Origin of the sequence: Bartonella sp. AS69XJJH, from assembly GCF_042195585.1 — a bacterium.
Taxonomy (GTDB): Bacteria; Pseudomonadota; Alphaproteobacteria; order Rhizobiales; family Rhizobiaceae; genus Bartonella.
This window is the reverse complement of the sequence record NZ_JBHIOO010000010.1, coordinates 1-57,671: the sequence shown is the minus strand read 5'-3', so window position 1 is coordinate 57,671 and position 57,671 is coordinate 1. Positions and strand designations below refer to the sequence as shown.

The 57,671-nt window shown below is 37.1% G+C and carries 42 protein-coding genes, 2 tRNA genes and 1 pseudogene (1 of these 45 running past the window's edge); 24 read left to right on the top strand and 21 right to left on the bottom strand.

Annotated features, from left to right (window positions below; genetic code table 11):
* The 4 genes from ACFIK6_RS06240 to ACFIK6_RS06225 all read right to left on the bottom strand — a co-directional run.
* Positions 1 to 88 carry the start of an ETC complex I subunit gene (locus tag ACFIK6_RS06240; protein ID WP_273791168.1) on the bottom strand. The gene continues 218 nt to the left of window position 1, outside the view, so 88 of the gene's 306 nt are visible here — the first part of the coding sequence; its start codon is at positions 86 to 88; its stop codon lies off the left edge, out of view.
* Between the two features lie 89 nt (positions 89 to 177).
* Positions 178 to 254, bottom strand: a tRNA-Pro gene (locus ACFIK6_RS06235).
* Between the two features lie 708 nt (positions 255 to 962).
* Positions 963 to 1,652, bottom strand: coding sequence for a DnaA regulatory inactivator HdaA (gene hdaA, locus ACFIK6_RS06230; RefSeq protein WP_375677472.1), 690 nt, complete (start codon positions 1,650 to 1,652; stop codon positions 963 to 965).
* The gene (locus ACFIK6_RS06225; RefSeq protein ID WP_375677471.1) at positions 1,649 to 2,860 is read right to left on the bottom strand and encodes an AI-2E family transporter; all 1,212 of its coding nucleotides are present in this window, start codon (positions 2,858 to 2,860) and stop codon (positions 1,649 to 1,651) included. Before ACFIK6_RS06225 ends, hdaA begins: the two co-directional genes overlap by 4 nt.
* A gap of 157 nt (positions 2,861 to 3,017) precedes the next feature.
* Between ACFIK6_RS06225 and purM the strand changes: the two genes are divergently transcribed.
* Both purM and purN read left to right on the top strand, forming a co-directional pair.
* Complete coding sequence (purM, locus tag ACFIK6_RS06220) at positions 3,018 to 4,109, top strand: phosphoribosylformylglycinamidine cyclo-ligase (protein ID WP_375677470.1); 1,092 nt, start codon at positions 3,018 to 3,020, stop codon at positions 4,107 to 4,109.
* Positions 4,106 to 4,717 (top strand): phosphoribosylglycinamide formyltransferase, encoded by a 612-nt coding sequence (gene purN, locus ACFIK6_RS06215; RefSeq protein WP_375677469.1) that lies wholly within the window; start codon positions 4,106 to 4,108, stop codon positions 4,715 to 4,717. Before purM ends, purN begins: the two co-directional genes overlap by 4 nt.
* A gap of 285 nt (positions 4,718 to 5,002) precedes the next feature.
* Here purN and ACFIK6_RS06210 read toward each other — a convergent pair whose 3' ends face one another.
* Positions 5,003 to 7,537, bottom strand: coding sequence for a response regulator (locus ACFIK6_RS06210; RefSeq protein ID WP_375642448.1), 2,535 nt, complete (start codon positions 7,535 to 7,537; stop codon positions 5,003 to 5,005).
* A 211-nt stretch (positions 7,538 to 7,748) separates the two neighbouring features.
* Here ACFIK6_RS06210 and ACFIK6_RS06205 point away from each other — a divergent pair, with 211 nt between their 5' ends.
* Entirely contained in the window at positions 7,749 to 8,225 is a 477-nt protein-coding gene (locus ACFIK6_RS06205) for a hypothetical protein (RefSeq protein WP_375642449.1), read from the top strand.
* A 52-nt stretch (positions 8,226 to 8,277) separates the two neighbouring features.
* On the opposite strand, the gene dksA is transcribed toward ACFIK6_RS06205, so the two are convergent.
* Complete coding sequence (dksA, locus tag ACFIK6_RS06200) at positions 8,278 to 8,694, bottom strand: RNA polymerase-binding protein DksA (RefSeq protein WP_375642450.1); 417 nt, start codon at positions 8,692 to 8,694, stop codon at positions 8,278 to 8,280.
* A gap of 312 nt (positions 8,695 to 9,006) precedes the next feature.
* A complete protein-coding gene (locus ACFIK6_RS06195; protein ID WP_375677468.1) occupies positions 9,007 to 9,546 on the bottom strand; it encodes a flavin reductase in 540 nt (179 codons plus the stop codon).
* Between the two features lie 145 nt (positions 9,547 to 9,691).
* Here ACFIK6_RS06195 and rpe point away from each other — a divergent pair, with 145 nt between their 5' ends.
* From rpe to ACFIK6_RS06145, 10 genes are all read left to right on the top strand, one after another.
* Positions 9,692 to 10,378 (top strand): ribulose-phosphate 3-epimerase, encoded by a 687-nt coding sequence (rpe, locus tag ACFIK6_RS06190; RefSeq protein ID WP_375642452.1) that lies wholly within the window; start codon positions 9,692 to 9,694, stop codon positions 10,376 to 10,378.
* Positions 10,378 to 11,685: an adenylosuccinate lyase gene (gene purB / locus ACFIK6_RS06185; RefSeq protein ID WP_375642461.1), complete on the top strand. Its 1,308-nt coding sequence runs from the start codon at positions 10,378 to 10,380 to the stop codon at positions 11,683 to 11,685. The genes rpe and purB overlap by 1 nt, the downstream gene beginning before the upstream one ends.
* Before the next feature lie 68 nt (positions 11,686 to 11,753).
* Positions 11,754 to 12,302 carry an RBBP9/YdeN family alpha/beta hydrolase gene (locus tag ACFIK6_RS06180; protein WP_375642453.1) on the top strand — a complete coding sequence of 183 codons (549 nt, stop codon included), beginning with the start codon at positions 11,754 to 11,756 and terminating at the stop codon, positions 12,300 to 12,302.
* A gap of 173 nt (positions 12,303 to 12,475) precedes the next feature.
* Positions 12,476 to 13,240: a phosphoribosylaminoimidazolesuccinocarboxamide synthase gene (gene purC / locus ACFIK6_RS06175; RefSeq protein WP_375642462.1), complete on the top strand. Its 765-nt coding sequence runs from the start codon at positions 12,476 to 12,478 to the stop codon at positions 13,238 to 13,240.
* Between the two features lie 77 nt (positions 13,241 to 13,317).
* Positions 13,318 to 13,557 carry a phosphoribosylformylglycinamidine synthase subunit PurS gene (gene purS / locus ACFIK6_RS06170; protein ID WP_375642454.1) on the top strand — a complete coding sequence of 80 codons (240 nt, stop codon included), beginning with the start codon at positions 13,318 to 13,320 and terminating at the stop codon, positions 13,555 to 13,557.
* Positions 13,558 to 13,568: 11 nt separating this feature from the next.
* Positions 13,569 to 14,240, top strand: coding sequence for a phosphoribosylformylglycinamidine synthase subunit PurQ (gene purQ, locus ACFIK6_RS06165; protein WP_375642455.1), 672 nt, complete (start codon positions 13,569 to 13,571; stop codon positions 14,238 to 14,240).
* A 294-nt stretch (positions 14,241 to 14,534) separates the two neighbouring features.
* Entirely contained in the window at positions 14,535 to 16,745 is a 2,211-nt protein-coding gene (gene purL, locus ACFIK6_RS06160; protein ID WP_375642456.1) for a phosphoribosylformylglycinamidine synthase subunit PurL, read from the top strand.
* 59 nt (positions 16,746 to 16,804) lie between these two features.
* Positions 16,805 to 17,038, top strand: coding sequence for a BolA/IbaG family iron-sulfur metabolism protein (locus tag ACFIK6_RS06155; RefSeq protein WP_005773427.1), 234 nt, complete (start codon positions 16,805 to 16,807; stop codon positions 17,036 to 17,038).
* 98 nt (positions 17,039 to 17,136) lie between these two features.
* Positions 17,137 to 17,469, top strand: a complete 333-nt coding sequence (gene grxD / locus ACFIK6_RS06150; protein ID WP_375606638.1) for a Grx4 family monothiol glutaredoxin — start codon at positions 17,137 to 17,139, stop codon at positions 17,467 to 17,469.
* A 71-nt stretch (positions 17,470 to 17,540) separates the two neighbouring features.
* Positions 17,541 to 18,797: a multidrug effflux MFS transporter gene (locus ACFIK6_RS06145; protein ID WP_375642457.1), complete on the top strand. Its 1,257-nt coding sequence runs from the start codon at positions 17,541 to 17,543 to the stop codon at positions 18,795 to 18,797.
* A gap of 470 nt (positions 18,798 to 19,267) precedes the next feature.
* Here the strand turns inward: ACFIK6_RS06145 and parC are convergent, their stop codons facing one another.
* Positions 19,268 to 21,517: a DNA topoisomerase IV subunit A gene (parC, locus tag ACFIK6_RS06140; RefSeq protein ID WP_375642458.1), complete on the bottom strand. Its 2,250-nt coding sequence runs from the start codon at positions 21,515 to 21,517 to the stop codon at positions 19,268 to 19,270.
* Positions 21,518 to 22,287: 770 nt separating this feature from the next.
* Positions 22,288 to 24,081 carry an aspartate--tRNA ligase gene (gene aspS / locus ACFIK6_RS06135; RefSeq protein WP_375642459.1) on the bottom strand — a complete coding sequence of 598 codons (1,794 nt, stop codon included), beginning with the start codon at positions 24,079 to 24,081 and terminating at the stop codon, positions 22,288 to 22,290.
* A 132-nt stretch (positions 24,082 to 24,213) separates the two neighbouring features.
* On the opposite strand from aspS, the gene rnd reads away from it, so the two are divergent.
* The 3 genes and pseudogenes from rnd to ACFIK6_RS06120 all read left to right on the top strand — a co-directional run bounded on the left by rnd (position 24,214) and on the right by ACFIK6_RS06120 (position 27,624).
* Positions 24,214 to 25,368 carry a ribonuclease D gene (gene rnd, locus ACFIK6_RS06130; protein ID WP_375642460.1) on the top strand — a complete coding sequence of 385 codons (1,155 nt, stop codon included), beginning with the start codon at positions 24,214 to 24,216 and terminating at the stop codon, positions 25,366 to 25,368.
* 684 nt (positions 25,369 to 26,052) lie between these two features.
* Positions 26,053 to 27,213, top strand: a pseudogene (locus tag ACFIK6_RS06125) (tyrosine-type recombinase/integrase).
* Positions 27,214 to 27,423: 210 nt separating this feature from the next.
* Entirely contained in the window at positions 27,424 to 27,624 is a 201-nt protein-coding gene (locus ACFIK6_RS06120; RefSeq protein WP_007347209.1) for an AlpA family transcriptional regulator, read from the top strand.
* 261 nt (positions 27,625 to 27,885) lie between these two features.
* Here ACFIK6_RS06120 and ppx read toward each other — a convergent pair whose 3' ends face one another.
* On the bottom strand, positions 27,886 to 29,403 hold the full coding sequence (gene ppx / locus ACFIK6_RS06115; RefSeq protein ID WP_375642426.1) for an exopolyphosphatase: 1,518 nt from the start codon (positions 29,401 to 29,403) through the stop codon (positions 27,886 to 27,888).
* Between the two features lie 6 nt (positions 29,404 to 29,409).
* Positions 29,410 to 31,590, bottom strand: a complete 2,181-nt coding sequence (locus tag ACFIK6_RS06110) for an RNA degradosome polyphosphate kinase (protein ID WP_375642427.1) — start codon at positions 31,588 to 31,590, stop codon at positions 29,410 to 29,412.
* 325 nt (positions 31,591 to 31,915) lie between these two features.
* Between ACFIK6_RS06110 and ACFIK6_RS06105 the strand changes: the two genes are divergently transcribed.
* Together ACFIK6_RS06105 and ACFIK6_RS06100 are read left to right on the top strand one after the other, a co-directional pair.
* A complete protein-coding gene (locus tag ACFIK6_RS06105; protein ID WP_273722745.1) occupies positions 31,916 to 32,164 on the top strand; it encodes a zinc-finger domain-containing protein in 249 nt (82 codons plus the stop codon).
* A gap of 49 nt (positions 32,165 to 32,213) precedes the next feature.
* Positions 32,214 to 33,461, top strand: coding sequence for an FAD-binding protein (locus ACFIK6_RS06100; protein ID WP_375642428.1), 1,248 nt, complete (start codon positions 32,214 to 32,216; stop codon positions 33,459 to 33,461).
* Between the two features lie 192 nt (positions 33,462 to 33,653).
* Here the strand turns inward: ACFIK6_RS06100 and dnaE are convergent, their stop codons facing one another.
* Entirely contained in the window at positions 33,654 to 37,121 is a 3,468-nt protein-coding gene (dnaE, locus tag ACFIK6_RS06095) for a DNA polymerase III subunit alpha (protein ID WP_375642441.1), read from the bottom strand.
* Between the two features lie 401 nt (positions 37,122 to 37,522).
* On the opposite strand from dnaE, the gene recG reads away from it, so the two are divergent.
* Complete coding sequence (gene recG / locus ACFIK6_RS06090) at positions 37,523 to 39,631, top strand: ATP-dependent DNA helicase RecG (RefSeq protein WP_375642429.1); 2,109 nt, start codon at positions 37,523 to 37,525, stop codon at positions 39,629 to 39,631.
* A 387-nt stretch (positions 39,632 to 40,018) separates the two neighbouring features.
* Here the strand turns inward: recG and glmS are convergent, their stop codons facing one another.
* The 5 genes from glmS to ACFIK6_RS06065 all read right to left on the bottom strand — a co-directional run bounded on the left by glmS (position 40,019) and on the right by ACFIK6_RS06065 (position 45,564).
* Positions 40,019 to 41,842 (bottom strand): glutamine--fructose-6-phosphate transaminase (isomerizing), encoded by a 1,824-nt coding sequence (gene glmS / locus ACFIK6_RS06085; RefSeq protein WP_375642430.1) that lies wholly within the window; start codon positions 41,840 to 41,842, stop codon positions 40,019 to 40,021.
* A 173-nt stretch (positions 41,843 to 42,015) separates the two neighbouring features.
* On the bottom strand, positions 42,016 to 43,365 hold the full coding sequence (glmU, locus tag ACFIK6_RS06080) for a bifunctional UDP-N-acetylglucosamine diphosphorylase/glucosamine-1-phosphate N-acetyltransferase GlmU (protein ID WP_375642431.1): 1,350 nt from the start codon (positions 43,363 to 43,365) through the stop codon (positions 42,016 to 42,018).
* A 14-nt stretch (positions 43,366 to 43,379) separates the two neighbouring features.
* Positions 43,380 to 44,165, bottom strand: coding sequence for a cytochrome c biogenesis CcdA family protein (locus ACFIK6_RS06075; RefSeq protein WP_375642432.1), 786 nt, complete (start codon positions 44,163 to 44,165; stop codon positions 43,380 to 43,382).
* Positions 44,166 to 44,211: 46 nt separating this feature from the next.
* The gene (locus tag ACFIK6_RS06070) at positions 44,212 to 45,201 is read right to left on the bottom strand and encodes a carboxypeptidase regulatory-like domain-containing protein (RefSeq protein WP_375642442.1); all 990 of its coding nucleotides are present in this window, start codon (positions 45,199 to 45,201) and stop codon (positions 44,212 to 44,214) included.
* Positions 45,202 to 45,240: 39 nt separating this feature from the next.
* Complete coding sequence (locus ACFIK6_RS06065) at positions 45,241 to 45,564, bottom strand: HesB/IscA family protein (RefSeq protein ID WP_375642433.1); 324 nt, start codon at positions 45,562 to 45,564, stop codon at positions 45,241 to 45,243.
* 108 nt (positions 45,565 to 45,672) lie between these two features.
* Between ACFIK6_RS06065 and ACFIK6_RS06060 the strand changes: the two genes are divergently transcribed.
* From ACFIK6_RS06060 to ACFIK6_RS06050, 3 genes are all read left to right on the top strand, one after another.
* Positions 45,673 to 46,875: a deoxyguanosinetriphosphate triphosphohydrolase gene (locus ACFIK6_RS06060; protein WP_375642434.1), complete on the top strand. Its 1,203-nt coding sequence runs from the start codon at positions 45,673 to 45,675 to the stop codon at positions 46,873 to 46,875.
* A gap of 30 nt (positions 46,876 to 46,905) precedes the next feature.
* Positions 46,906 to 48,663, top strand: coding sequence for an arginine--tRNA ligase (gene argS / locus ACFIK6_RS06055; RefSeq protein ID WP_375642435.1), 1,758 nt, complete (start codon positions 46,906 to 46,908; stop codon positions 48,661 to 48,663).
* A gap of 151 nt (positions 48,664 to 48,814) precedes the next feature.
* On the top strand, positions 48,815 to 51,331 hold the full coding sequence (locus ACFIK6_RS06050) for an SPOR domain-containing protein (RefSeq protein WP_375642436.1): 2,517 nt from the start codon (positions 48,815 to 48,817) through the stop codon (positions 51,329 to 51,331).
* A gap of 181 nt (positions 51,332 to 51,512) precedes the next feature.
* Here the strand turns inward: ACFIK6_RS06050 and ACFIK6_RS06045 are convergent, their stop codons facing one another.
* A complete protein-coding gene (locus ACFIK6_RS06045) occupies positions 51,513 to 51,788 on the bottom strand; it encodes a hypothetical protein (RefSeq protein ID WP_273722765.1) in 276 nt (91 codons plus the stop codon).
* A gap of 333 nt (positions 51,789 to 52,121) precedes the next feature.
* Between ACFIK6_RS06045 and ACFIK6_RS06040 the strand changes: the two genes are divergently transcribed.
* A complete protein-coding gene (locus ACFIK6_RS06040) occupies positions 52,122 to 53,228 on the top strand; it encodes a branched-chain amino acid aminotransferase (RefSeq protein WP_375677467.1) in 1,107 nt (368 codons plus the stop codon).
* A 104-nt stretch (positions 53,229 to 53,332) separates the two neighbouring features.
* On the opposite strand, the gene glpX is transcribed toward ACFIK6_RS06040, so the two are convergent.
* Together glpX and ACFIK6_RS06030 are read right to left on the bottom strand one after the other, a co-directional pair.
* Positions 53,333 to 54,319 carry a class II fructose-bisphosphatase gene (gene glpX / locus ACFIK6_RS06035; RefSeq protein WP_375642439.1) on the bottom strand — a complete coding sequence of 329 codons (987 nt, stop codon included), beginning with the start codon at positions 54,317 to 54,319 and terminating at the stop codon, positions 53,333 to 53,335.
* 143 nt (positions 54,320 to 54,462) lie between these two features.
* Entirely contained in the window at positions 54,463 to 55,779 is a 1,317-nt protein-coding gene (locus tag ACFIK6_RS06030; RefSeq protein WP_375642440.1) for a homoserine dehydrogenase, read from the bottom strand.
* A gap of 1,249 nt (positions 55,780 to 57,028) precedes the next feature.
* Between ACFIK6_RS06030 and ACFIK6_RS06025 the strand changes: the two genes are divergently transcribed.
* Positions 57,029 to 57,103: transfer RNA gene (locus tag ACFIK6_RS06025), tRNA-Glu, on the top strand.
* An 89-nt stretch (positions 57,104 to 57,192) separates the two neighbouring features.
* Here ACFIK6_RS06025 and ACFIK6_RS06020 read toward each other — a convergent pair.
* Entirely contained in the window at positions 57,193 to 57,567 is a 375-nt protein-coding gene (locus tag ACFIK6_RS06020; RefSeq protein WP_375677466.1) for a helix-turn-helix domain-containing protein, read from the bottom strand.
* Positions 57,568 to 57,671: the final 104 nt, after the last annotated feature.

Below are 57,671 nucleotides of genomic sequence, written 5' to 3'. Positions count from 1 at the left end.
CCGGCTCATACTCTAAAATCCAAAAACCTGTATTCCCCTTACCTGACTGCATAGCTGTCTTAGCAGGACTGTAAATACGTGCGATCATGCCTTTTTCCTTCAGATTACACAACGCTTGAATGATAGTTTCTCACCACACGTACCCAATTGGGTCATTCTCACACACTCAATCAAATATGGTCGGAGCGATAGGATTCGAACCTACGACCCCCTGATCCCAAATCAGGTGCGCTACCAGGCTGCGCTACGCTCCGCCATTTACATTTACTTGATGCACATTTCCTAAAATTTTCACAACAGAAGTGCAAGAGAAAAACACACTTTTTTTTAATTTTGTTGCATTTCTTTACAAAAAAGCACATTTCTGAATTTTTTTGCCTACTCAATAACAGATTTATTGACAAATAATAGAAAATAACCTACACAGTATGATTTGATCTCATTAAAAAATAATAAATTTCTCTATTAGGGTTTCATAGTTTTTATTCTGCTTTAAGCAAGCTTTCACTGTATGAAAACGCATTCTACAGATACAATTTTAGAAAACAACGACTTAAATATCATAGAAAAACTTTTCCAAAGAGAACATAAGCCAAAAAATTCAGCTGTATTAAGCTTTTTCTCTCTTTTTCTATCTTCTCAATGACTCTTTTATTAAAAATTCTAGATCTTCTACAATCCAAATCCATAAACAACAAACATTTTTTCAAAGCACAAAGGTTTTATTATAAATAAAATAAGGCGCTCTTTTAGAAACCTTTTCAAATGCGAAAATGGAAAGAATTTTCAACATCATACAATAAAATCTCAAAGCTATTTAAAATAAACACATGACAAAAGTAAAAAATACTATTTTTCACTCTTAATAGATATCCCAAAAGGAGAAAATTTAAATGACTTGTTTTTCCACATATTGAAACGATAATAGAAGGACAGAATAAGTAAGCCATGATAAGGAGTATTTACAGATTTCTTCTATTCAAGACTTCAGCAATAACAGCACGTGTTATTTTTCTTTTTCTTTGTAATGCCAACTGATCAACAGAATCAATAACACGCTTCAATGAAAATAAAGAACGTTCACAACGACTTACAAGATAATAAACCGTATCTGGATGTACAATAAGTTGCCTATCGGAAAAAAGCTTAAATGCAACAGCTGTTAACAATGCATCATCAGGCTGATTAATTTCAACGAACATCACCGAATTAAGACGACTTTTTAGATCATTTAACGTTAAATTCCAAGCGGAAGGAAGTGTTCGTGCCGTCATCAATAAAGTAGCTTGTCGTGCATCAAGATTTGCTTGCTTAATACTGTTAATTAAATGAAAAAGTCCTGTCTCATTGATTTCACTTGCACCAATATCCTCTATCAAAAATGATCTGCCTAAAGAAGCCATAGTAACAGCCTGATCAATTTCATTGTGCTGAATCCTGAAAGCATCTGCTTTTTGGAGCCATATATTAGAAAAGTGCGTTTTTCCAGATCCTTCTTTGCCAACCAAAACTGCTATAGGTAAGCTCCAATTGGGCCAGTGATCAATAAGCTGAAAAGCCATACGATTGCTTTCCGTTACCACTAAATCCTCAAATTGAAAAATCGGATCATAAGGAAAATTTAAAGATAATTGCGTTTCACGCCCATTCATTTTAGCGGCTCCGAATTCCCCCTTCGCGAATACATCTGAGAACTAAGATAAGTATGAAGAGCAAAACGAACTAAAACGCCAACAGCCGCTGCCGCAGGAATAGCAACAAGCATACCAGTAAAACCGAAGAGTGAAGAAAAAGCAAAAAGTGAAAACATCAACCATACGGGATGTAATCCCACTGATGAACCTACAAGCTTGGGTTGAAGAATATACCCTTCAATAAATTGACCAATTAAAAAGAGTGCCATCACAACGATGATTCCCCCCCAATTGTTGGGATAAAACTGGACCCATGCAATACCAACAGAAAGGACAAAACCACTCATTGTGCCGATATAAGGAACAAAGCTAATAAGACCAATAAACATACCAATCAAAAGACCAAAATTCAGTCCTGCAATCGTTAAACCAATAGCATAATAGCCTCCCAATATAAGACAAACAGTTCCTTGTCCACGAACAAAGCCTGCAATAGCTCTATCCATTTCATGAAAAATACTACGAACGGTTTCAAGATGATCACGCGGTATTAACGAATCAATTGCTGTTACCATACGTGGCCAATCTAATAACATATAAAATGCCACCACAGGTGCCACAACAAATAGGCTAACGATATTAACGATAGATTTTCCTGACTTTAAAAGTGAATTCAAAAGAGACGTAATAAAATCTGAACCTTCTCCCAAAAATCCTTTAATATTATTCCGTAATTCATTTGGATCACTTCCAAAATAGCGCCTTATCCAATCAAAATCATGCTCAACAAAAAAGGTTTGAATACGATTAATATAAACAGGTAAACCATCACTCATAAATTGCTGTATTTGCCAACTAATAACAGGAATCAAAATAACCAAAGAAGCAACAAAGGTAATAACAATAAATAAGGTAATGAGGACAGTCCCAAATACACGACGAATACCAAATTTTTCAAGTAATTGAACAATGGGATTGAGAAAATAAGCTAACACAATCCCTGCCACAAAAGGAAGCAAAATCGATCCAAAAACAAACATAAAAAGAATAAAAAAAATCAGCGTACCAAGCCAAAAAAAGATTTGCCTTTTCATATTATTCGGCAACGGCAATTGAGTATACGCTGGCACATAAGTCTTATAACGATCACGAGATGCATTTTCACTCGCTTTCTTTCTCATAAGCTGCCAAGAAGACTGTCCGTGATTATCTGATATCTTGCTCATAGAATATCCTAAAAATTCTTCACAAAAAATTATAAACATCTTCACAATAAGGTACAAGCAAAGTTGCTTATTTTCTTATCAATATCTCTTGCAGAGAGAACTCTATCATGGCATTGCATAATATCAAAACCTGATTTTCCATTAAAGGAAGGCTCCAATGAGCAATCAAGATCTTACAAATAATAAATCCAAAGTTGGTCTTACCTACGCAAAAGCCGGTGTAAACATCGATATGGGTAATGCCATGGTAGAAAAAATTAAACCCTTTATACGCGCGACAAAACGAACCGGAGCAGATGCAGAAATTGGCGGGTTTGGTGGCCTTTTTGATTTAAAAGCAGCTGGCTTTACGGATCCTATCCTCGTAGCAGCCAATGATGGTGTGGGAACAAAATTAAAAATTGCCATTGAAGTAGGTCACCATAACACTGTCGGTATTGATCTTGTAGCTATGTGTGTCAATGATTTACTCGTACAAGGGGCTGAACCTCTTTTTTTTCTAGATTATTTTGCAACTGGAAAACTTGACCCTGAACAAGGTGCTGTAATTGTTTCTGGTATTGCTGAAGGATGTAAACAAGCCGGTGCTGCTCTTATTGGAGGAGAAACTGCAGAAATGCCAGGAATGTATGCAGAGGGAGATTATGATCTAGCCGGTTTTGCTGTAGGAGCATGCGAACGCAGCAAGCTACTCCCTTCAAAAGATTTGACAGAAGGTGATATTATATTAGGTCTAAGCGCCTCTGGAATTCATTCCAACGGCTTTTCGCTTGTTCGACGAATCGTCCAGCAAAATTATCTCAAATGGAATGACCCTGCCCCTTTTGCCCCTGAAAACAGCCTTGGTATAGCACTTCTTACACCAACACGCATTTATGTAAAATCGCTTCTTCCGATCATGCGAAAATACGAAGGAATTAAAGCTCTTGCTCATATTACGGGTGGAGGATTTCCTGAAAATATTCCACGTGTCATTCCATCTTCTCTCTGCGCTGAAATTAATCTTTCTACCATCAATGTTCCAGCAGTATTTTCATGGATTGCCAAACAAGGTAAAATAGAAGAAATAGAGATGTTAAGAACATTCAATTGTGGTATTGGCATGATCATTATCGTAGCACAGCATGCAGCTGAAACAATTACGCAAGCTCTTGAAAGAAAAGGAGAGACTGTAACTCCCCTTGGCATCTTAACAAAACGCCAAGATCAAAATAAAGGAATACTTTATAAAGGGGTACTGCATTTATGAAAAAACAAGTCATTGTTTTCATTTCTGGTAATGGATCCAATATGGTCGCCCTTGCTCAAGCTAGTCAACAAAAGGAATATCCTGCTGAAATCGTCGCAGTTATTTGCGATAATCCGCGTGCAAACGGTATTAAAAAGGCGCAAAGCCATAACTTACCTATTCATATTGTTGATCGCAAAATTTACAAAACAAAAGAAGAGCATGAAGAAAGTATTTTTACGATTTTAGATCAATATAAACCGGATTTTCTCTGCTTTGCAGGGTATATGCGCCTTATCTCACCACGTTTTGTAAAACTTTACGAAGGACGAATTTTAAACATTCATCCTTCTCTTTTGCCTTCATTTAAAGGCTTAAACACACATGAAAAAGCTTTACAAGCAGGCGTAAAAATCACGGGTTGCACTGTTCACCTTGTTACAGAAGACATGGATGCAGGAAAAATCCTTGCCCAAGCAGCCGTTCCAGTCTATCCTCATGATACTGCTGAGTGCTTAGCACAAAGAGTTCTGAAAGCAGAACATAAACTCTACCCCGAAGCCTTAAAAGCATTTATTGAAGGGAAGAGTAAAATGGTCGATACGCAACAACAGCTTTTATCTTTTTGAGTGTATTAACAATCTATTAATCAGCATTTTTCAATGTTTTATACATAGCTTGTGCTCAGTATCTATAATTGAAAATCTCTATGAAATGATGGCATAATAGAGTTTATCTCTTCATAAATTTTTGTGCAGAATGTGTGATTTTTTTGAATTTTATTTCAATTTCAAAATTCTTCTTCTTTATTCAGTTCTATGACATTATCACAAGCTCTATTCATCAAAATACGCTCGTATTTCGCCTAAAAAATCTTAAAATACACAATTTTTCTATTGCATGAATTTTTTGTCTTATGACAAAAGTGTTTCTTTAACTGTTAGAGCTAACTGTTTGAGTGTAAAAGGTTTAGATAAAAAACCAAAAACAGCATCTTGTGGAAGATTCTTAGCAAAAGCATCTTTTGCATATCCAGAAACGAAAAGAAATTTGATATCAGGATAGTGTTTACGGACTTCCTTCAATAAAGTGGGCCCATCCATTTCTGGCATCACCACATCGGAAACAATAATATCGACAGCTCCTTTTTGTTCCTCAAGAATAGAGAGTGCTTCCACCCCACTCGCTGCCTCTAAAACCGTATATCCCCTCATTTGAAGAGCTCTTACCCCCCCCATTCTGACGGCATCTTCATCTTCAACCAATAAAACAGTTGCAGATCCTGTTAAGTCTATATTTTTATCTTTCTCTTCATCTTTTTCAATCTTTTGAGAAATTTTTCCTTTTATATTGGGGATATAACGGGGAAGAAAAATATGAAATGTTGCTCCTTCACCTTCTTTACTTTCACAATGAATGTACCCACTGCTCTGCTTGATAATTCCATAAACCATTGATAAACCAAGTCCTGTTCCTTTTCCAACTTCTTTTGTTGTAAAAAATGGCTCAAACATTTTTTCTTGTATAGCAGCGGATATACCAGCCCCTGTATCTGAAATAGTCAATTGTACATACTCACCAATTGCTAAACCAAGATGATTAAATTCAGCACTTTGTTGCTTTGTAATATTGTTTGTCGCAATCGTAACAATACCTCCATCTAACATGGCATCACGCGCATTAATAACCAAATTCATAATAACACGCTGAAAAGATGCTTGATCAACTTCAACGCTCCACAAATCTCTTCCATGGATAATTTTTAACTGAATATTATTCCCCAAAAGTGGTAAAATAAGATTGCGAATATCTGATAAAAATTCAGTAAAATCAACTTCTTCAGGTCGAAGTGTTTGCTTTCTAGAAAAAGCTAATAATTGCTGTACAAGAGCAGCTGCACGATTAGCATTATTTTTTATATTGATTAGATCAGCATGTGCAGGATCAGAACTACGATGCGTATTTAAAAGAAGATCACATGACATTAAAATTGCTGTTAAAACATTATTAAAATCATGAGCAATGCCGCCAGCCAATTGTCCCACAGCTTGCATCTTCTGACTTTGCATCATTTTATCTTCAAGCGTTTTTTGTTCGGTTGTTTCAATCACAGAGATAATAAGCAAATCTTGCAATGCATCACCGTGATAGGGCGGTACAGACATAATATGAAGCCGTAAATGGCATTCTTCATTTTTTTCTAAAACAGTTTCTAGAGAAACAAAATAATTTTTATTTGATGCAATTCTCTGAAAAGAACGCTCTAACTGCACACTATCTCGATGAGAAATAACATCATAAAAATTGACAGCTTTGTCCATACATCCCGTGAGTGATGAAAAAGCTTTATTCATATGAACCAATTGCCCTGTATGATTCACAACGGCTATTGCAAAAGGACTCGCATCAAAATATTCTCCTAGTACACTAGGCAATTTTAATTGATCCTCCTCTTTTTTTTGTATTTGTTGTGGAATGATCACAATACGATAAATGGCTTCTTCTTCTAAGAGAGAAGAAACAGATATAAGACAATGGAATATTTTCTCATAAGTCGTCTGTGAATTTAAACATAAAGAAATCCCATAAGGTAAAGAGTAACCTGAACTTTGATATCTATTGGTTTGCAAACAGATATCACTCCATGAGCTCTTAGCACCAACGCTATCAAATAACGAATCAAAATTATATTGACCAATCGAGAAATTCGCTAAATCAATTGAAAACCATTCGGCAAAAACCGCATTGGCATAAAGAATAGTTCCTTGTGTATTAACTGATACAAAACCAATAGGAGCTTGATCTAAGTGATTGATAGCCTCTTGAAGGTTCGAGAAAAAAACTTCTCGCGTTTGTTGTAAATGCGAAATATCAGCAATACGCCAAAATAAAAGCTTTTTTTTCTGTTTTATGATAGGTTGAATGGAAATATTATACCAAACAGATTTTTTTGGTGTAGCATCGATAAAAATTGATTGTTCTACTCTTAACTCCTCTTGCGCTGCAAGATTGTTACAGGCTGCAACCTTTAAGCGATACGAGAGTGCACCAGCTCCTGGAAGATCAGCAATAACCATATAACAGGATACTTCAGGCTTATAGGTCAGAATTTTTCGATAGTTTTGATTAGAATAATAAACAAAACCAGAAAGATCAGAGATTACAATTGCATCATCGCTCTCATTAAAGATGCTAAAATCAAAATCTTCATGCAACCACACATGATATCTTAAAATCCCCATTCCACACAAAACGAGTGTTGCAACGCCGATAATTGCTAGAATCAAAAAAGATATCAATATAGCCTTTTGCAAATAGCTTTGTGGATAAAAAAAACCTAAAACACCCACAATGAAAAGAAAAAATAATATAAAAACAACACTACAAATCACAACTCTTCGATGAACAGAAGACGCTGATCTTTTATTATTATCAAAACCTTTATCCATCTCTCATTGCCTTAGATTTAGCCATTTCTTATATCACAAAACTTCCTTTATATTCATTGTTATAAAGTACATACTATGATATTATCTTTCTAAGAAAGCTCACTTAAATGTTAAAAATTTTATTTCTTGTATTTAAGTGAACTTTTTAAGGGTGTATTTATAATTCGTCTCGATAAAAACGATATTTTCACACAAAAATGGGAGAAAATCTATGGTTATCTGGTTATCAGAGCAAATAGGTGTATCTGCTGCGAAGATAATGATAAGCTTTTTGTTTTTTATAATAACAATCGTGGCTATTACCATAATTATCTTGTTTTTACGTCGTTTAAGTACGGGAAGATTCAGTAATAATAGAAAAAAAAGTCTATCACGACTAGCATTATGTGAAGTAATTTCTATAGATCGAGCACGCCGCCTTGTTTTAGTCCGATGCGATAATAAAGAACATTTGCTCCTTATTGGCGGATTAACAGATGTGGTTGTAGAATCCGATATTACTGGGATATCCAAAATACAAAAGAGAGAAACACACACACATCCAAATCCCGCCTCTACAGAAAGAAACGATATACTAGATAAAAATCCCTCTCCTTTTACGAATCAAACGGTAAAAGATTCAGCAATCACCGCCGAAATTGAGGGGCGGCAAGAACCATCTTTATTCATTCCTACTCCTCAAAAATAAAAATATACAATTTTATCACCACGAGTTTTGTTTATTTATCATTTCAATGACCTCAATCATCGCGATAAACTTTTTCACGTCGTTCGTGACGTTCTTGCGCTTCCAATGACAAAACGGCTATCGGCCGAGCCTCAAGGCGCTTGATACTAATGGGCTCGCCGGTTTCTTCACAAAAACCATATGTCCCATTATCAATGCGCTCTAAAGCAGCATCTATTTTTAAAATAAGTTTCCTCTGACGATCACGAGCACGTAATTCGATTGTACGATCAGTTTCACAAGAAGCCCTATCAGTCAAGTCGGGTTGACCAACATTCTCTTCCTGCAAATTTTCCAAAGTCTCACGAGCTTCTTTTAATATATCATTCTTCCAAGAAACCAACTTAGCACGAAAATACGCCTTTTGCCGCTCATTCATAAAAGGCTCATCTTCACTAGGGCGATATTGACCATCAATCTCTTCGCTCATGAAATAAAAAACCTCCACATATCCTATGTGCGGTCTATATATTGTGCAATATCCATCAACACAAGAGTAAAATATTTTTTCATAACAATCTACAAATATGTCTCAATGCACTGTTTAGGTTTGATCGCTTTTTATGTAGGTTGGATTCTTGATCAAATCTCATTCAGAATCATTTTGCTCGCTTATTGAGAAACTTCAAAAAGAAGGAAATCTAATATCAGATATTAGAGCCACCCCTCCCCTACTTTCTTATTGTTTAAAATCTAAATGAAGCAACAATAAATCATTTCATCAATGCAAAAAATAAAATCTTTATAAAGGCAAAGTGTGATATTCACGTTGCAAATACATCAAAGCATCTTTTTCTTTATTACAGTTGATTGCAACCACTTCACCAATCAAAACACAATGGGTTGCGTGCTCGTGCCAACAAGTCAAGCGACAATCAAACGACGCTAAAGCATCTGAAAGACTAGGCGCCCCCGTCTGCAAAGCCCCCCATTGAGCAGCATCAAAACGCTCATTTTGTGTAGAAGTGCAACATCTCGAAAAAACATCCGCTAATGGACGATGTTTTCCTGCCAAGCTATTAACACAAAAATTTCCATTCTCCATAAACACCTGATTCTTTAAATTATGGCGCATGAGACAAACAAGAAGGGTTGGAGGATTATCAGATAAAGAACAACACGCCGAAACAGTTACCCCACGTCTTCCCTTAATACCATTTGTTGTCACAATATGCACAGCTCCTGCAAAAAGACTCATGGCATCTCGATATTCTTGGGACGAAACCGCAATAGTATGTTGATGTTGAAGTTCAGGCATCAAATATGTTCTATGATTCGACATATCTTTCACTTATAAAGCTTTAAAATTTCAAGCGATCTTTCCATAAAAAGACCTATAATACATATTTTTTCTTTTCCGTCATAACACAAAAGATATTTGTGTATACACTGCGATATGATAAAAACAGCCAATCAAGGAGATTTTAATGCCCCATTCTCATCTCATTTCGCCTTCACTCTTGGCTGCTGATTTTTCTAAACTTGGACAAGAAATGTTAGATGTTGTTGATGCTGGTGCAGATTGGCTTCATCTTGATATCATGGATGGACACTTTGTTCCTAATATCACCTTTGGTCCTGAAATCGTCAAAGCTCTGCGCCCATTAACCAAAGCAATATTTGATGTCCACCTGATGATCGCACCAGTAGACCCTTATTTGGAAGCTTTTGCAAAAGTGGGTTCAGATATTATAACCATTCATGCTGAAGCAAGTCCACATCTTCATCGTTCATTACAAACAATCAAAAAAATGGGGAAAAAAGCAGGAATTGCACTCAATCCAAGCACCCCTGAACATGTACTTGAATATTTGCTTGATCAATTAGATCTCATTCTCATCATGACGGTCAATCCCGGTTTTGGTGGACAAAGTTTTATTCCAGAAATAAAAGATAAAATTAAGCGCGTTAAAAGCATGATTGCAAACCGCCCTATTGATCTTGAAGTTGATGGTGGTATTACCGTTGATACAATTGGGATAGCTGCAAAAGCTGGTGCAAATGTATTTGTCGCAGGCTCTGCAATTTATAAAAATGGAAATAAAGAGCTTTACAAAACACGCATGAGTGCATTGCGCCAAGCTGCAATCCTCTCACAACAAGGAAAAAAATGATGATCGCACGTTATTCCCGCCCTGCAATGGTAACAATTTGGTCTCCCGAAACAAAATATCGTATTTGGTTTGAAATTGAAGCACATGCCTGTGATGCACTCGCTCAATTAGGTGTTATTCCAAAAGAAGCCGCCAAAGTCATTTGGGAAAAAGGGAAAACTGCGGAATTTGATGTCAATCGCATTGATGAAATTGAAGCAATTACCAAACATGATGTTATCGCATTTCTGACCCATCTAGCTGAATTCATTGGGCCCGAGGCACGTTTTATCCACCAAGGCATGACATCCTCTGATGTTCTCGATACAACGCTAAACATTCAATTGATGCGTGCTAGTGATATTTTGCTAGAGGATATAGATCAACTTCTTGAAGCATTAAAAAGACGTGCTTTTGAGCATAAAGAGACAATCACCATTGGGCGGAGTCATGGCATTCATGCTGAACCAACAACTTTTGGAATCAAGTTTGCTCTTGCATATGCTGAATTTTCCCGTTGTCGCAAACGTCTTCTTGCAGCACGAGAAGAAATTTCTACTTGCGCGATTTCAGGAGCTGTAGGAACTTTTGCAAATATCGATCCGCGCGTTGAAGAACATGTAGCAAAAGCCTTGAGGATGCGTGCTGAACCAGTTTCCACCCAAGTAATACCAAGAGATCGTCATGCTATGTTTTTTGCAACACTTGGTGTTATTGCTTCCTCTATTGAAAGGTTAGCGATAGAAATACGCCATTTACAACGAACAGAAGTTCTGGAAGCAGAGGAACATTTCTCACCTGGGCAAAAAGGTTCATCGGCGATGCCTCATAAACGTAATCCAGTTTTAACAGAAAATTTAACTGGATTAGCCCGCATGGTACGTGCATTTGCACTCCCAGCCATGGAAAATGTTGCACTTTGGCATGAACGTGATATTTCCCATTCATCTGTTGAGCGTTATATTGCTCCAGATGCGACTATTACACTGGATTTTGCTCTTTCTCGCCTCACATCTGTCATTGAGAATCTCATTGTCTATCCAGAAAATATGCAAAAAAATCTCAATAAATTCCGCGGTCTTGTTCACTCACAACGGGTGCTTTTAGCACTCACGCAAGCAGGAATCAGTCGTGAAGATTCTTATCGGATTGTACAACGAAACGCGATGAAAGTTTGGGAACAAGGAAAAGATTTTTTAGAAGAACTCCTCAACGACAAAGATGTTACCAAAGCTTTAAGTGAAGAAGAGCTTCGCGAAAAATTTGATCTTTCTTACCACACCAAACATATCAATACGATTTTTAAACGTGTTTTTGAAGGACAATAAAGCGACATAGAAACCTCAAATATATTCCACTTATGATCAAGAATCTGTTGTAACAAAGAAAACAATTCATGAAAGCAAATCAACTCGATATTCTTATTATTCCTGGCTACAAAGGATCTGGTCCAGATCATTGGCAAACACGCTGGGAAAAAAAATTGTCGACAGCCCGCCGCATTGAACAACTCCATTGGTCAAAACCTGTTTGTGCAGAGTGGGTTAACAAAGTTAAAACCGCTATCGCAAAAGCTCAAAGGCCTGTTATGCTTATTGCTCATTCATTAGGAGTTCCCAGCGCTATTCACGCAACTGTAGAAAATACAGAAAAAATTTGTGGCGCTTTCTTTGTTGCACCTCCAGATGTTGCCAATGAGAAAATACGTCCCAAACATTTAATGACATTTGGCCCCTATCATCGCCAAAAGCTGCCTTTTCCTTCTATTGTCATAGCCAGTCGCAACGATGAGTTTTGTCAATTTTCAGTAGCAGAAAAAATTGCCAATGATTGGGGATCACTCTTTGTTGATGCTGGGTATTCTGGCCATATTAACGCAGAATCCGGACACGGACCTTGGCCTGAAGGGCTTATGGTCCTCTCTCACTTTCTTGCAAAAATTTGATCTAAAAGAGGTAATCTTCTTTCTCATCGCTTATGTATTTTCACCTTTGGGTAGACGTGTAACGACAAAAATTATAAAAGTGCCATAGTAATATCATTGAGAAATTCTATCAATTAGGATAGTATCATTTTTCAATATTATTAAAAACCTCTCAAGATAAATAGAGAATCATGATGAATCGTCGCCACCGTATTTATGAAGGCAAGGCTAAAATTTTATATGAAGGACCTGAACCAGGGACTTATATTCAATTTTTTAAAGATGATGCAACTGCCTTTAATGCAAAAAAACATGAAATTATCGACGGAAAAGGGGTGTTAAACAACCGAATTTCGGAACATATCTTTAGCCATCTTGGACGTTTGGGCATCCCAACACATTTTATCAAACGTATAAACATGCGCGAACAGCTTATTAAAGCAGTGGAAATCATTCCATTGGAAGTTGTTGTTCGCAATGTTGCTGCAGGCTCTCTTGCTAAACGTTTAGGTCTAGAAGAAGGAACCCCGCTTCCGCAATCCATCATTGAGTTCTACTATAAAAATGATTCTCTCGATGACCCTATGGTAACGGAAGAACATATCACAGCGTTTGGGTGGGCTGTCCCACAAGAGATAGAAGATATCATGCAACTTTCAATTCGTATTAATGATTTTCTTTCGGGACTTTTTGCCGGTGTTAACATCCAATTAATTGATTTTAAAATGGAATTTGGTCGCCTGTGGGAAGATGAAACAATGCGCATTGTTCTTGCTGATGAAATCTCACCTGATTCTGCACGACTATGGGATATGCAAACACAAGAAAAAATGGATAAAGACCGTTTTCGTCGTGATATGGGTGGGCTTATTAATGCCTATCAAGAAGTTGCCAAACGTCTTGGTATTATGAATGAAAATGAACCAATACGACCAAGTGGTCCCGTTCTCGTAAAGTAAAAACAAGGTAAAAACATCACCTTATATAAGTACCCCTCTTCAAAGGAGAGGTTTTTTTAACAAGCAGGAAGCAAAAAATGAAAGCACGCATTACAGTTACTTTAAGAGAAAGCGTTCTTGATCCACAAGGAGAAGCGATTGCCGGTGCTTTAAAAAGTTTAGCTTTCGAAGGCATTCAATCCATTCGTCAAGGAAAGGTTTTTGATATCGTTCTTGATGATCAACCTGCTGAAACCGCAAAGAAAAAACTTGAACAAATGTGTGAAGAGTTACTCGCAAATACTGTCATTGAAAATTATACAATCGAACTTCTTTAAGTGGAATGCTCATGAAAACTGCCATCATTCAACTTCCTGGATTAAATCGTGATCGAGATATGGTTGCAGCATTACATCATATAACGGGAGTTGAGCCACTAAAAATTTGGCAAACAGAAACAACAATTCCAGATGTAGATGTTATTATTATTCCTGGTGGTTTTTCCTATGGCGACTACTTAAGATGTGGTGCTATCGGAGCGCGAACTCCCGTCTTAAAAGCCATTCGTGAAAAAGCACAAGAAGGTACTACAATAATAGGTATCTGTAATGGATTTCAAATTTTGTTGGAAGCAGGATTATTACCTGGGACTTTAATGCGTAATGCTTCTTTAAAATTTGTTTGTCGTGAAATCAAACTTGAAGTTGTCAACGCCAAAACAAAATTTTCTCGATATTATTCTAAAGGACAAATTATTCGTTGTCCTGTTGCCCATCACGATGGAAATTATTTTGTTGATAGTGAAACACTAAGGCAAATGGAAGATAATGAACAAATTGTTTTTCGCTATGCAGAAAACACAAACCCGAATGGCTCAATGAAAGATATTGCTGGTATTGTTAATAAAGCTGGTAATATTCTTGGTATGATGCCTCATCCTGAAAATTTTATTGAACCCGCCCACGGAGGTATTGACGGTCGTTTACTTTTTCAAAGTGCTTTAGAGTTAGTAAATGGATGATTCTGAAAAAATACTCGCGCTCCATAATTTTTAAAAAACAAGGATTTATACTATTTGTCGCATCGTAAATCTATGAACAAAGCTCTTCACAAACAACATCTTCACAAACAACAATGGATATTATTTTCTAAACACATAATTATTTAAGACCATTTTTAGTCTTAAATCCCACCAAACAAACGAATAAAATCTTCAGCTTATTGTCTATAAATATATATTATTGCTTATAATATAAGCTGCTAGATTAAAAAAATAAAAATGCTAAATTTCGATTAATTAGACGGATAAATACTCATGAAGCCTTGCAATAACATCACTATTACACCAGAGCTCATTGCACAACACGGGCTAAAAGAAGATGAATATCAACGTATCCTGACGTTAATCGGTAGAGAACCAACATTTACTGAACTAGGAATTTTTTCTGCAATGTGGAACGAACATTGTTCCTATAAATCATCTAAAAAATGGCTAAAGACTCTTCCGACAGAAGGAAAATGTGTCATCCAAGGACCTGGTGAAAATGCTGGTGTTGTCGATATTGGCGAAGGGCAATGTGTTGTTTTCAAAATGGAAAGCCATAACCACCCTTCTTATATTGAACCTTATCAAGGTGCAGCAACAGGTGTTGGTGGTATTTTACGTGATGTCTTTACAATGGGAGCCCGTCCTGTTGCTGCTATGAATGCATTACGATTTGGTGCGCCTGATCACCCACGAACACGCCATCTTGTTTCTGGTGTTGTTTCTGGAATTGGTGGTTACAGCAATGCTTTTGGCGTTCCAACAGTTGGTGGAGAAGTAAATTTTGATAAGCGTTATAATGGCAATATCCTTGTTAACGCTTTTGTCGCCGGTATTGCAAAGACAGACGCCCTTTTTTATTCTAAAGCGCAAGGTATTGGATTCCCTGTTGTTTATCTTGGTGCAAAAACAGGACGTGATGGTGTCGGTGGAGCAACAATGGCTTCTACTGAATTTGATGATTCAATCAGTGAAAAACGCCCAACTGTTCAAGTAGGTGATCCTTTTACAGAAAAATGTCTCCTTGAAGCATGTTTAGAGCTCATGGAACTTGGAGCCGTGGTTGCTATTCAAGATATGGGAGCAGCAGGACTCACCTCTTCTGCCGTTGAAATGGGTGCAAAAGGAAATTTAGGGATACAGCTTAATCTCGATACAGTTCCTGTTCGAGAAGAAAACATGACAGCCTATGAAATGATGCTTTCTGAAAGTCAAGAGCGTATGCTCATGGTCCTTAAACCAGAACTAGAAAAGCAAGCAGAAGCAATTTTTCATAAGTGGGGGCTACATTTTTCTATTATTGGAAAAACAACCGATGATTTACGTTTTCGTGTATTTCATCAAGGGGAAGAAGTTGTCAATCTTCCCATCAAAGAGCTTGGTGATGAAGCGCCTGTTTATGATCGTCCTTGGAGTGAGCCGGCAAAAAAAACATTCTTGAAAGCAGAAGACGTCAAAAAAGTTGAAAATCTTGGTGATGCGCTTCTGTCCTTATTGAATTCTGCTGATCAAAGTTCACGGCGATGGGTTTATGAACAATATGATACCCTTATCCAAGGAAATAGTCTTATTTGTCCAGGAGGTGATGCAGGCGTTATCCGTATAGGAAACAACAGCAAACGTGCTCTTGCTTTTTCTTCTGATGTAACACCTCGCTATTGTGAAGCAGACCCTTATGAAGGAGGAAAACAAGCTGTCGCAGAATGCTGGCGAAATATTAGTACGACAGGTGCAACACCACTGGCTGCTACAGATAATCTCAATTTTGGTAACCCTGAAAAACCTGAAATTATGGGACAGCTAGTTTTTGCTATTAAAGGTATAGGAGAAGCTTGTAGAATCCTCGATTTTCCTATCGTTTCAGGCAATGTTTCTCTTTACAACGAAACAAATGGGGAAGCCATTCTTCCAACCCCTACAATTGCTGGTGTAGGCCTTCTTAATGATTGGTCTAAAATGGTAACAATAAGTGGTATGCAAAATGGAGATATTCTTGTTTTAGTAGGAAATTGCGGCTCTCATTTAGGACAATCAATCTATGCACGTAACATTTTAAATATTGATGCAGGTGCCCCCCCTCCTGTAGATTTACAACTTGAAAAAAAACATGGTCAATTTGTTCGAGATGCCATTAATAGCGGTTTTATTCACGCTGCCCATGACCTTTCTGACGGGGGATTGGCGATAGCACTTGCCGAAATGGTGATTAAAGCAGGTAAAGGAATCAAAGTAACGTTAAGCAATAAATCACCCCATCATGCAGAACTTTTTGGAGAAGACCAAGGACGTTATCTTTTAGCCGTCAAACCTCACTCTCTCAATAGTCTTAAAGAGCGTGCACAAATCAATACAGTTACTTTAACAGAGCTAGGTCAAGTTGAGGGGACTTCTCTCAATATAGATGGGATATTAACACTTTCAGTAGACAAACTCACAAAAGCCTATGAAAACTGGTTTCCACAATTTATGGGTGAAGAGTAAATTTTGTTTTTTCTCTTAAACAGCCTTTATAAAAAAATGAATAACATAGGAGAATAATGATGGCAATGAGTGCCCATGCAATTGAAACACTTATTCGTGAAGGCATTCCTGATGCTACTGTAACAATTCGTGATCTTGCTGGAGATGGGGAACATTATGCTGCAGAAGTTATTTCTGAAAGTTTTCGTGGTAAAACCCGTGTTCAACAACATAAAATGGTCTATGATGCCCTTAAAGGCAATATGGGAAATGACCTTCACGCCTTAATGTTGCAAACAAATATCCCAAAATAATCTAAAATTTCTTCTTGCATTCACACATTTAATACGATTAAAAACAGTATGAATGTAAATTACCCACTTATAAAAATCTGAAATATCGAGGGATAAAAATGACCACTGTTCATGATTTTATTGACAACGAGATAAAAACAAACGACGTCATTTTATTCATGAAAGGAACACCTGACGCTCCGCAATGCGGGTTTTCAGGACAAGTTGTTCAAATCCTTGACTATTTAGGATTGAATTATAAAGGAATTAATATCTTAACTTCTAACGAATTGCGTCAAGGGATTAAAGATTACTCAAATTGGCCAACAATTCCACAGCTTTATATCAAAGGTGAATTTATCGGAGGCTGTGATATTGTTAAAGAGATGTTTCAAAACAATGAGTTACAGGAACTTTTGAAAGAAAAAAATATTCCCTGTAATCAATCATAGGTATCTTTCATTTTATTCAGACTCTTAAAAAGAGCTGTTTTCAGACGAAATTTTTATTTCAAGGATGCCATATGTCATATTCAGTCGATGAACAAACGCATAGAGATGCGATTAGAAACAAAATTGGCTATAAAGAATTTGTTATTCTTATTGCTTCGCTCATGGCTATTAACGCTATAGCTGTTGATATTATGCTGCCAGCTATGCCCAATATTTTAGACGGCTTAAATGTTCTCAATGAAAATGATCAACATTATATCATTTCGAGTTATCTTATTAGCTATGGTATTGCTCAAATATTTTTCGGTCCAATAAGCGATAGGTATGGACGACGTAAACTTATTCTTCTCGGGCTTGCTTTTTATTCATTTACGGCGATTGGCTGTGCCTTTGTAACTGATTTTTCTCTCTTACTGATTTTACGTATCTTGCAAGGTATTGGAGGGGCTGCTATGCGGGTTCTTACAGTTTCCGTCGTACGTGATCTTTACAGTGGTCGAAAAATGGCAGAAGTTATGTCTATTGTTATGATGGTTTTTCTTGTTGCACCAATGGTTGGTCCCGCAACAGGACAGATCATTTTACTGCTCGGACATTGGCAATATATTTTTATTTTCATGGCAATGATTGGTTTAGGACTGATGATTTGGATTCAACTGCGCTTACCTGAAACTCTTTATGCGCAACGCTCTCTTTCCTTTTCTTCAGTCAAACATAATTTATGGATTGTAATAACCAATCGCACAACACTTTGCTATACACTAGCAACTTCCATTATTTTAGGCTGTATCTTTACCGCCGTTAATACATCACAACAAACGTATGAAGGGATCTATAATCTAGGACTTTGGTTCCCTATTGCTTTTGCAGTTGGTGCTGCATTTCAAGCTCTATCATCATTCTTTAACTCTCAACTCGTTGGACGCCTTGGAATGCGGCGTATTGCTCATACAATGCTGTTGCTCTTTTGTATCACTTCATGTGTATGGTTTATTGGCTCTATCTTAACAGATGGTATTCTGCCTTTTGCTTTTTACATGCTGTTATTCTGTATACTGATGTTTGCCTGCGGTGGTATTATGGCCAATTTCAATACACTCGCTCTCGAATCTGTGGGAGAAATTGCTGGAACAGCTTCTTCTGTATCCGGCTTTCTTCAAACATCTATCGGTGCAGGACTTAGCTTTTTTATTGCCCAACAATTTGATGAAACAACCATCCCAAACTCAGCAGGATTTTTCTTTCTGAGTCTCACTGCCATACTTCTCGTCTTATGGGCTGAACGTGGTCATCTTTTTAGGCAATATCATAGTAATCCTAACGAATAAATATTACGACGAAAGATTAATAACATCTCTCTTGAACAATAAGAAGATAAACCTATCAGACAAAATAAAACATCTCCAAATAGAACACTCTTATGTTAAACATTCACACTGTTTGTTTAAAGGTACAGCTCTCAAAATATCAAATCATTTCACAACAGCACCCATAAATGCTATAATGTAAAACAAACAGACATACCTATTATTGTGACAACTCTTGTATGTGAAAAAAATTATTAAAAAAACATTTTTATTCTTTTCTTCAATAGTTTTTATGCAGACGGCTTGGTCTCCCTCATCTCATAACAAGCAAACAAACAATTTTGATTGATTTAACCTAAACCAGATCGAAATAAGAAAAAAACTCACGCTGTAAGTTTTTCCTTCAATATAAAAATAATAAATTATCATTATAAATTAATATCTTACACAATCATAAAACCATAGGGAATTTTCCCATTTATAAAATACATTTAATTAATAAATTTTCCTGATTTTGGAAATCCTTTTGGAACCAAACGCCCAACGCCCGCACGCATTCCCATCCATTCAATGAGATCGTCCGCCTGACGGTTAAAAATTCGTTCAGCTGTATCTTGCCAACTTAAGCCTTCTAATAAATTAAAAGTCTTGGCATCAACAACACCACCTTCTTTATAACGCTGTAAACGAACACCTTTACCGCGATTCATTTCTGGTATTTGTTCAATAGAAAAAATAAGCATTTTACGGTTTTCACCAACCACTGCAACATGATCACCAGTTACTTGAACACAAAGCTTTACCTTATCAGGAGCTTTCACATTCATCACTTGCTTTCCTTTTCGTGTATTGGCAATCACTTCTGCAGAAGAAACAATAAAACCATTACCGTGAGATGAAACCAAGAGCAATTTTTCCTCGGCGTGATGCACAAAAGCTGTAAGAACATCGTGCTCATCATCCATATCAACTAAAAGACGAATAGGTTCACCATGTCCACGCCCTCCAGGTAAACTATTTGCACCAAGTGCAAAAAACTTCCCCCCCGTACTGATCAGCACAATCTTGTCGGTCGTAAATGCTGGAAATGCTAACTTTAAACTGTCTCCTTCTTTAAAAGAAAGTGCTTTATAATCGTTCAAATGCCCCTTCAAAGCACGCATCCACCCCTTTTCAGAAATAACAATAGTAATCGGTTCTTTTTCAATCATTGCTTGTTGAATATCATCAAGATCATGTCTGGGTGCCTCTTCAAATGTCGTACGTCTTTTCCCTAAGAGGGTTTCAGGGCCAAAAGTATTTCGAACTTTTTTTATTTCTTCTGAAATTATTTTCCATTGTTTTATAGGAGAAGCTAACAAATTCTGTAGCTTTTCTTTTTCAGCTTTTAAACTTTCAAATTCTTTACGAATTTCAAATTCCTCAAGCTTACGCAAAGAACGCAAGCGCATATTAAGAATAGCTTCAGCTTGATTTTCTGTTAATTCAAAACGACTGATCAGCTGCTTTTTAGGTTCATCCTCTTCACGAATAATCTGAATAACCTCATCGAGATTTAAATAGGCAATAAGATATCCATGAAGAATTTCTAATCGACAATCAATTTGATCAAGCCGATAATGAGAGCGGCGAATAAGGACTTCTTGACGATGTTCGAGCCATTGCTGTAAACTCTCGCGCAAAGAGAGAACATTGGGTATTTTTCCCAAAGACAAAACATTCAGATTAAGGGGAAATCTTACTTCAAAATCAGTCAATTTAAAAAGAGACTCCATAAGGAGCTCCGGATCAACCGACCGATTTTTAGGAACCAGCACGATTCTGATATCTTCTGCTGATTCATCTTGGATATCCTCAAGCATTGGCAATCGCCGTGCAAGCAATAACTCTGCTGTTTTTTCAATAAGACGTGACTTTTGAATCTGATAGGGAATTTCAGTCACAACAATCACATAAGAACCACGGCTACCCGATTCCTGATGCCAACGTGAACGCAAGCGAAAGAATCCACGCCCAACACGATAGGATTCCTCAATACTTTTTTTAGGCTCAACTAAAATTCCCCCTGTTGGAAAATCAGGACCAAGAACGAATTGATTTAATGCCTCATCATTTACATCGGGATGGGCAATCAAATGGAGCGCTGCATCACAAAGCTCAGCAACATTATGGGGGGGAATAGATGTTGCCATACCAACAGCAATACCAGAAGAACCATTTGCTAAAAGATTAGGGAAAGCTCCTGGTAAAACAACAGGCTCTTCATCTTCCTCATTATAGGTTAAACGAAAATCAATAGCATTCTCATTAATTCCTTCAAGTAACAATGCAGCCACTTCAGTCATACGTGCTTCCGTATAACGCATAGCAGCAGCATTATCACCATCAATATTACCAAAATTGCCTTGCCCATCAACCAACGGATAACGAACAGCAAAACTTTGAGCCAAGCGCACCAAAGCATCATAAATAGACGCATCCCCATGAGGATGAAATTTTCCCATGACATCACCGACAATCCGCGCACATTTCGCATAAGACTGTCCAGGATTTAGTTTGAGAAGACGCATCGCATGAACAATCCGCCGGTGGACAGGCTTCAATCCATCACGCACATCAGGCAATGCACGGTGTGTAATCGTAGAAAGTGCATAAGCCAAATAACGTTCCTGTAAAGCAGAACGTAATTCTATTGGTTCAATATGTTCTTTATCAAAAGGTAAATTCATTTTATCAGACATAGTATTAATACAACAATTCCCACAATAATAAGAAATTATTTTATAGGATTTATTTAATGAAATCTTCTATGAGTCGGCTTTTTTATTAAAAGTCAATTACATAAAAACAAACGCTGCAATTAGAACATGAACAGAAAATTATATCAATTTGAAAAATTTATACATGTCCTTCCCCCTTGTCCTAAGTGATTTATTGAAAGCTTTGTCAAATCAGACGATAATTTAACTGCTCACAAAGAGTTATTTCATCCTGTTTGGAATGACAAAAGCACCTTTCAAACATCATCTTTATTATAAAGATAAATTGTATAACAACCCCATTCAGTTTTTCTATGAAAAACTAAAAAATATTTAAAGCTTATAAAATTTAAACTTTTCAGAATAAGTCCATAGAATGGAAAACCACATTATTCTCATAAAAACGAAGAGACACAATTCTCTGCTACAACGTTGTAAAAACTTCAATAAAAAATAACTAATATATTGGCATATAAAGATAATTTATTTTTTCAACTAAAATGAGACTCCCAAAACTTATAGAATTCTCTCATTTCTAATTTATTCATGATAAAACAATCACAATCATTTCCTCCCCTATCACAAAGGGAAGAGCCTCTATAGAAACAAGAAATAAAATACGTCATAAAGAATCAACACAATAGCGTTTTGCCTATCTAAATTTCACAAACAGCACACACACACATGATGCTCTTGAGAGGCATCAAAACTTCACTCTAAATAAGAAAGATGAAAACAATCCATAATCAACTTTATGAGTTATTTTTGTGAGTAGGAGCCATACGGATTCCCAAATCACGTAATTGTGTAGGAGAAACATCAGACGGAGCACTCATCAAAAGATCAAGCGCCTGTTGATTCATAGGAAATAAAGCAACTTCACGCAAATTTTTAACACCTTGCAACAGCATAATGATGCGGTCAATTCCCGCAGCCATCCCACCATGTGGCGGAGCCCCATAATGGAATGCACGATAAAGACCACCGAAACGATCTTTCACAACTTCCTTAGAAAGACCTACAAGTTCAAAAACTTTAAGCATCATTTCTGGTAAGTGATTACGAATTCCTCCTGATGCAATTTCATAACCATTGCAAACAAGATCATATTGAAAAGCTTTAAGAGTAAGAGGATCTTGGGTCTCAAGAGCATTTTCTCCCCCTTGAGGCATAGAAAAAGGATTATGTCCAAAATCAATCTTTTTTTCATCTTCATTCCATTCAAAAAATGGAAAATCAACAATCCACGCCAAAGAGAAACTGTCTCTATCGAGAAGATCTAATTCTTCCCCTACCCTTGTACGGGCTGCTCCGGCAAAAGATGCAAACTTTTTTGGATCGCCAGCTACAAAAAAACAGGCATCACCACTTTCAAGTCCAAGCTGTATACGGATTGCTTCAGTCCTCTGTTCACCAATATTTTTGGCGATAGGCCCTGCTCCTTCAAATTTTCCTTCTTCTTCACGCCAAAAAATATAACCAAGCCCTGGTTGCCCTTCGCCTTGTGCCCATACATTCATACGATCACAAAAAGCACGACTTCCACCCGTTTTAGCTGGAATAGCCCACACTTGTGCATTCTCATCATTCGCTAAAATTTGAGCAAAGACTTTGAAACCAGAATTATAAAAATGCTGAGAAACATCTTCCATAATGATCGGGTTACGCAGATCTGGCTTATCAGAACCATATTTTCGCATTGCGTCATCATAGGAAATGCGAGGAAAGCTTTGTGTCACAGTCTTTCCATCTGCAAATTCTTCAAAAATAGAACGCATAATAGGTTCCATAGTTGCTAAAACATCTTCTTGCTCAACAAAACTCATTTCAACATCTAATTGATAAAATTCACCAGGAAGACGGTCAGCCCTTGGATCTTCATCTCTAAAACATGGAGCAATCTGAAAATAACGATCAAAACCTGACATCATTAACAATTGTTTATATTGCTGTGGCGCTTGAGGTAGTGCATAAAATTTTCCCTGATGAACACGACTTGGAACCAAAAAATCACGTGCTCCTTCCGGTGATGAAGATGTCAAAAGTGGCGTCGTAAATTCCGTAAAACCATTATTTTGCATAGCCCGTCTCATAGCTGCAATAATTTCAGTCCGACGCATAATATTTTTGTGCATAGTCTCCCGACGCAAATCAAGAAAACGATATTTTAATCGAATATCTTCTGGATAATCAGGCTCACCAAAAACCGGTAAAGGAAGCTCATCAGATTTTGAAAGAATTTCTACCTCTTGTGCAAAAATTTCAATCTCACCTGTTGGAAGCGTTGCATTAATAACCTCATCGGAACGTGCACATACCTCTCCATCCACACAAATAACCCATTCAGAACGCACTTTTTCAATAACTTTAAAAGCTGGCGAAGCAGGGTCAGCAACAATTTGTGTGATTCCAAAATGATCACGTAAATCCACAAAAAGAATCCCTCCATGATCACGAACACGATGAACCCACCCCGAAAGACGAACTTGTGTTCCTACATCACATCTACGAAGAGCCGCACAATGATGACTGCGATAACGGTGCATGTTTTTTGCCTTTGATTATAATATTCACATGCGCTACAAACGCTTTTTAATAACCATTTGTCAAGATATGAGAATAAAAACTCAAAAATAAAGTCAACAAAGCACAAATTTAATTTATCGAATTATAATAAAATGATGAATCTTATTACAAAAACAACAGATCTTGAAATTGCACTTAACGCTCTACGTATCTCTGATTTTGTAACAGTCGATACTGAGTTTATCCGCGAAACAACTTTTTGGCCTCAACTGTGTTTAATCCAACTCGCATCACCAGATATCACAGTTTTGATTGATCCCATAGCACCAGATATTGATTTACAACCTTTTTTTGACCTTATGATCGATAAAAAAGTTGTAAAAGTTTTTCATGCTGCACGCCAAGATATTGAAACAATTTATCATCTTGGAGGTGTTATTCCTTCCCCTCTCTTTGATACGCAAATAGCAGGATCAATTTGTGGATTTGGTGATTCTATCTCCTATGATCAAATTGTACAACGCTGCACGGGGCATCATCTTGATAAATCCTCCCGATTTACAGACTGGAGTTGCCGACCGTTGTCTGAAAAACAACTGCTCTATGCACTTGCCGATGTAACTTACTTAAGAGATGTTTATCTGTTATTGAAAAAAAGGTTAGAAAAAAATCAACGTGCTCACTGGATGGATGATGAAATAACAATCCTTTTAAATCCTAAGACCTATGATATGCCAGAAGATGAAGCATGGAAAAAAGTGAAAGGAAAAATTAAAAAGCCACGTGAACTTGCTGTATTACAAAAGATAGCAGCTTGGCGGGAACGTGAAGCACGAAAATACAATATGCCACGTCGTCATATCATAAAAGATGAGTGTCTTATAGAAATAGCAACCCAACAACCAAAAGATGAATCTGCATTAAAACGATTACGCAGTCTTAATAAGAAGTGGGATAAACTCTCAATTGCTCAATCATTAATCAAAGCTGTCCACGAAGGCTTAGAGGTGGATCTTTCTACTTTACCCCCCATTCCTAAACATAATCCACTCAACGATACGACGGCCGCTGTTATCGATCTGCTCAAAGTGTTATTAAAAATTGTTGCAAACGAAAACAGCATTGCCCCTAAAATTATTGCAACATCTAATGATTTAGAAAAAATTGCCAATGGAGGAATAAAGAAAAATATTCCTGCCATGAATGGCTGGCGCTATGAGATATTTGGTCAAAAAGCCGAACAACTGCTAAAGGGCCAGATAGGGTTTTACTTTAACGATGGAAAAATAAGCACAAAACAGCTTTAATTTACATTTCCCCCACATTCTAAGATTTTCATAAGATCTTCTTATTTTATGTCAAAATGGGTGGAAAATCAAAAGAGAAAAATTTTGCAACCACTTTTTATTAAATCAATTTTATTTGAAAAGCTTAGATAGAGACTTCGAGTGAATTTATAACATTCCTATTTTTAAAAATCCATTACGCTGCTCATTATCTATATCAATTGGTATGCCCTATAGGCCAATGCAAATAGGATAAATAAAGCCTACTTCTGACAAAGTTAAAAACTTAAATAGTAAACTCTTATTCAAAATGACAACTAAATCTTTACCCAGTCAATCAAATAGCAATCTTATTAAAAAAATCTGATAATAAAAGCGTAGTCGTTACAAAAATAGTAGCTAGCAATAGGAACAAACAAAGATATAATATCTTACGTCCCCATATCGTATTAAAAAACTACCGAGATTGCAATATAACAATCAAAAACCAGCCAGCATAACAACTAAAACACCAAACAAAGACAATATACTGATTTATAAAGATAATTCGTTGTTTTACCTATTGAATGAGAGTCCCAAATAATATAAGATTCTCTCATTTCAAACCTGTTTATCTTGAATCAATCAAAACCATTCTCTTGCACACCACAAGCAGGGCTGGCGTGTGGGTAAAAACTGTACAAGAAAGGACTCAAAATATCTCTTATGAAGAGTTTCAAGTTTCCAAAAGCTGTCGCAACATTGGGGGCTGGCAAATATAATGGTGGTGCCAACTTTCTCCTTCATAAGCGTAAAGATGGGGATGCTCAATAACTTTATCGTTATACCATTCACGGGCGGCGCCGTGAAATGGGCTTGGGTGCCTTGAGAGATGTTTCTTTAAAACAAGCCCGTGAATTAGCAACTGGGTGGCGTTCTGTTCTTCGTGAAGGTCGTGACCCTATTAAAGAACGTGAAAAACAAAAGCGTGAGGCAATAAGTAATCTCCATTATTTAAAAGATATCGCGTTGGATGCTTTTGAAAGTCGTAAAGCTGAATTAAAAAATGATGGTAAAGATGGGGATTGGTTTTTGCCATTACGCCTTCATATTCTGCCCAAATTAGGCTGTCTTCCCGTTTCTGAGATTACACAAACAGAGATACGCAATGTTCTTGCCCCTATTTGGCATACAAAAGCTGGAACAGCTAATAGAGCTCTTATCCGTCTCAACCTTTGTCTCAAACATGCGGCTGCATTAGGATTGAATGTTGATTTACAAGCAACAGAAAAAGCACGCGCGCTCTTAGGTAAACAACGCCATAAAGTCCAAAACTTACCAGCCATGGATTGGAAAGATGTTCCTGCTTTTTATAAAACACTCTGTGAAGCATCAACCATAACACAACTGGCTTTGCGTTTGCTTATTTTGACAGGCGTTCGTACCAATCCTTTACGTCATATTCATAAAGATCAAGTTGAGGAGGATATCTGGACAATCCCTGCTGAAAATATGAAAGGTCGACGTGATACTACAGAAGAGTTTCGCGTGCCTCTATCAACAGAAGCATTAGAAATTCTAAAACAAGCGCGCTTGCTCTCTCGTAATGATTTCTTTTTTTCTGCTAGAGGTCGTGGTCCCCTCGCTGAGAAATGTATGGCTACGTATATGAGAAAAAATAAAATTGAGGCATGCCCCCATGGATTTCGCTCTAGTTTACGCAATTGGCTCGCTGAAACAACCGATGCCCCCTATGAGGTCGCTGAAACCATTCTAAGTCATACGGTAGGTGGTAAAGTAGAGCGTGCCTATCGTCGGACTGATTATCTAGAACAGCGCCGCGTTTATATGGATAAATGGGCGGCTTATGTCACGGGTCAATCTTAAGATATGGGGTGAATAACCCCATGATCTGTGGATAACTTTAGCTCTCTTCTCTCTCATTCTTTCTCAATAAGATTCATAAATTATCACATCAGAAATTATATGATAAAATATTGTTTTCTATAAATAAAATACCTTCAAAAATGAACCAAAATATGGTTAATAAATGCTTATGATTTGTTACCATTTTTTTACTTTTGAAAGGAAATTATTATGACAGAAAATGATATTCTTTTGACAGACCGTGAAAGTGCAAAATTGCTTCATATGAGTGTCTCAACATTCCGCCGTCATGTTACCAATGGCTCTTTGCCAAAACCTTTAAAATTTGGTTTTTTATCGCGTTGGTTACAATCAGATCTTTTGAATGTCATCGAGCAAGCAAAACAGCAACGTCAAAGTGACGCGGCATAAAAAAAACCTTGTCACGTAAGGATGGACAAAATTTTTCATTTTCACATGAAGCTTATGAAACATTCTGTGACGCAAATAACAGAATAAAAAATTATGTTTTCTTTTATGAATACTCAAGACATTACCAATGCCTTGCGTGATGTCTGGTATGAAAGTTATAGAACAAACCCCATTGTCCAGCTCATGATGATAGGTTACCTAGTTTATCCCTCGTCAATGGCCCTATTATAATATATACAACCCAGATAAATTAGGAAAAAATCAAAAAATTTCAAAAGCGAGAGGTTGTTTTATTATTTTTGATAACTTCTGTAATCGTCCAAGAGGACGTTCTCCTAATAACCCAGCGTAATTCTTTGGGATCTGCAAGATGATATGATCTGCTTTTTTATGCCACAATAAATGAGGTAAAATTCCTGCAACAGAAGCACTAAAAAGATGAGCAATACGCATAGTTTCGCCAAGAATACGTGCTTTTTCAATTATATTCTGAGTTGCTAATTGAAAAATGGGAAGAGATTCTTTATCAACCAGTAAACTTGTATTGCGAAAAAAAACAGCAAGCGCCGCATAAAGGCGCCCTTCATGAGAAATTCCTGGATAAGATCCTAAAGCTATTTGATTTGCTGCTTCATTGCCTCGATAATCTGGATGTATACGCCAACCAATATCCGCAAGAAGACAAGCGGCTTGACGATAACGGCATTCATTTTCAGTTTCTGAAATTCCAAAAACTTCAAAAGCATTCGTCGTAAAATCAATGAGTTCTTCTGCTTGTTTTGGTGAACGTGCCCGTAAAATAGCCATTTCTGTGCATGCTGCAATGAGAGGATCTGACAGCTGAATCGCCTGCGGCAATCGTGAATAAAGAAAACCTTCACGAACGCCAGCACCTGAAAAAATTATCTTTTCAAACTCCATACACTGAATGAGTTCAATAAGAACTATTGCCCCATAAGATAAAAGTTTCCGACGATTCTGAGAAATCGCTGCAATCCCTCTCATATTATCAATATTGCCACGTGCTACAAGACGTAAAAAGTTCTCCATTTCAACGGCTTCAACTTCATAGCCATGCATAACAGGGAGCCGATAGTGTTTCATTGCCATATGGAGTTTTGCCAAATTACGCCATGTCCCCCCTACTGCATAAAAATAACGTGCTATACCTTTACGAGTACGAACAACAGACGATTTATAAAATTGCTCATGTACAATTTTTGTAGCTAAAGCACTATCATTATTTGACATATACTGTAACCTTAAACCACCCAATGGGAGAGTTATCCCTTCCCCAACATCAGAATGATCAATATCAATCAGCTCAAGACTTCCACCACCAAGATCTCCAGAAATACCTTTTGGTTGATAAAAAGTAGAAACAACTCCATATGCTGAATACATAGCTTCTTCACTTCCTGAAAGAAGATATATTTTATTTTGCAAAATATCTTCAGCATGCTGAATAAATGCTGCGCCATTCTTTGCATCTCGTGCTGCTGCTGTTGCTAAAGTATAGACCTCATCTGCCCCAATCTGTCGACAAAGCGTACGAAACCGTTTCAGTGTTTGCAATGCCATTTTCATCGATTGTTCTTCTAAAAATCCCGTTTTTGCCACACCATGACCGAGACCACAAAGAATTTTTTCATTAAATAAAACTGTTGGTGAGCGAACAAGCCCCTCATAAATAACCAACCGAACAGAATTTGAGCCAATGTCAATAACAGCAACAGGCTTACACCCTTTTAACCTACCTTGAGCATCTCTATATGTCATTGGATTTTAGTCTTTATGTATTTCGGCTTGTTGCCGACGCAACGCAACCAAGCGCGAAACAGAAGACTCAAAAGACTCATTTTCCCCTGCAAAACTTGTATTGGCCATAAAATACTCCTGCGCATTAAATAGACTTTCACCTATCTGCGGCGTAATACGTTTTGATGTTCCATCCTTAAGTATATCAAAGCTTTGCTGATTATCAATAATATTAGCCAACATAATCTGTAAAAGAATTTTTTGACGCACTATTTTATTAAAAACTGGAACCAATATTTCAATACGATAGTCCAGATTACGAGGCATCATATCAGCAGAGCCTAAGTAAACGAGTGCATTTTCATTAGGCAAATCTTGTCCATTCCCAAAACAAAAAATGCGACTATGTTCAAGAAAACGCCCGACTATTGATTTTACACGAATATTATCCGAAATTCCTAAAATACGAGGACGTAAACAACATATCCCCCGCACAACCAAATCAATTTGCACCCCTGCTTGACTAGCACGATATAAAGCATCAATAATTTCAGGATCAACCAATGCATTAACTTTCATCCAAATAGCAGCAAACCTTCCCTGTTGTGCATGAACAATTTCTCCCTCAATATGCTCTAAGATACGACCACGCAATGTTAAGGGTGAAAAAGCAATCTTCATTGTTTCATTTGGACGCTCATATTGCGCAATATAATTGAACAATAACGCAACATCATGAGCGATATCATCATCCGTGGAAAAAAAAGAAAGATCGGTATAAGTTTTGGCGTTAATGGGATGATAATTTCCTGTTCCAAGATGAACATAAGAGCAAAGACGTTTTCCCTCACGTCTCACAACCAATGACATCTTAGCATGAGTTTTTAATGCAATAAAACCAAAAATAACTTGAACCCCAGCACATTCAAGATCCCGCGCCCAACGAATATTTGCTTCCTCATCAAAACGTGCTTTAAGTTCTACCAAAGCAGTCACAGACTTTCCCTGTTCAGCTGCTTTAATCAAAGCGCTAACAATTGGGCTATCATTTGATGTACGATAAAGTGTTTGTTTGATTTCCACAACATCAGGATCGCAAGCAGCTTGACGTAAAAATTGGACAACAACATCAAATGTCTCATAGGGGTGATGAATCACAATATCATTTTCACGAATAGCCGCAAAACAATCCCCTTTATGTTCACGAATACATTCTGGAACACGAGAAATATAAGGAATAAATTTGAGATCATCACGAGGAATAGAAACAATTTCTGATACCGTATTAAGCGCTAAAAATCCATCAAGAACATTAATACAATTATCAGGAACAGCGAGACTATTCGCTATAAATTGGCGTAAACTCTCTGGCATTTTTGCGTCAAACTCAACTCGAATAACCTGCCCACGGCGGCGCCTTTTGAGAGCAGTTTCAAAAAAATGAACAAGATCCTCAGCTTCTTCTTCTACTTCAATATCACTATCTCGGATTACTCTAAATATACCAATTCCTGTAACCTCATAGTTAGGAAATACATGTTTAATAAAAAGGCAAATAACATCTTCAGATGCAATAAAACGAAAATGATTACCTTCTTGAGGAAGAAGAATAAAACGCCTCAAAAGCATTGAAATAGACAACAACACTATGTGAGAGTTCTGATCAGTTTCTCCAGACAATTGAAGCGCAATAGAAAGCCCTAAATTAGGAATAAATGGAAAAGGATGAGTAGAATCAACAGGCAAAGGTTTCAAAACAGGAAAAATTGTCTCAAGAAAATATTTTTCAAGCCATGATTTTTCAATTTCTGAAAGATCATCAGAACAAATAATTTCAATATCATTCTTTTTTAATTCATCACGTAAAATATTCAATTCTCGTAGTTGGTGAGCCTGCAGCTTTGAAATCTCAGCTAATACAATATCAAGTTGTTCCTGTGGAGTGTGCCCATCTGCACTGCACGCTGTAACGCGAGCACGAATTTGAGCTGCTAGTCCTGCAACACGAACCATAAAAAACTCATCAAGATTTGCAGCTGAAATAGAAAGAAATTGTAGACGTTCTAATAAAGGATGTTTTGAATTAGCCGCTTCCATCAAAACACGATTATTAAATTGTAGCCATGAAAACTCACGATTAATAAACCGTACCGGATTTTTCATTGTTATATTCGATATAGAAATTTTATCTACCACCCTCTGTTCCATATATCCTAAATAATTTTCTTTTATATTTTCTAAAATCCTTGACAAAATATCTCACATAACATTTTATAATATGTTATCATTATGATAATATATCAATGCCTAACTTTCCTCATCATTTTTCCATTTAATATTTAAAAATACTTGGAATTATTTCTATGCGCAAAGTGCTAAAAATCTGACTATTATTTTAATATAGCATAAAGGGGGAGAAATTTGTCTTAAAAAGCAGCTTGCATTATTATAAGCTTTATTACAAACTCACGCCTATAAAATAGAAGAGCCCAATTATAGCTGATGAGACAATTTATTCTGGAGTTTGTACGCCATGGCTGATCATAACATTCCCCATTTCCAAAATGACCTTGGATATAAAACAATCGAAATTGGTGTGAAAGAATTTATGTGTGTAGGTGCTACACAACCATTCGATCATCCTCATATCTTTATCGACATGGGAACAGCAGATGAGAAAATTTGCCCCTACTGCTCAACCCTTTATCGTTATGTTCCCTCGTTATCATACGATCAAACAAATCCAACAGGATGCTTATATCATCCAGAAAAGCTATTATAATTGCGTTTTTTGGCTTTCTTAATAACCGCTCTTTTAACTCTGCTTTAATATGAAATCATTTGTGGAACAATCACCCATCATTGTTGGAGGAGGAATTGCTGGTTTAAGCACCGCTTTAGCACTCGCTCATAAAGGAATTGCAAGCACCATTATCGAAAAGTGTAAGCAACTTGAAACAATAGGAGCTGGTATTCAACTGACACCAAATGCAACATCTATTCTTGCTCGCTGGGAACTTCTTAACAAACTCACTGAAGTCGCGACAATCCCGCATTTTCTTGAGTTAAAAGATGGATTATCTCTAAAAATACATCTACGGGCTCATCTTATTAATCTAACAGAAAAATATTGGAAAGCCCCTTATATGACGATTCACCGCGCGGCTTTACAAAAAATTTTATATAATGCAGTGATTGAAAATCCTTTGATCAAATACAAAGCAGGCGAAACGATTGTGTCTTCTACCCAATCTGCAAGCAACATTAAAATCACGACCATAAAAACAGATACGGTAACAGAACAGCTTCATTCAACGCCCCTCCTGATCGCATGTGATGGCGTTTGGTCAACATTAAGGCAACAATCTCCTTTTCATGAAAAAGCAAATTTTAGTGGCTTTATTGCTTGGCGTGCAACAACAACATTTGACAATCTTCCTCAAAACTTTCGTTCTTCATTGCAAAATATGAAGACAATTACGGCTTGGATGGGACCCAAAAATCATCTTGTTGTCTACCCCATTCAATCGTCAGAAAAAATTTTTAATTTTGTCGCCATCACAAATGGAGAAAATTCAAAAGAAGGATGGGCTCATAAAGGAGATAAAGAAAAACTCAAATCTCTTTTTAAAGGTTGGAATTCAAAAATCTTACAAATCTTTGACCATATTGATGAATGGAGTTATTGGCCACTCTTTCAAATGAAACAAAATCGTTTTATCGGCTTAGAGAGACAAGTATTTGTTGGCGATTGCGCACATGCTGCCTTACCTTTTGCAGCTCAAGGGGCCGCTATGGCAATCGAAGATGCTGCTACATTAGCTGAAGCACTTTCATTGAAAGATTTTTCATTAATGAAAGCACTTTCGCTTTACGAAACAACACGCACCCCCCGTATTGTAGCAGTAAAAAAACGCGGAGATTTCAACAGATTAGCCTATCACGCAACCGGTCCTATAGCAATTGCACGCAATCTCATGATGAAAATTCGGACACCAGAGAGCATTATGTCAGATCTCAATTGGCTTTATATGTATGATGCGATGAATTCCATAAAAAATAATGATAAAAACTTATAAAATTCTTCCAGTAATTTGAATATTACGAAAGAAAGAAATCTTTTTAATTTTATGACACTAAAAAAATATCATAATTTACTCAAATAAAAGCAATATTTTTCGAAACCTACAATCCGATTTTAAAAGCTCAATTTTTAACGCTCCTAAAAGCAAAAACACCACTCAAAATCAGCTCCCATCTTTAATCTTTCTTTAACTCAGTTCTACATCAACAACACCCTGAATTAATTTCATAGCATTTGCGACATGTGAATTTACCTTATATCGCTTAGGAAGCGCAATTTCGACTTCTCGCAATCCATCCTCTTGAATTAAAATAAGCCCAACCTCTCCATTCCCCCCAAGATTTAAATTTTGTTCAATTTGTGGAAGCATATCAACTGTTTTTATAAAGAGACGCATCATTTTATGCTGTTGTAATGATTCATTTTCCAAAGACTGAATTGTTTCAATTCGCAAACTAACTCCTTCAGAACGATTTTCTGCACTCACCGTAATAATAAAAGATTTTCCGGGTTCTAACATCTCTTCATAATCCGATAGTGCCTCAGAAAAGAGAACTGCTTCATATTGTCCACTTGTATCAGAAAAATGAATAATTCCCATTTTTTTACCAGATTTTGTTTTGCGCACGTTTTTTGCCACAACAGTTCCAGCAAGCCGTGCAGCCGTTGCTCCTCCTTTAACGGCATTGGCAAAATTAACCCAAGTCTGAACGCGTTTTTTGTCCAAAATAGCTTGATATTCATCTAATGGATGAGCAGAAAAGTAAAAACCTATAGCTTGAAATTCTCGATAAAGTTTCTCAGCCGGCAACCAAGGGGTTGTTTGCGATAAAATCAATGGTTCTTTTAATCCGCCTGCCATTCCAAATATATCAACCTGCCCGCTAGAATTGTCATCGAGAATACGAAGTGCACGCGCATGAAGGGTTCCAAGATTGGCTAATAAAACCTCACGTGCAATGTTAAAACAATCAAAAGCACCAGCACAAACTAAACTTTCCATCGCACGCTTATTAACAATACGAGGATCAACACGCGCACAAAAATCCTCCAGATCCTTAAAAATCTTATTTCCACGACAAGCAACAATATGATCCACAACGGTTTCTCCCACACCTTTAATGGCAGCAAGAGAATAATAAATACAGTTATCACCAACCTCAAAAACACGATGAGATGTTTGTATAGAAGGTGCAATAACTTCAATACCAAGCCTTAATGCTTCACGCCGAAAATCATTAAGTTTATCTGTATTCGTCATATCATATGTCATTGAAGCAGCTAAAAACTCAACGGGATAGTTTGCTTTCATATAAGCTGTTTGGTAAGAAACAATTGCATAAGCAGCAGCGTGCGATTTATTAAAACCATAATCGGCAAATTTTGCTAAAAGATCAAAGATAATATCAGCTTGATCTTTATCAACACCACCAGCAACAGCTCCATTGACAAAACGCGTACGCTGTTTTTGCATTTCAGCATGAATTTTTTTCCCCATAGCACGACGTAATAAATCGGCTTCTCCAAGCGAATAGCCAGCAAGCACCTGAGCAATCTGCATCACCTGTTCTTGATAGACAATAACACCTTGTGTTTCTTTAATTAGATGGTCTATTTTAGGATGAATAGAAGCAATTTCCTCTTCCCCATGTTTGCGTGCATTATAGGTTGGAATATTTTCCATTGGACCTGGACGATAAAGTGCGACCAGCGCAATGATATCTTCAATACGGTCTGGCTTCATTCCAATCAACGCCTTGCGCATACCAGAACTTTCCACCTGAAACACACCAACCGTTTCACCACGTGCCATCATAGCGTAGGTTGTTTCATCATTCAGAGGAATATTTGATAAATCTATTTTAATCCCCTTTCTGGCAACAAAATCGACTGCCATTTTCAAAACAGTAAGCGTTTTTAATCCAAGAAAATCAAATTTTACCAGTCCCGCCTGTTCAACATATTTCATATTAAATTGTGTAACAGGCATATCAGAACGAGGATCACGATACATCGGGACAAGCTCCCAAAGCGGACGATCTCCAATAACAATCCCAGCAGCATGAGTCGAAGCATGACGATAAAGTCCCTCCAACTGAAGTGCTATATCTAATGCGCGTCCAACAACCGGATCTTTTTTCTTTTCCTCTTCAAATTTAGGTTCATCCTTAATAGCATCAGCCAATTCTACTTGACTTCCTGGCGTAGCAGGAATTAATTTTGTAAGATAATCCACCTGACGATAAGGAACTTCTAAAACACGCCCCACATCACGCAAAACCGCACGTGCCTGTAACTTACCAAAGGTAATAATTTGAGCAACTTGATCACGTCCATATTTTTTTTGAACATATTGAATAACTTCTTCGCGCCGCTCTTGACAAAAATCGATATCAAAATCTGGCATCGAAACACGATCTGGGTTGAGAAAACGTTCAAAGAGAAGAGAAAAACGCAAGGGATCAACATCAGTAATCGTCAATGCATAAGCAACAAGTGAACCAGCACCAGAACCCCGTCCTGGTCCAACGGGAATATCATGAACCTTTGCCCATTTTATGAAATCTGAAACGATAAGAAAATATCCCGAAAATTGCATACGTGTAATAACTGAAATTTCATAATCAAGTCGCTGCTCATAATCTGCAATCGTATACCCTTCAGCCAATCCAATTGTTTCAAGCCGCATCTTCAAACCAGCTTTAGCCTGATTTAACAACTCACTATCTTCTACTTCCAAAGTATTTTCTGAATTAGCAGATTGTTCTATAAAACGAGGCAATATCGGTTTTCGAAGAGGTGTGGCAATATGGCAACGCAATGCAATTTCAACACTATTTTCTAAAGCTTCTGGAAGATCCGAAAACAGTGTAATCATTTCATCTTGTGACTTCAAATAATGATCTGGCGTCACACGTTTACGATCTGGATTAGAGACTATTTGTCCTTCTGAAACAGCCATCAGCGCATCATGCGCTTCATACCCCTCTCTCTTCAGAAAAAAGGCTTCATTTGTCGCAACAAGAGGAATTTCATGTGCATAAGCCAATTCAATAAGATCAGCCTCTACTCTCCGATCATAAGAGCCATGCCGTTGTAATTCCACATAAAGACGATCAGCAAAAGATTTTTTCAAATAAATTAAGCGCTCAACAGCATGTTCTTTTTTCTCTTCCGCCAAAGAAAGATTAATAGGCCCTCCCTTGCCTCCCGTTAAAGCAATTATTCCTTCACTGTGTGCCGACAACCAATTAGCTTTAATATGAGGAGGATCAGTATCACATTTATCAAGATAAGCACGGCTGACAAGACGAACCAAATGAGCATAACCGGTTTTGCTCGCAGCCAAAAGAACAATAGAGCAAAAATTAGAAGAATTACGCCATTTAACCAAACCTGAATGATCATTTTCATCACAAAAATCAACAGCAAGCTGACAACCAATAATAGGTTGAACCCCATGAGAAAGACAATGCTGCGAAAATTCCAAAGCACCAAATAAATTATTGGTATCGGTAATAGCAACCGCTGGTGCATGATCTGAAATCGCTTGTTGAATAATTTGAGGGATTTTTAAAGCCCCTTCGAGTAAAGAATAAGCTGAATGCACTCTCAAATGAATAAAGCGAGGAAGAGAATTTTTGTTCTCTTGCATTTTATTTTTATTTTTTACCACTCTCACAATTTCCCACTACAAAATAAATGCCAAACAGCATCCCTTATAAAAGAAAAAACTCCTTTTTATCATAACTTTAAAGCTATAAGTTCATCATCCTACATAGAAGCAATATCCCAATTTTATTAATATTTATAAGAGAGTTCTATCAAGAAAAGGCTTCTATTCACAGCAAATAAATACCTAAAATAAAAAGAAAAATAATATACCTCATCTAAGCACTTTAATTTTTACACCCTTTTATTGTATTTATCTTTAAATATTAATTTTTCTTCCTAAAATTCAATGTGTAAATAAAGAAACCTCCTCTTTATGACTTTATCCCCAAAAAGCTCTTCTAAAGGTCTAGAAAAAACAAAAAGAGCAGGTTAAATTTGCTCATGCCTCCAAATCTTCTTACCCCTCTTTTTAATTCTATTCGAACTCTTTCTGGTATTACACCTAAAACCTATGGTTTACTGACCAAACTCTTAAATGTTAATCCTACACAACGCGAAGCAACCCTTATTGATCTTCTTCAATTAATGCCTCATTCCGTCATAGACCGCAGAATATGTCCCAGCATTGCTTGTGTAAAAGAAGGAGACACTGTTACGCTCGAAATTATCATCGATCAACATCAACCACCGCCCCGTGGTCACAACAAAATCCCCTATCGTGTTATTGCCCATGATCAAACAGGAAAAATAAATTTAGTCTTTTTTCACGCTCAACCTCTTTGGCTAAAAAAACAACTCCCCAAAGGAAAAAAAGTCACTGTATCAGGAAAAGTTGAATGGTTTAATGGACAATTTTCAATGGCGCATCCCGACTATATTGCTCCAAGCGAACAATCAAATCAGATTCCTCTCATCGAACCTGTCTATCCCTCTACTGCAGGACTAGCTGCAAAAACACTAAGACGCGCCATACAAAACGCTCTTGATTTTATTCCTCTCCTCCCAGAATGGATAGATGAAAATGTGAAAAAGCAGCAAAATTTTTCTTCTTTTTCTGTTGCTTTACACCGTATCCATGCGCCCATTAATCCCGATGATCTATCCTTAGAAAGTACAGCACGCAAACGTCTTGCCTATGATGAATTGCTCGCTTGTCAATTGGCGCTAGGACTCGTGCGTTTGAAAACCAAATCTCTTGTTAGCACTTCTCGACCCTCAACAGGAATTTATACTAAAAAATTGCTTAATGTCCTCCCCTTTCAACTCACAACCGGACAAAAAAAAGCAGTAGAAGATATCGCAAATGATCTTGCTTCATCAGAACCGATGCTAAGACTGCTTCAAGGTGATGTAGGCGCAGGAAAAACTGTTGTTGCATTGATGGCAATGGCACAAATTGCTGAAAATTCAGGACAATCAGCTTTAATGGCACCAACCGAAGTACTTGCTAGGCAACATTTTGCCACCATTGCTCCTCTTGCCGAAAAGGTCGGATTACAAACAACTCTTTTAACAGGACGAGAAAAAGGAAAATTGCGGACACATATCTTGAATGATATTTCATCAGGTCATGTTTCTATTGTCATCGGAACCCATGCTCTCATACAAAACAGCGTCACTTATAACAATCTTGCCTTAACTATTATTGATGAACAACACCGTTTCGGTGTCCATCAACGTATTGCTCTTACAGAAAAAGGCAATAAACCTGATATGCTGGTTATGACCGCCACGCCCATTCCGCGCACACTTGTCTTAACAGCTTTTGGTGATATGGATGTATCTAAAATTACCGAAAAACCAATGGGACGACAACCCATTACAACAGCAATGCTTTCTTTGAAACGTCTTCATGAGCTTATAGAGCGAATCGCAATTGCATTAGAAAAAGGAGAAAAGCTCTATTGGATTTGTCCTTTAGTGGAGGAATCGACAGCTCTTGATCTCACTTCAATTGAAAACCGCTTTGCATTTCTCCATGAACGCTTTGGAGCACACGTTGGTATGATCCATGGGAAAATGTCTACAACAGAAAAAGAAGCCGCTATGGCATCTTTTAAATGTGGAAATACACGTATTTTAGTTGCAACTACTGTTATTGAAGTGGGAGTAGATATTCCAGATGCTTCGATCATTATCATCGAACATGCAGAACTTTTTGGCCTTTCACAACTGCACCAATTACGTGGACGTGTAGGACGAGGCGATAAAAAATCTTCCTGCATTTTGCTTTATAAAGATCCACTGACTAAAACAGCAGCAACACGCCTTAATATTATCCGCAATACAGAAGATGGTTTTGAAATCGCTGAAGAAGATTGGCGCCTACGAGGCGAAGGAGAGCTTTTAGGTACAAAACAATCCGGAGTCCCTGAATTTCATATAGCAAACCTTGCTGTTCATAGTGATCTTTTGTCAATGGCAAGAAAAGATGCACGTTTATTTTTACAACGTGATCCTCATCTTTCTTCTCAGCAAGGACAAGCTTTACGGTTGCTCCTTTACCTTTTCGGACACAACGATGCTGCTCGCCTATTGCGAGCAGGATAACAAAGACCCTCTAATAAAAAAAATACCTCTCTGTTCAAATGCGGTTTCCTCTCTTAGAGTAACCCATAAATGATCTACGCAATACCTTACCATCTTTATGTTTCATGAAAGAGTAACAAATCGACAACAGCGTCTTTTCTCTCAATCTGATTTACTCTTGCATGAAAAGAGTAGAAGCGATATTGCATCTTATTTTATCATTATATTCACATAGCTGATCCATTTTTTGACAGGTAGAAAATATTTTTTGTTTTATCGTAAAGAATTTAGAACGAAAAATCCTGTCTCCGGTATCCTCGTTCAACAGAGAAAAGTGGAAAAATAAGCTATCATTATAAATCAATTTCTTACACTTGATTGTTCTCCAAAAGATTCAGAAATATACTTTTATTCAACCGTGACTGATTTTGCTAAATTACGGGGTTGATCGACATCTGTTCCTAATAAAACAGCCGTATGATAAGCGATTAACTGAACAGGGAGTGCATAAATGATAGGAGCAATAAATTCTGGAACATCTGGCAAAGTGATCGTTGATAAAGTGTTAAGACAAGCTACTTCTGCTCCCCTTTTATCGGTTATTAAAATAATACGACCATTACGCGCACTCACTTCTTGCATATTAGAAAAAGTTTTTTCAAACCACCGATCATAAGGTGCAACAACAATAACGGGTATTGTCTCATCGACCAGAGCAATTGGTCCATGCTTCAACTCACCCGCCGCATAACCTTCAGCATGAATATAAGAAAGCTCTTTCAGTTTAAGGGCTCCCTCCAAAGCAATCGGATAAGAAGTCCCACGTCCCAGATAAAGAACACTTTTTGCATTCACCAAATTACGACAAATACATTCAATTTTGCTCTCTAATTTTAAGACCTCGTTTAAAATACGTGGAACTTCTGCCAACTGTTGAACCAACTGCTGTTCCATTTGAACCGAGAGACAACCACGTTGTTTAGCAGCACTAAGTGCTAATGAAGCAAGCGTTGCCAATTGACAGGTAAAAGCTTTTGTTGAAGCAACACCAATTTCCGGTCCGGCAAGTGTTGGGAGAATAAAATCAGCCTCCCTTGCCATTGTTGATTGCTCTACATTCACAATTGTTGCTGTTTTTACACCCCGCTCACGACAATAACGCAAAGAAGCCAATGTGTCAGCTGTCTCACCAGATTGAGAAACAAACAGCGACAACACATCAGAGGTTATAGGAGGTTCACGATAACGAAACTCCGAAGCAACATCATTATCAACACTTAAAGCAGCAAATTTCTCAAACCAATAGCGCGCAACTAAGGTTGAATAATAAGCCGTTCCACAACTCGCAAAAAGGAGACGATGAATATTTTTCCAATCAATCAAATTCTTAAAAGGTCGAACGGCATAATTTCCAAGATCAAGATAATGCGCCAAATTATGAGAAATCACTTCAGGTTGTTCAAACATTTCCTTGTGCATAAAATGGCGATGATTACCCTTAGAAATCAATAAAGCCTCTTCAAGTAATGTTGTCACAGGACGTTTTACCGGTTGATTATATACATCGTAAATTGTGACGCCTTCCCGTGTGAGAACAGCCCAATCCCCATCTTCCATATAGCTAATATGATCAACGAATGGTGCCAAAGCAATCGCATCTGACCCCACAAAAAATTCATCTTTTCCATAACCAATTGCCAGAGGTGGACCAGAACGAGCCGCAATCATAAGGTTATCTTCACCTTCGAAAATAAGAACAATAGCAAAAGCCCCCTGCAGTCTTTTCCAACTGGTACGCATAGCTTCTTGCGGAGAAAGACCATCTTTTAATGCACGCGTTATTAAATGTGCAATAACTTCCGTATCCGTCTCTGTTTCAAAGATATAACCATCTTCTATGAGTTCCTTTTGCAATTCTACAAAATTTTCAATAATACCATTATGAACAATCGCAAGCTTTTCAGTCACATGGGGATGCGCATTGCGTTCAACAGCAATTCCATGCGTAGCCCAACGGGTATGACCAATCCCTAAACTTCCCTCCAGAGGTGTTTTTTTTAATTTTTCTTCTAAATGAACGAGCTTCCCCTCAGCACGTACACGATAAAGATGCCCATTATAGACTGTTGCCACCCCAGATGAATCATACCCTCTATATTCAAGACGTTTTAACCCCTCAACCAAAGAAGACGTAACACACCTCTTTCCAAGAATTCCAATAATTCCACACATTAAAAAGCTCCAACCCACATCTTTAAGATTTAAATCTTATAAAACAATCCAACAGCCTTTATTTAAAACTATAAATAATAAAATAATTCAAACATGGAGTACGGCAATCTTTAAGAATAAACATTCTATCGATTATCAGATTAACACGAAACAAAGGAATAGACTGAAAATAATTATTTTTTCTGTTTGTTTTCTAACAAGCGCTCTCGAAATTTTGTGGCGTATCCCTCTTTTATAACCTGTCGTGCACGCCCAAAAGCCATACTGTTCATAGGAATATTTTCAGTAATAACACTTCCTGAAGCAACATAAGAACCATCCCCTATTACCAATGGGGAAACAAGTGCTGTATTAGACCCAACAAAAGCATGATCACCAATCATGGTTTTATATTTGTTAAATCCATCATAATTGCAAGTAATTGTACCGGCTCCAATATTGGTATGTGCACCAATTTCAGCATCACCAATATAACTTAAATGATTGATTTTAGAAGATTCTCCTATCTTAGCTTGTTTGACTTCACAAAAATTTCCAATCTTTACGGACTTCGCCAACTCTGTTCCAGGACGCAAACGTGCATAGGGACCAATCTGTGCATCTCTACCAACCACAGCACCTTCGAGATAACTAAATGCATGAATAACAGCACCAGATTGTACTTTTACGCTTAACCCAAAATAAACATTTGGTTCTATCACCACCCCTGGTTCAATTTCTGTATCATAAGAAAAATAGAGTGTTTCTGGCTTTAAGAGTGTAACACCCGATAACATTAAATCGCGCGCTTTACGTTTTTGCCACAAAGAATCAGCTTCAGAAAGCTCAAGAGCGTTGTTAATTCCTACAATATCTTCAAAAGGAACTTCAACAACACGCACATCTAATCCTTCACGTGTTGCAAGAGAAGCAATATCTGTTAAGTAATATTCTTTTTTCACATTATTATTACCAACCTGCTCTAAAAGAGAAAGTGCATGTTTTCCACGCATAGCGAGTATTCCGCCGTTACAAAAAGAAATCTTTTTTTCTTCATCGCTAGCGTCTTTTTCTTCTACAATTGCGATCAATTGACCATTTTTTTCAAGAAGACGCCCATAACCTGTTGGATTTTTGGTATGAAAACCTGCAAAAACAACATCTGCTCCATCAGCAAGCTGTGCACGCATCTGGTGCAATGAATCTTGCTGAATGAGAGGCGTATCCCCAAAAACAATGAGAACATCATCCACTTCCTTTTGCAAAGCTGAACGAGCAGACAAAACAGCATGAGCTGTTCCTAAACGCTCTTTTTGTTCAAAAATCATCACATCTTTTACAAATGACTGAACAACGTGCGTAACCTCCTTAGCACCAAATCCCACAACGACTGCTAATTGTGAAGAGCCTGCCAATTCTATTTGTTTTAGAACATGGCATATAAGAGGCAATCCAGCAATTTTATGAAGTACCTTAGGCAGAGACGATTTCATGCGCGTCCCCTCACCTGCGGCAAGAACAATAGAAAGACAACTTCTAACCATAAAAACACATAAGACTAACGAGAAAATCCAAAAAAATTCATAATATCATGCCAACGAATATCTTCAATATAACTCAACGAAGGATAATGTTCTAAAAGCCAAAATGAAAGATCCTGCATAGAGCCTGTTAAAAACAAAATCCCTGTAAGAATAAGAAAAACACCAATAATTTTTTCAACTTTTCCTAAATGAATACGAAAAGCTCCTAAAAATCGCATAAAACTGCTCGAAAATAAAGCTGCCAACATAAAAGGAATAGCAAGACCTAATGCATAAACCGCTAATAGGATAGCTCCCTCTCCCACAGTTTCTTTTGTTCCAGCCAGCGTTATAATAGGACCTAAAATGGGCCCAATACACGGTGTCCAACCAAAGGCAAAAGCTAAACCAATAATATACGCCCCTAAAGGACCAGCAGGTGTTCTTTTGGTCTGAAAACGTGCTTCACGAAATAAAAAAGTGATCTTGAAAATCCCCAAAAAATTTAAACCAAAAATAATAATGACAATTCCAGCAGCAAGGGCAAACCAATCACGATAATAACCGATGAATTTCCCAATTGTGCTCGCACTGGCACCTAAGGCAACAAAAACAGTCGTAAATCCAAGAACAAAAGCAATAACAGAAGACAATAAAGCCCACCGTATAAAGACTTTCTCACCGTGATTTTCTGAACGAAAATCATCAATACCAATACCTGCCATATAGCATAAATAAGGAGGAACCAACGGCAAAACACAGGGCGATAAAAAAGAGAGAGCCCCAGCAAAAAACACACCAACTGTTGAAATTTCAATCAAAACTCATACCCCGTCTCTCATCATAGTTTACCCCCATGAACAACGATCAATCCATATCTTCATCAATTCGTTGCATATTTTGTTCATTCGCCACCACACTTATATCCTCATCACGACCAGAAACGACTGAAAAAACTTTTTGATAGATTTTATCTTTATTTTTAGCAATTGCAATATACTCTCCCTCTGCTAACACGAGTGAAACATAAGCACCAACTGTTTCATAAACGATATCACCAGAATCATTGGCAATAGACCAACTTGTATTTGCAAGCGCTTCCCCTCCTTCTTGTCGTACCAGCTTTAAGACGATCTGAGCAGCCTGATGTTCAAGGGTAACTTCTGTCATTTTACCAGCATCCACTTGAATATCCAAACGAGCCGTCGCATTAATAGAACCATAATGGGAAGCAACATGGTAGCGGCCAGCTTTTAAACGCACAACTGATTGGGGTTTAATATTTGATAAAATCACCCCCGTATCATCATTTTCTTTTTCATCCTCATAAATGGTAAAACGTAATTCCTTTTCATTCATTACACCATTGAGCAATGTTGCATTTAAAATGACACCACCAGCCTCAAGATTAAAGTTTTTTACAAGACTCTGTCCATTTTCTAGGCGAATATGGCGTACAGAACTCATATGACCAAATGAGACATGAACAAGATAACTTCCTGGTTCGAGATTAAAACGTGCACTTCCCCCCTTATAGATTGCCACTAATGGTAATTTATTATCAATCCCTAGAATAGGGGCATAAACCCGCCAGACAAGCCCTTTTTCAATATTCGGCTGACTATTTGTTAACCGAGCATTCAAAATGAGTTGTGTTTGAGATGCTAAATTTTCTTTTTCCTGCTCTTGAGACTTTACAATAAAACTCCTTGATTGTCCCTGCTGCTGATCTTTTCCTTCTCCTTCTTCAGAAAAAGCACAGTGGCTCCAAGTCAATAAAGTAAATACCACGCACAACCATATACATCGGTGCGTTATTTTTATAAGAATACTCATTTTTACATTGTTGACCAACATGATATTTTTTTCAAGAAACAATATCACACAGCCATCATTTTAAATTGAAAAACTTACACCACAACCACATGATGAAACAGCATTGGGATTGTGGATTTGAAAAGACTGCCCCATAAGATCATCAACAAAATCAATCTCAGCTCCTTCCATGAAAGGAAGTGATAGTAAATCAATAAACACAACTGCCCCATCTTTTTTGAGAACGCGGTCATCTTCACACATTTCAGAAACCAAGTCATATTTATAAGAAAAACCTGAACACCCACCACCTTCAACAGAAATACGTAATGCTATTTTATCGGGTTCACGCAAAAGTATCTGTGCAATTTTTTTGGCAGCAGCATCTGAAATTTTCACATTCATTTTATATATCCTTGCATTAAACCATCAAGAAAGAGTATCCCATACTCAAAGAGAAGTTTATTTTTCATAAACCACTCTTAATTTTAAGATGATAATGGGCAGCTTGCAATGGATATAGGCAATATCAACTTCAATTACCAATCTCGAGCAGTGTACAGTGCTCATCCGCAAACAAGCCGTGGTCGATTATTCTATGAAACGATGAGCACCACACGCTCGCCTTTTCAACGAGATAGAGATCGTATTATCCATTCTAATGCATTTCGACGTCTTAAACATAAAACGCAAGTATTTATTGCTGACGAAAGCGACCATTATCGTACTCGCCTAACCCATTCCATAGAGGTTTCTCAAATTGCAAGAACATTAGCCCGTGCCCTGTGTCTTGATGAAGACCTTGCCGAAGCCATTGCCCTTGTTCACGACTTTGGACATACGCCCTTTGGCCATGCTGGAGAAGATGCTCTTAATGAAGCCATGGTACATTATGGCGGCTTTGATCATAATGCACAAGCATTACGCATTGTCACAAAACTAGAACAGCGCTATGCAAACTTTGATGGACTTAATCTTACATGGGAAACCCTTGAAGGACTTGTAAAGCATAATGGTCCCCTTTTAGGTCCCAACGCGAAGGATAAGGAGATTCCTATTGATATTTTACAATACAATGCAAAGCAAGACCTTGCACTCGATTGTTTTGCAGGACTAGAAGCGCAATGTGCTGCTATTGCAGATGATATCGCATACAATGCGCATGATATTGATGATGGTCTACGTTCGCAATTTTTAACACTCGATCAATTTGAACATGTTTCACTAACAGCAGCAATATTAAAAGATATAACAGATGAGCATCCCCACCTCGACCAAGCGCGTCGCGGTTACACACTTGTACGAAGACAAATAACAACCATGGTTGAAGATGTTATCAAACAATCACAAGAAAATTTAGCACGCATCAAACCAACAAGCATAAACGATATTCACCAAGCAAAACAAACTATTGTCACCTTTTCACCAACAATGACCGTTTATGAAAAAGAACTAAAAAACTTTTTATTTAAAAATCTTTACTACCATGAACAAGTTCTTAGTCGTCGCAATGCAGCAAAATGCATTGTACAAAAATTATTCAATTGTTATTATGAAAATCCAAATACAATGCCTGAAAGTTGGCAGAGCAAAACAGTGCACTTAAAAAATCAAGAGTTAGCACGTTTGATTGCTGATTTTCTTTCAGGCATGACGGATCACTACGCTCTACGTGAATATCACCGTTTATTTGACCATACAGATCATTTCGTTTAATGGCTTTTGGCATCATCATGGAAGCTAAATATGAATATCTTTAAAAACTTCGAAAAAAAAATTAAGAGATCAATTGAATTATCTGATATAAAAGGGAAAAATGGAGAAGATCTAGATTTATCAAAAATCACTGTTGATCCTCCGCGTGATTCCTCCCATGGTCATTTATCAACCAATGCTGCTATGGTGCTTGCAAAATCTATTGGAATCAATCCACGTGCACTTGCAGATAAAATCATAGAACTTCTTAAAAATGATACCTCTATCGAAAATATAGATGTTGCCGGTCCTGGTTTTATAAACATAAAGCTTACAAAATTATTTTGGCAAGATGCTATAAAATCCATGCTTGAATTAGGCACTTCTTATGGTCGTATCCCAATGGGACAAGGAAAACGCATCAATGTTGAATATGTCTCAGCAAATCCGACAGGACCAATGCATGTAGGACACTGCCGCGGAGCGGTTGTTGGGGATGTTCTCTCCAATTTGCTGCAATTTACGGGCTATAACATTACGAAAGAATATTATATCAATGATGCTGGTCAACAAATAGAAGTCCTCGCCCACTCTGTCCTATTGCGCTATCGTGAGGCTCTTGGGCAAGAAATTAATGAAATTCCAGAAGGACTCTATCCTGGAGAATACTTGATACCATTGGGTCAATCGCTTGCTCAAGAGTTTGGTGACCAACTCCTCACGATGGATAAAGACGAAGCCTTATCTCTTGTGAAAGAACGTGCAATTCATGCAATGATGTCCATGATTCGCGAAGATTTGGCTGCTCTTAATATTTATCATGATATCTTTTTCTCTGAGCGAATGCTTTATGCAGATAATGCACGCGCCATTCGTAACACCATCAACGATCTCACTTTAAATGGTTATATCTACAAAGGAAAACTCCCCCCTCCCAAGGGACAAAATACAGAAGACTGGGAACCAAGCGAACAAACTTTGTTCCGTTCAACAAATGTCGGTGATGACCAAGACCGTGTGTTAGTCAAATCTGACGGCTCTTATACTTACTTTGCTGCTGATGTTGCTTATTTTCGGGATAAATTTAATCGTCATTTTGATGAAATGATTTATATTCTAGGCGCAGACCATGCTGGCTATGTAAAGCGGCTAGAGGCAATGGCAAAAGCAGTTTCTGGGGATAAAGCTAAATTAAGTGTCTTCTTATGTCAATTGGTAAAACTTTTTCGCAACGGTCATCCTGTACGCATGTCAAAAAGAGCAGGATCTTTTGTTACTCTACGGGATGTTGTCGAAGAGGTTGGGCGTGATCCTGTGCGTTTTATGATGCTATACCGTAAGTGTGAAGCACCTCTTGATTTTGATTTTGCAAAAGTAACAGAACAATCAAAAGATAACCCCATCTTTTACGTACAATATGCAAGTGCACGTTGTCACTCAGTCTTTCGTCAAGCACAAGAAGCGCTTCATATTAAAAGCTTTTCAAATGATACATTAATCGCCCATCTTCATCGATTAACAGATGACCATGAAATATTGTTAATACGCAAACTTTCTGAATATCCACGGATCATTGAACAATCCGTCATTCATAAGGAACCGCATCGATTAGCGTTTTATCTTTATGACCTTGCCTCCAGCTTTCACACCCATTGGAATAAAGGGAGTGAAAGTCTCAATTTACGCTTTATTCAACCTGATGATAAAGAGTTATCCTTTGCAAGATTGGGGTTGATACAAGCTGTTATCAATATTTTATCATCAGGACTTACCATCATAGGAGTCGAGGCACCAATAGAAATGCGTTGAAAAAGTTCTATAAATACATACAATAGATACTCTATTGATAAACTTTTTCATGTATCCTTGCATGAGAGGGGGAAAATTTATAATTTTAATATAACAAATCAAAATCAACCATTGATTGCACCCAGATGCAAATCACCATGTGAGAAAAGCTATGAGCGATAACGATCGCAAAAATCTACACGAAACAAAACACGATCATGAACACCATGATCCTTTGGAAAGACTTACGCGCATTTTTAATCCGCATAAACAAAGCGGAAACCAAAATGAGCAATCTTCTTTACAGACAGATCGATCAACATCTCACCCCGAAACATCATCCCATGATGATAATTTTGATTTGTCCTTTCTAGAAGAGGAACTTGAAAATAATTTAGCACATGACTTACCGTTCGATGATCAAAAAAAACAATGGGACTTGCATGCAACCAGCAACGCAACAGCCTCAGATATTGCACAAACTGCTTCTTTCAACCATTCAAAACGAAATAATTTATCTGAAGAGAAATATTATTCACCTAGCAGTCATGATGAAGAACAAATTTTAGATGCGCTTTCTCCATTACCAATCCCAAAGAATCAATCCCCTCAACAGAACACAACAGCAAGCAGTACTGATCCTTTTCTTGAAAAAAGTAATCTTATGTCACAATCAGGAACAGAAAATTTCTTTTTTGATAAATCTGAAAGACACGAAAATAAGAAAGAGATTCCAGAATCTATTGAACAAACCTATCGTTTTTCACAAACAAATTCACAACAGCCTGAGACTACGAATATACAAAAAACTTATGATGACAATCAAAACCTCTATGAGACTCCCATAAACCATCCCTATAAAATTTCAGCTGATCAAGAAAATTGGATTAAAAAAGATTATCCTGATGCCTCCTCTTCTACAGAGAAAGATGAGTTTTTCTCATCTTCTAATCTTGTGTTAGAAAGACAAAACACTGCAAGAAATCAAACAACAAGTGCCTTCTCTTCACCTTTGGATTCTTCACCAGTTGATAGACACTCTTATTTAAAGGGGGATTCACAAGAAGATCATACAACCAATTATCCCCATTCTTTTGAAGAAAGCCCTTCACAGCAAGAAACTTATAGCGAAAAAGTTCCAATATATAATGAGGCTCAAGCCCATTATATCAATAACACCGAAGATACCTCTAACCAAAATAGAGAAATTTCATATAATGAAACCAATTTAGATGAGTTTCTTTCCTCGTCACCCTCTTTGAATACAAAACAAACGGATGGCTTTTTTTCCCACAACTATACGCACAGAGATACTCCCCCTCCCAATGTTGATACTTATAAATTTTCAGAGGAAATCGTAGAAAAAACTGGCCCTATTATGGTTCCAGAAGTCCCGTATGAAGCGCCAGAATATGATGTGCCAACTAGTAGTGGTTTAGAAGAAGAATTTGCTGATGTACTCAATGTAGGAAATGTCCCAACGGATAATTTGTCTCAAAACCAACAGAAAAATGAGATTTTTAGTGAAGTTTTTCATCAATCTATGCAAAATTCAAAAGAAGGTGTTTACATAAACTCTAAAGAACAAAATTCCGACTATTTGTCTTCTGCCAATACGGAATATGATTTTCCCCCTTTTAGCGAGAATTCATCATACACAAGCGCAGATGAAGTTTCCACGCATCCACCAGCTCCTCCTCCCTTAAAAAGTTTTATTTTCGGTAAAACTTTCATTAGAGGTATTTTTATACTTATTTTAATAGGAATTGGGTTTGCTGGTTATTCTCACTTTTTTATGCCATCACAAAAAAATGAAGAAACGGTCATTATCCACGCTGATAATAGGCCTTTTAAATTCAAACCAGAAACAACTGAACCGAAAAAGGATGTTGCACATAATTTAGATATCTATAAACAAACAACTGAACAAAATGAGAAACAAGAAAATACACAACAATTTCTTATTGATAACTCTGAACAACCTGAAAATTTAAAAGAATTAAATCCTGGAGAATCTTCAAACATTTCCTCATCTTCTTTAAATGAATCTGATGTTGAAGATGCAGTCACAGAAGCCATAAACCATACTATTCCCACGCAAGAAGTACAAACTGTTATTGTAAATCAAGATGGTACAGTTACACTAGCCCCTGCGCATCAAACAAAGAGCAAAACTGCTGCTCAATCTGAAGAAAGCACTGATCAAGATTCTAATGAACTTCAAGATTCGCTCCTTGTTTCGTCGCATGATTCTGATATAAACGACCAAGAAAGAGATCATGATCTCAAAAATAATATTGATAAAATAATCGCAGAAAATACTTCTAGCTCAAATATTGAAGAAAAATTTATCCCTATTCCTTCTCATGCAGAAAGAAATACACAAGTTGAAACACCAGCCGCGTCTCGCTCCACATCACCAAACAGAGTCGTAGCACAAAATTCAGAAAGTTATTACGTACAACTTGCATCTCAGCCAACGCATGAGCTAGCTAGAAATTCTTTAAAAAATATGAAATCTAAATTTGGGTTCCTTATCGGTGCCCGTTCTTTAAATATTCAACCCGCTTTTATACCAGGAAAAGGTACTTATTACCGTGTTCGGATTCAAACGCAAGACCGTAATGAAGCCATAATCCTTTGTGAATCCATTAAAAGCTCTGGTGGAAGCTGCTTCATCACACGCTAAACCAATCATGCAACGGTTTTAACAACCGTTGCATGATTTATTTCCATACCGTTTAATTACTTATCAAAAACTTCAGAAGTTAAAATCGTCCAATCTTTTTTATGTCTTTGTGCTAACTTTACTTTATTCTTTAATCTACGTCGATTTTCATTCTATCTAAAAGATTATATTTATGAAAAAATCACTCCGTACCCTTATACGTATAAGGTACAGAAGGAAGCGAATTTAAATCTTTTTTGGGCGTTGTTACGCTTTGGCTTGTCTCTGGAGTATTATAACGCGAACTATGTTCAGGAGATTTTGCAAAAAAAGATCCTAAAAAACCAAAAATAAACCAAATAATAACGACAGCAAGAAGAATAGCAAAAATACCCTTAGCGATTGAAACACGTTGTTCACGCTCTCTTCTTTCTGCGGCCATACGTTCTTCATATGTGTGATAATTTTTATCAATCATAGTGGATTCCTTTTCTCAATTCCCTTACCTTTTAATTTCTAGAAAATATGCATATATGAAATTATTCAGATACTTATTTTGAGAAAACGATAATTATAGACAAAAGTTCCAGCTTACTTCATAAAGTTGAGAAAAAGAGGCGAGAATAGAATTAAAATATCTACCTTACCATAGAGCCTTTGAATTCTATAATAAGCCCCTTTGTGTTCTATAATAAAACTTTGTGTGCTATAAGAAAACATTGACACAACGGTTTTGTTAATAATAGAGTTGTGATTAAAATATCTCATTATTTTTATTAATAAAAATAAAACATACTCAAAAGGTTTTTTTATGAAATCTCCCATATCATCGCTTCCCTTTAAAATAGAAAAACACCCATCTCCTCTATCAGAAGGAAAATGTGAAGAAATTTTGAAAAGTCCCGGTTTTGGTCAATTTTTTACAGACCACATGTGTACTATTCAATGGACTGAAGACAAAGGCTGGCACAATGCCATCATTTCTCAATACAAAGCTTTAGAAATTAACCCTGCAAGTACCGTTTTACATTACGGACAGGAAATTTTTGAGGGTTTAAAAGCATATCGTTCAAAAGATGGGCGCATCTTGCTCTTCCGTCCTGATGCCAATGCACAACGCTTTATAGAATCAGCTAAACGTTTAGCTATGCCAGAATTGCCAAAAGATATTTTTCTGGCTGCCGTTCATCAATTAGTAAAAATTGATCAAAAATGGGTTTCTGATCATCCCAACGCTAGCCTTTATATCCGTCCATTTATGTTTGGCAATGAAAACTTTTTGGGGGTCCGCCCTTCTAAAGAATATCTTTTTTGTATCATAGCCTCTCCAGTTGAATCCTATTTCAAAGGAGAAGAAAAATCTGTCAGCGTCTGGATTGAAACAGATTATAGCCGTGCTGGTCCAGGAGGCACAGGCGCTGCCAAATGTGGTGGAAACTATGCAGCAAGCTTACTGGCACAAAAAACGGCAACTGAAAACAATTGTAGCCAAGTACTCTTCCTTGATATGATTGAACATAAATGGATTGAAGAACTTGGTGGTATGAATGTCTGCTTTATTATGGACAATAATACACTTGTAACCCCCCCACTTAATGGAACTATCCTTCCAGGGATAACCCGTGATTCAATCTTAAGGTTAGCTCAACAAATAGGATTAAAGATAGAACAGCGTCCTTATTCTTTTGCAGTGCTTCAAGAAGATGCAAAGAGTGGACACCTTAAAGAAGTCTTTGCTTGTGGTACAGCTGCCGTTGTCACATCAATTGGTCGTTTTAGATATAAAGAGGGAGAATTTATTATTGGAAATGGAACAGTTGGAGAAGTTACAAAGCAGCTTCGTACACAATTGGTTGGCCTTCAAAAAGGGAACATAGAAGATAAAAATGGCTGGGTGCATTCTATCCAGCTCTCATAATAATAAGGTATTCTCATATCTATAAACGCTTCCATGTATCTATTTTCATGGGAGCGTTTTTCCTAAAAAACTCCCTCTATTTTTAGGGACGAAAAAAGAAAACATTAATCAAATTTTGAATGATCTCGATGCTGTGCTTTAATATTACGGACTGTACCCGTATGGGAGCGCATTACGAGAGTTTCCGTTTGAATGTAACGAGATGTAAATTTAACACCAGAAAGCATATTACCATCTGTCACCCCTGTTGCTGCAAACAAAACATCACCCTTTGCCATTTCTTCCATTGTATAAGCCTTATTGGGATCACTAATCCCCATTTTAGCTGCACGAGCAATTTTCTCTTCTGTATCAAGCAGCAAACGACCTTGCATCTGTCCTCCAATGCAGCGCAAAGCAGCAGAAGCTAAAACACCTTCAGGTGCTCCACCAATTCCCATATAGATATCAATACCTGTTTCTTCTGGATCAGTTGTATCAATAACAGCAGCAACATCTCCATCCCCAATCAAGCGAATCGATGCCCCTGTCGCTCGTACTTCATTAACCAATTTTTCATGACGAGGTCTATCCATAATACAAACAACAATCTGATTAACAGCCACTCCTTTAGCCTTTGCAAGAGCATGGATATTATCGGTAGGACAAGCATCTATATCTACTACTCCCTTTGGATAACCAGGACCAATAGCAATTTTTTCCATATAAACATCAGGGGCATAAAGGAGATTACCCTTTCCAGCAATTGCAACTACTGCCAAAGAATTGGCAATATTTTTAGCACAAAGTGTTGTTCCCTCTAGTGGATCAAGTGCAATATCAATCGCCAATCCACTTTGAAGACCTACTTTTTCCCCAATATAAAGCATAGGCGCTTCATCCCGCTCACCTTCACCAATCACCACTGTACCATCAATAGGCAATTGATTAAGTTCCTGCCGCATTGCATCTACAGCAGCCTGATCCGCTGCCTTTTCATCGCCACGTCCGCGCCAGCGTGCAGCAGCAACAGCAGCACGTTCAGTAACACGTACCAATTCAAGCGTCAAAATACGATCAAGTCCATTTAAAATCTTCTGAGTTGTGGGCATATGAAAAAATCCTACCGAATGAATACCAGAAAAAATATGAGTCCTTATTAAATACTAAGAATAAAGTTTTTGGCAAAGATGAAAATTTTCCACAAGAGACAAAAGAACTCAAGCTTGCCTTTTTGTCATTATTAAGAAAGTTATCAATTCTCTGCCATAGGCTCAATACGAATAAATTGAGATTTTGCAACAAGATGTCCATCTTTTTCAATTTCTGCAAGTGCCTGTCGTACATTCACCTCTGTTGTTTCATGCGTAATTAAAATAATTGTTTTTTCAATTTGATCTTCTACAAAAGATCTTTGAACAATCGACTCCAATGAGATGTGATTATCAGCCATATGCCTTGCGACCGCAGCAAAAACACCAGTACGATCATGAACATTTAAACGAATAAAATACCCCCCTGCATGATGCGAAATACGTGCTTTTTTATGAGGAGCAAGTTCTAATGCTGGACGTCTTAAAACAGGTGCATACTGAAAACCAGAACGCGCTTTTGCTATATCAGCCAAATCACCAATAACGGCTGATGCTGTTGCCATTCCTCCGGCGCCAGGACCAGAAAACAGTAATTCACCTAATAAATCACTTTGAATAGAAAGAGCATTGGTTACGCCATTTATCTGTGCAATCATTGAGGATGTTGGTACCATTGTTGGATGAACGCGTTGCTCTATTCCAGAATCCGTTTTTAATGCAACCCCTAAAAGCTTAATCCGATACCCCAATTCATCAGCTGCTCGAATATCAATTTGCGAAATATTATGAATTCCTTCAACATAAACATCATCTAACGAAACAGCTGTTCCAAATGCCAAACTTGTCAACAAAGCTAATTTATGAGCAGTATCATTTCCCTCAATATCAAAACTTGGATCTGCTTCAGCATACCCAAGTCTCTGTGCATCTGCTAAACAATCTTTAAATGAAAGACCTTCCGTAAACATGCGAGTTAATATATAATTACAGGTTCCATTGAGAATACCATAAATTCGCGATATGCGATTACTAACAAGTGATTCTCTCATCGCTTTGATGACAGGAATTCCTCCTGCAACAGCTGCTTCAAAATGAAGAAAAACCCCTTTTTTTTCTGCAATTATAGCCAGCTCTACTCCATGTCGAGCAAGAAGAGCTTTGTTGGCTGTTACAACATGATGTCCCGTCTCAAGCGCTCTCTTAACAGCGGTATACACCACATCCAATTCACCACCAATTAACTCTACAAAAACATCAATCTCATCAGAAGCAGCTAACTCCACAGGTGAATCAAACCATTTTATATCACTGAGATCAATTCCACGATTACGGCTTTTATCCCGCGCACTAACAGCAACGACTTTGATGAATCGCCCACATTGACAAGCTAAACTATTTGCTTTTTCACATAGAGTTCGAACAACTGAAGTACCAACCGTACCAAGTCCCGCAACACCAACTTTTAAAGCTTCTGCCATTATTAACCACTGATCCCTATCTTCATTGAAAAATCGTTTAAATGATGTGCCAATCAACACAAAGAATACTTACATCCATAAAAACAAAAGAAACATCCCGCTCCATTCAGTTCATTTTCTCCAATAGAATTATCCCCGCTTGTTCAATCAACATTCCTAAAATATAATATTTATTGTCTTCAAAGATTTCAGAATCTTTATAAAAGATCTAATTCAGAATGAAAATCTGTAAAACTGATAAATGCAGGTTGCCATAAAGAAAAGTTCTAAACAATAATCAATAACAAATTAAAGAATATTGAAAACTTGGTAAAAAGAATAAAAACATCTCTTCTAAATCAACAAGTATTGGACAAAAAACATTCTTTCATATGATAAATTAAGAGAATGGATAAAACAAAGTAGAGCAGTAGATAATAACACATTCCTTCCTACCATTCCATAGCTTGAACTATAAATCTTTAACGCAAAAATCTTAACGCACTCATATATCAAAATAGAACCTTACATTAAAGTAAAAACAATACTTAATATATGTACATCATAATTCTGAAATATTATAAATATGGAGAATAAATTTACAAAATTAGAATATTTTACCTTAACTTATTGCCATCCCTTTGAAAAACTAACGAATTGAAATGTCAAGAATCTAAAGCAGCCCTTTATCCACGCTAATTCACTTTCAAATCAAGAACCTTCTCAATATGTGAAAGAACAAATGACGCGCTTTTAATTTTAAATTTCTTACAGATATGTAAAAGTAAAGATAAGAAAAATACTTTTTAATATATTCTGTAAAATTGCTTTAATATTTTTATTTTTATCATAAATAATATTTTTATATTTTGTTAAACTGAAAGAAATATATGGATTATGCCTATAAAAAAATTATATGATTGGTATTATTTATTAATTTTGTAATAAATATTTGCTTTCTACTTCACAAATTATACAGTTTTTGCTTTATAATAAGATCAAATAAGGAATATTCTGTATAAAATTTCTTTCAAACAAGTTAAATAATATTCTTATGTGGTAAGCAGAGATAACAAACGATAAAATATGCAAAAAATAAATACATTTAAAAGCCGTTTTGATCATTTTTGCCTACTACTCAAACTGAAAAGAAACAATCCAAATAGGAATCGTCCAAAAATTATTCAATAAAACACACTTTTTTCAAAAAAAATGACACAGAGGGCTTGCGAAGTAACAAGATCCTCTCTATAAGCCTCATCATTGGTTTGCGCCCATCGTCTAGCGGTTAGGACATCGCCCTTTCACGGCGGAAACAGGGGTTCGATTCCCCTTGGGCGTACCATGTTTCTTTTTACTGTACACAATCTATTGATTTTATATATCTTTTTTAAAGTACGGGATACGTGGATAAAAGTTAGGGAATAGGATTTTCTAACATTTCTCTATAAAGCACGCTTCGCACAATGTTTCTAATGTTTCTTTGAAGTCTGCTAACGCTTCTTGATGTAAGCCATCTAAAAGTCTCATAAACGCAACAACAGTTTCACGTTGCAACGGAGTAGAAGGCTTTATTATGATGCTTTTTCGACAAGAATAGGCTTCTTTTTTTAAGAGAGAAGCCATAGCTTTATCTAAACCATAAAGCTCTATAATCTTTTCCTCCAGTCCTACAGGAACAGACTTTTTGCCAATTTCTACAGATGATAAAAATGCTACAGATATATCTAATTTTTTAGCCATATCTAAAAGGCGTTCGGAGTGATCAATGCGAAGTTTCCGTAAAATTTTACCAAAGGGTGTAACCATATAAAAAGTCCTATTAGAGAAGAAATATTTCTTCTGATTCTAACAAATCTTTTTATGATTTTCCTCAATTATTGCGAATCAAGAGTTCTTTTCGGGGTATTTTT

Coding starts and splice junctions, on each gene's coding strand:
- ACFIK6_RS06210 (WP_375642448.1), bottom strand. CDS start 7,537: ATGGATAAAGGTTTTGATAATAATAAAAGATCAGCGTCTTCTGTTCAT.
- ACFIK6_RS06120 (WP_007347209.1), top strand. CDS start 27,424: ATGACAGAAAATGATATTCTTTTGACAGACCGTGAAAGTGCAAAATTG.
- argS (WP_375642435.1), top strand. CDS start 46,906: ATGAATATCTTTAAAAACTTCGAAAAAAAAATTAAGAGATCAATTGAA.
- recG (WP_375642429.1), top strand. CDS start 37,523: ATGCCTCCAAATCTTCTTACCCCTCTTTTTAATTCTATTCGAACTCTT.
- purS (WP_375642454.1), top strand. CDS start 13,318: ATGAAAGCACGCATTACAGTTACTTTAAGAGAAAGCGTTCTTGATCCA.
- hdaA (WP_375677472.1), bottom strand. CDS start 1,652: ATGAATGGGCGTGAAACGCAATTATCTTTAAATTTTCCTTATGATCCG.
- ACFIK6_RS06100 (WP_375642428.1), top strand. CDS start 32,214: ATGAAATCATTTGTGGAACAATCACCCATCATTGTTGGAGGAGGAATT.
- rnd (WP_375642460.1), top strand. CDS start 24,214: ATGATGAATCTTATTACAAAAACAACAGATCTTGAAATTGCACTTAAC.
- ACFIK6_RS06040 (WP_375677467.1), top strand. CDS start 52,122: ATGAAATCTCCCATATCATCGCTTCCCTTTAAAATAGAAAAACACCCA.
- glmS (WP_375642430.1), bottom strand. CDS start 41,842: ATGTGTGGAATTATTGGAATTCTTGGAAAGAGGTGTGTTACGTCTTCT.
- ACFIK6_RS06110 (WP_375642427.1), bottom strand. CDS start 31,590: ATGGAACAGAGGGTGGTAGATAAAATTTCTATATCGAATATAACAATG.
- ACFIK6_RS06225 (WP_375677471.1), bottom strand. CDS start 2,860: ATGAGCAAGATATCAGATAATCACGGACAGTCTTCTTGGCAGCTTATG.
- ACFIK6_RS06020 (WP_375677466.1), bottom strand. CDS start 57,567: ATGGTTACACCCTTTGGTAAAATTTTACGGAAACTTCGCATTGATCAC.
- ACFIK6_RS06155 (WP_005773427.1), top strand. CDS start 16,805: ATGGCAATGAGTGCCCATGCAATTGAAACACTTATTCGTGAAGGCATT.
- ACFIK6_RS06195 (WP_375677468.1), bottom strand. CDS start 9,546: ATGTCGAATCATAGAACATATTTGATGCCTGAACTTCAACATCAACAT.
- ACFIK6_RS06105 (WP_273722745.1), top strand. CDS start 31,916: ATGGCTGATCATAACATTCCCCATTTCCAAAATGACCTTGGATATAAA.
- ACFIK6_RS06180 (WP_375642453.1), top strand. CDS start 11,754: ATGAAAGCAAATCAACTCGATATTCTTATTATTCCTGGCTACAAAGGA.
- glpX (WP_375642439.1), bottom strand. CDS start 54,319: ATGCCCACAACTCAGAAGATTTTAAATGGACTTGATCGTATTTTGACG.
- ACFIK6_RS06030 (WP_375642440.1), bottom strand. CDS start 55,779: ATGGCAGAAGCTTTAAAAGTTGGTGTTGCGGGACTTGGTACGGTTGGT.
- parC (WP_375642458.1), bottom strand. CDS start 21,517: ATGTCTGATAAAATGAATTTACCTTTTGATAAAGAACATATTGAACCA.
- purC (WP_375642462.1), top strand. CDS start 12,476: ATGAATCGTCGCCACCGTATTTATGAAGGCAAGGCTAAAATTTTATAT.
- ppx (WP_375642426.1), bottom strand. CDS start 29,403: ATGACATATAGAGATGCTCAAGGTAGGTTAAAAGGGTGTAAGCCTGTT.
- ACFIK6_RS06065 (WP_375642433.1), bottom strand. CDS start 45,564: ATGAATGTGAAAATTTCAGATGCTGCTGCCAAAAAAATTGCACAGATA.
- dksA (WP_375642450.1), bottom strand. CDS start 8,694: ATGAGCGAAGAGATTGATGGTCAATATCGCCCTAGTGAAGATGAGCCT.
- ACFIK6_RS06050 (WP_375642436.1), top strand. CDS start 48,815: ATGAGCGATAACGATCGCAAAAATCTACACGAAACAAAACACGATCAT.
- purN (WP_375677469.1), top strand. CDS start 4,106: ATGAAAAAACAAGTCATTGTTTTCATTTCTGGTAATGGATCCAATATG.
- purL (WP_375642456.1), top strand. CDS start 14,535: ATGAAGCCTTGCAATAACATCACTATTACACCAGAGCTCATTGCACAA.
- ACFIK6_RS06145 (WP_375642457.1), top strand. CDS start 17,541: ATGTCATATTCAGTCGATGAACAAACGCATAGAGATGCGATTAGAAAC.
- purQ (WP_375642455.1), top strand. CDS start 13,569: ATGAAAACTGCCATCATTCAACTTCCTGGATTAAATCGTGATCGAGAT.
- ACFIK6_RS06205 (WP_375642449.1), top strand. CDS start 7,749: ATGGTTATCTGGTTATCAGAGCAAATAGGTGTATCTGCTGCGAAGATA.
- glmU (WP_375642431.1), bottom strand. CDS start 43,365: ATGGTTAGAAGTTGTCTTTCTATTGTTCTTGCCGCAGGTGAGGGGACG.
- rpe (WP_375642452.1), top strand. CDS start 9,692: ATGCCCCATTCTCATCTCATTTCGCCTTCACTCTTGGCTGCTGATTTT.
- purB (WP_375642461.1), top strand. CDS start 10,378: ATGATCGCACGTTATTCCCGCCCTGCAATGGTAACAATTTGGTCTCCC.
- grxD (WP_375606638.1), top strand. CDS start 17,137: ATGACCACTGTTCATGATTTTATTGACAACGAGATAAAAACAAACGAC.
- purM (WP_375677470.1), top strand. CDS start 3,018: ATGAGCAATCAAGATCTTACAAATAATAAATCCAAAGTTGGTCTTACC.
- ACFIK6_RS06060 (WP_375642434.1), top strand. CDS start 45,673: ATGGATATAGGCAATATCAACTTCAATTACCAATCTCGAGCAGTGTAC.
- ACFIK6_RS06070 (WP_375642442.1), bottom strand. CDS start 45,201: ATGTTGGTCAACAATGTAAAAATGAGTATTCTTATAAAAATAACGCAC.
- dnaE (WP_375642441.1), bottom strand. CDS start 37,121: ATGCAAGAGAACAAAAATTCTCTTCCTCGCTTTATTCATTTGAGAGTG.
- ACFIK6_RS06045 (WP_273722765.1), bottom strand. CDS start 51,788: ATGATTGATAAAAATTATCACACATATGAAGAACGTATGGCCGCAGAA.
- aspS (WP_375642459.1), bottom strand. CDS start 24,081: ATGCACCGTTATCGCAGTCATCATTGTGCGGCTCTTCGTAGATGTGAT.